55 protein-coding genes (2 of these 55 cut by a window edge) are annotated in these 57,671 nt (G+C 37.3%); 29 read left to right on the plus strand and 26 right to left on the minus strand.

Features of this window, described 5'->3' with window-relative positions; all coding sequences use genetic code 11:
- Both BQ7314_RS04370 and BQ7314_RS04375 read right to left on the minus strand, forming a co-directional pair.
- Positions 1–285: the beginning of an EAL domain-containing response regulator gene (locus BQ7314_RS04370; RefSeq protein WP_174482493.1), read on the minus strand. Its footprint begins 2,133 nt before the window's first position; 285 of the gene's 2,418 nt are visible here — the first part of the coding sequence; it begins with the start codon at positions 283–285; the stop codon falls past the left edge of the window.
- A 34-nt stretch (positions 286–319) separates the two neighbouring features.
- Positions 320–1,156 (minus strand): HDOD domain-containing protein, encoded by an 837-nt coding sequence (locus BQ7314_RS04375; RefSeq protein WP_174482494.1) that lies wholly within the window; start codon positions 1,154–1,156, stop codon positions 320–322.
- Between the two features lie 158 nt (positions 1,157–1,314).
- Between BQ7314_RS04375 and BQ7314_RS04380 the strand changes: the two genes are divergently transcribed.
- Complete coding sequence (locus BQ7314_RS04380) at positions 1,315–3,165, plus strand: EAL domain-containing protein (protein WP_174482495.1); 1,851 nt, start codon at positions 1,315–1,317, stop codon at positions 3,163–3,165.
- Between the two features lie 3 nt (positions 3,166–3,168).
- Here the strand turns inward: BQ7314_RS04380 and BQ7314_RS04385 are convergent, their stop codons facing one another.
- The gene (locus BQ7314_RS04385; RefSeq protein ID WP_174482496.1) at positions 3,169–3,510 is read right to left on the minus strand and encodes a hypothetical protein; all 342 of its coding nucleotides are present in this window, start codon (positions 3,508–3,510) and stop codon (positions 3,169–3,171) included.
- A gap of 107 nt (positions 3,511–3,617) precedes the next feature.
- On the opposite strand from BQ7314_RS04385, the gene BQ7314_RS04390 reads away from it, so the two are divergent.
- Entirely contained in the window at positions 3,618–4,907 is a 1,290-nt protein-coding gene (locus tag BQ7314_RS04390; protein WP_174482600.1) for an ISNCY family transposase, read from the plus strand.
- Between the two features lie 6 nt (positions 4,908–4,913).
- Here BQ7314_RS04390 and BQ7314_RS04395 read toward each other — a convergent pair whose 3' ends face one another.
- The 8 genes from BQ7314_RS04395 to BQ7314_RS04430 all read right to left on the minus strand — a co-directional run bounded on the left by BQ7314_RS04395 (position 4,914) and on the right by BQ7314_RS04430 (position 12,634).
- Positions 4,914–5,507 carry a type II secretion system F family protein gene (locus BQ7314_RS04395; protein WP_174482497.1) on the minus strand — a complete coding sequence of 198 codons (594 nt, stop codon included), beginning with the start codon at positions 5,505–5,507 and terminating at the stop codon, positions 4,914–4,916.
- Between the two features lie 69 nt (positions 5,508–5,576).
- A complete protein-coding gene (locus BQ7314_RS04400) occupies positions 5,577–6,956 on the minus strand; it encodes a class II fumarate hydratase (RefSeq protein WP_174482498.1) in 1,380 nt (459 codons plus the stop codon).
- 105 nt (positions 6,957–7,061) lie between these two features.
- Positions 7,062–7,544: an REP-associated tyrosine transposase gene (locus tag BQ7314_RS04405; RefSeq protein WP_174482499.1), complete on the minus strand. Its 483-nt coding sequence runs from the start codon at positions 7,542–7,544 to the stop codon at positions 7,062–7,064.
- Between the two features lie 229 nt (positions 7,545–7,773).
- Positions 7,774–8,001 carry a glutaredoxin family protein gene (locus BQ7314_RS04410; protein ID WP_174482500.1) on the minus strand — a complete coding sequence of 76 codons (228 nt, stop codon included), beginning with the start codon at positions 7,999–8,001 and terminating at the stop codon, positions 7,774–7,776.
- The gene (locus tag BQ7314_RS04415) at positions 7,998–8,486 is read right to left on the minus strand and encodes a TIGR00645 family protein (RefSeq protein WP_174482601.1); all 489 of its coding nucleotides are present in this window, start codon (positions 8,484–8,486) and stop codon (positions 7,998–8,000) included. Before BQ7314_RS04415 ends, BQ7314_RS04410 begins: the two co-directional genes overlap by 4 nt.
- Positions 8,487–8,505: 19 nt before the next feature.
- The gene (gene hcp / locus BQ7314_RS04420) at positions 8,506–10,212 is read right to left on the minus strand and encodes a hydroxylamine reductase (protein ID WP_174482501.1); all 1,707 of its coding nucleotides are present in this window, start codon (positions 10,210–10,212) and stop codon (positions 8,506–8,508) included.
- A gap of 104 nt (positions 10,213–10,316) precedes the next feature.
- Positions 10,317–12,257 carry a DUF6701 domain-containing protein gene (locus tag BQ7314_RS04425; protein ID WP_174482502.1) on the minus strand — a complete coding sequence of 647 codons (1,941 nt, stop codon included), beginning with the start codon at positions 12,255–12,257 and terminating at the stop codon, positions 10,317–10,319.
- Between the two features lie 152 nt (positions 12,258–12,409).
- Positions 12,410–12,634 carry a hypothetical protein gene (locus tag BQ7314_RS04430; protein ID WP_174482503.1) on the minus strand — a complete coding sequence of 75 codons (225 nt, stop codon included), beginning with the start codon at positions 12,632–12,634 and terminating at the stop codon, positions 12,410–12,412.
- Between the two features lie 172 nt (positions 12,635–12,806).
- Between BQ7314_RS04430 and BQ7314_RS15900 the strand changes: the two genes are divergently transcribed.
- The 5 genes from BQ7314_RS15900 to BQ7314_RS04455 all read left to right on the plus strand — a co-directional run bounded on the left by BQ7314_RS15900 (position 12,807) and on the right by BQ7314_RS04455 (position 15,357).
- On the plus strand, positions 12,807–13,241 hold the full coding sequence (locus BQ7314_RS15900; RefSeq protein ID WP_174482504.1) for a pilin: 435 nt from the start codon (positions 12,807–12,809) through the stop codon (positions 13,239–13,241).
- 86 nt (positions 13,242–13,327) lie between these two features.
- Positions 13,328–13,795 (plus strand): type II secretion system protein, encoded by a 468-nt coding sequence (locus BQ7314_RS04440; protein ID WP_174482505.1) that lies wholly within the window; start codon positions 13,328–13,330, stop codon positions 13,793–13,795.
- Entirely contained in the window at positions 13,788–14,147 is a 360-nt protein-coding gene (locus BQ7314_RS04445; RefSeq protein ID WP_174482506.1) for a prepilin-type N-terminal cleavage/methylation domain-containing protein, read from the plus strand. Before BQ7314_RS04440 ends, BQ7314_RS04445 begins: the two co-directional genes overlap by 8 nt.
- On the plus strand, positions 14,147–14,950 hold the full coding sequence (locus BQ7314_RS04450) for a type II secretion system protein (RefSeq protein ID WP_174482507.1): 804 nt from the start codon (positions 14,147–14,149) through the stop codon (positions 14,948–14,950). Before BQ7314_RS04445 ends, BQ7314_RS04450 begins: the two co-directional genes overlap by 1 nt.
- A complete protein-coding gene (locus tag BQ7314_RS04455; protein ID WP_174482508.1) occupies positions 14,947–15,357 on the plus strand; it encodes a pilus assembly protein MshP in 411 nt (136 codons plus the stop codon). Before BQ7314_RS04450 ends, BQ7314_RS04455 begins: the two co-directional genes overlap by 4 nt.
- A 76-nt stretch (positions 15,358–15,433) precedes the next feature.
- Here the strand turns inward: BQ7314_RS04455 and BQ7314_RS04460 are convergent, their stop codons facing one another.
- Entirely contained in the window at positions 15,434–16,258 is an 825-nt protein-coding gene (locus tag BQ7314_RS04460; protein WP_174482509.1) for a symmetrical bis(5'-nucleosyl)-tetraphosphatase, read from the minus strand.
- Positions 16,259–16,260: 2 nt separating this feature from the next.
- Complete coding sequence (gene apaG, locus BQ7314_RS04465) at positions 16,261–16,638, minus strand: Co2+/Mg2+ efflux protein ApaG (RefSeq protein WP_174482510.1); 378 nt, start codon at positions 16,636–16,638, stop codon at positions 16,261–16,263.
- A 102-nt stretch (positions 16,639–16,740) separates the two neighbouring features.
- On the opposite strand from apaG, the gene nadE reads away from it, so the two are divergent.
- A complete protein-coding gene (nadE, locus tag BQ7314_RS04470) occupies positions 16,741–17,577 on the plus strand; it encodes an ammonia-dependent NAD(+) synthetase (RefSeq protein ID WP_174482511.1) in 837 nt (278 codons plus the stop codon).
- A gap of 86 nt (positions 17,578–17,663) precedes the next feature.
- On the opposite strand, the gene BQ7314_RS04475 is transcribed toward nadE, so the two are convergent.
- The 8 genes from BQ7314_RS04475 to BQ7314_RS04510 form a co-directional block, all read right to left on the minus strand.
- The gene (locus BQ7314_RS04475) at positions 17,664–18,281 is read right to left on the minus strand and encodes a class I SAM-dependent methyltransferase (protein WP_174482512.1); all 618 of its coding nucleotides are present in this window, start codon (positions 18,279–18,281) and stop codon (positions 17,664–17,666) included.
- Positions 18,282–18,429: 148 nt separating this feature from the next.
- Complete coding sequence (locus BQ7314_RS04480) at positions 18,430–19,263, minus strand: thymidylate synthase (protein ID WP_174482513.1); 834 nt, start codon at positions 19,261–19,263, stop codon at positions 18,430–18,432.
- 149 nt (positions 19,264–19,412) lie between these two features.
- Positions 19,413–20,201 (minus strand): prolipoprotein diacylglyceryl transferase, encoded by a 789-nt coding sequence (gene lgt / locus BQ7314_RS04485; RefSeq protein WP_174482514.1) that lies wholly within the window; start codon positions 20,199–20,201, stop codon positions 19,413–19,415.
- Positions 20,202–20,315: 114 nt separating this feature from the next.
- Positions 20,316–22,727: a DNA topoisomerase (ATP-hydrolyzing) subunit B gene (gene gyrB / locus BQ7314_RS04490; RefSeq protein WP_174482515.1), complete on the minus strand. Its 2,412-nt coding sequence runs from the start codon at positions 22,725–22,727 to the stop codon at positions 20,316–20,318.
- A 74-nt stretch (positions 22,728–22,801) separates the two neighbouring features.
- Entirely contained in the window at positions 22,802–23,878 is a 1,077-nt protein-coding gene (gene recF, locus BQ7314_RS04495) for a DNA replication/repair protein RecF (RefSeq protein ID WP_174482516.1), read from the minus strand.
- Positions 23,879–23,887: 9 nt separating this feature from the next.
- Entirely contained in the window at positions 23,888–24,991 is a 1,104-nt protein-coding gene (gene dnaN / locus BQ7314_RS04500) for a DNA polymerase III subunit beta (RefSeq protein ID WP_174482517.1), read from the minus strand.
- A 299-nt stretch (positions 24,992–25,290) separates the two neighbouring features.
- Positions 25,291–26,712: a TonB-dependent receptor gene (locus BQ7314_RS04505; RefSeq protein WP_174482518.1), complete on the minus strand. Its 1,422-nt coding sequence runs from the start codon at positions 26,710–26,712 to the stop codon at positions 25,291–25,293.
- A gap of 289 nt (positions 26,713–27,001) precedes the next feature.
- A complete protein-coding gene (locus BQ7314_RS04510) occupies positions 27,002–27,601 on the minus strand; it encodes an arylesterase (protein ID WP_174482519.1) in 600 nt (199 codons plus the stop codon).
- Between the two features lies 1 nt (position 27,602).
- Between BQ7314_RS04510 and BQ7314_RS04515 the strand changes: the two genes are divergently transcribed.
- The 8 genes from BQ7314_RS04515 to BQ7314_RS04550 all read left to right on the plus strand — a co-directional run bounded on the left by BQ7314_RS04515 (position 27,603) and on the right by BQ7314_RS04550 (position 35,565).
- Positions 27,603–28,292 (plus strand): ABC transporter ATP-binding protein, encoded by a 690-nt coding sequence (locus BQ7314_RS04515; RefSeq protein ID WP_174482520.1) that lies wholly within the window; start codon positions 27,603–27,605, stop codon positions 28,290–28,292.
- Positions 28,289–29,929 carry an ABC transporter permease gene (locus tag BQ7314_RS04520; RefSeq protein WP_174482521.1) on the plus strand — a complete coding sequence of 547 codons (1,641 nt, stop codon included), beginning with the start codon at positions 28,289–28,291 and terminating at the stop codon, positions 29,927–29,929. Before BQ7314_RS04515 ends, BQ7314_RS04520 begins: the two co-directional genes overlap by 4 nt.
- Before the next feature lie 127 nt (positions 29,930–30,056).
- Complete coding sequence (locus tag BQ7314_RS04525) at positions 30,057–30,746, plus strand: ABC transporter permease (protein WP_174482522.1); 690 nt, start codon at positions 30,057–30,059, stop codon at positions 30,744–30,746.
- A gap of 126 nt (positions 30,747–30,872) precedes the next feature.
- The gene (proC, locus tag BQ7314_RS04530; RefSeq protein WP_174482523.1) at positions 30,873–31,700 is read left to right on the plus strand and encodes a pyrroline-5-carboxylate reductase; all 828 of its coding nucleotides are present in this window, start codon (positions 30,873–30,875) and stop codon (positions 31,698–31,700) included.
- Positions 31,700–32,275, plus strand: coding sequence for a YggT family protein (locus BQ7314_RS04535; RefSeq protein WP_174482524.1), 576 nt, complete (start codon positions 31,700–31,702; stop codon positions 32,273–32,275). Before proC ends, BQ7314_RS04535 begins: the two co-directional genes overlap by 1 nt.
- A 102-nt stretch (positions 32,276–32,377) precedes the next feature.
- Entirely contained in the window at positions 32,378–33,373 is a 996-nt protein-coding gene (locus BQ7314_RS04540; RefSeq protein WP_174482525.1) for a DUF4124 domain-containing protein, read from the plus strand.
- Between the two features lie 69 nt (positions 33,374–33,442).
- Positions 33,443–34,534 (plus strand): glycine oxidase ThiO, encoded by a 1,092-nt coding sequence (thiO, locus tag BQ7314_RS04545; RefSeq protein WP_174482526.1) that lies wholly within the window; start codon positions 33,443–33,445, stop codon positions 34,532–34,534.
- Positions 34,535–34,545: 11 nt separating this feature from the next.
- Positions 34,546–35,565 (plus strand): quinone-dependent dihydroorotate dehydrogenase, encoded by a 1,020-nt coding sequence (locus tag BQ7314_RS04550; RefSeq protein WP_174482527.1) that lies wholly within the window; start codon positions 34,546–34,548, stop codon positions 35,563–35,565.
- Between the two features lie 156 nt (positions 35,566–35,721).
- Here the strand turns inward: BQ7314_RS04550 and BQ7314_RS04555 are convergent, their stop codons facing one another.
- Entirely contained in the window at positions 35,722–37,026 is a 1,305-nt protein-coding gene (locus BQ7314_RS04555; protein WP_174482528.1) for an ATP-binding protein, read from the minus strand.
- Positions 37,023–37,754 carry a response regulator gene (locus BQ7314_RS04560; protein WP_280953863.1) on the minus strand — a complete coding sequence of 244 codons (732 nt, stop codon included), beginning with the start codon at positions 37,752–37,754 and terminating at the stop codon, positions 37,023–37,025. The genes BQ7314_RS04555 and BQ7314_RS04560 overlap by 4 nt, the downstream gene beginning before the upstream one ends.
- A 134-nt stretch (positions 37,755–37,888) precedes the next feature.
- Here BQ7314_RS04560 and BQ7314_RS04565 point away from each other — a divergent pair, with 134 nt between their 5' ends.
- The 6 genes from BQ7314_RS04565 (at position 37,889) to BQ7314_RS04590 (ending at position 44,916) form a co-directional block, all read left to right on the plus strand.
- Positions 37,889–38,440, plus strand: coding sequence for a cytochrome c (locus tag BQ7314_RS04565; RefSeq protein WP_174482529.1), 552 nt, complete (start codon positions 37,889–37,891; stop codon positions 38,438–38,440).
- A 5-nt stretch (positions 38,441–38,445) separates the two neighbouring features.
- Positions 38,446–38,721 carry a hypothetical protein gene (locus BQ7314_RS04570; protein ID WP_174482530.1) on the plus strand — a complete coding sequence of 92 codons (276 nt, stop codon included), beginning with the start codon at positions 38,446–38,448 and terminating at the stop codon, positions 38,719–38,721.
- Positions 38,722–38,849: 128 nt separating this feature from the next.
- The gene (locus tag BQ7314_RS04575; RefSeq protein WP_174482531.1) at positions 38,850–40,103 is read left to right on the plus strand and encodes an IS256 family transposase; all 1,254 of its coding nucleotides are present in this window, start codon (positions 38,850–38,852) and stop codon (positions 40,101–40,103) included.
- 49 nt (positions 40,104–40,152) lie between these two features.
- Positions 40,153–40,770: a DUF2202 domain-containing protein gene (locus tag BQ7314_RS04580; protein ID WP_174482532.1), complete on the plus strand. Its 618-nt coding sequence runs from the start codon at positions 40,153–40,155 to the stop codon at positions 40,768–40,770.
- A 574-nt stretch (positions 40,771–41,344) separates the two neighbouring features.
- A complete protein-coding gene (locus BQ7314_RS04585; protein WP_174482533.1) occupies positions 41,345–43,699 on the plus strand; it encodes a fatty acid cis/trans isomerase in 2,355 nt (784 codons plus the stop codon).
- Positions 43,700–43,797: 98 nt separating this feature from the next.
- Positions 43,798–44,916 carry an IS4 family transposase gene (locus tag BQ7314_RS04590; RefSeq protein WP_425356631.1) on the plus strand — a complete coding sequence of 373 codons (1,119 nt, stop codon included), beginning with the start codon at positions 43,798–43,800 and terminating at the stop codon, positions 44,914–44,916.
- A 27-nt stretch (positions 44,917–44,943) separates the two neighbouring features.
- Here the strand turns inward: BQ7314_RS04590 and BQ7314_RS04595 are convergent, their stop codons facing one another.
- Positions 44,944–46,953 carry an integrase gene (locus tag BQ7314_RS04595; RefSeq protein WP_174482534.1) on the minus strand — a complete coding sequence of 670 codons (2,010 nt, stop codon included), beginning with the start codon at positions 46,951–46,953 and terminating at the stop codon, positions 44,944–44,946.
- Between the two features lie 321 nt (positions 46,954–47,274).
- On the opposite strand from BQ7314_RS04595, the gene rpiA reads away from it, so the two are divergent.
- Positions 47,275–47,949: a ribose-5-phosphate isomerase RpiA gene (rpiA, locus tag BQ7314_RS04600; RefSeq protein ID WP_174482535.1), complete on the plus strand. Its 675-nt coding sequence runs from the start codon at positions 47,275–47,277 to the stop codon at positions 47,947–47,949.
- A 10-nt stretch (positions 47,950–47,959) separates the two neighbouring features.
- On the opposite strand, the gene BQ7314_RS04605 is transcribed toward rpiA, so the two are convergent.
- On the minus strand, positions 47,960–48,355 hold the full coding sequence (locus BQ7314_RS04605; protein ID WP_174482536.1) for a PilZ domain-containing protein: 396 nt from the start codon (positions 48,353–48,355) through the stop codon (positions 47,960–47,962).
- 102 nt (positions 48,356–48,457) lie between these two features.
- Positions 48,458–48,886 carry an IS200/IS605 family transposase gene (tnpA, locus tag BQ7314_RS04610; protein WP_174482603.1) on the minus strand — a complete coding sequence of 143 codons (429 nt, stop codon included), beginning with the start codon at positions 48,884–48,886 and terminating at the stop codon, positions 48,458–48,460.
- A gap of 556 nt (positions 48,887–49,442) precedes the next feature.
- Here tnpA and BQ7314_RS04615 point away from each other — a divergent pair.
- From BQ7314_RS04615 to BQ7314_RS04640, 6 genes are all read left to right on the plus strand, one after another.
- Positions 49,443–49,970: a hypothetical protein gene (locus BQ7314_RS04615; RefSeq protein ID WP_174482537.1), complete on the plus strand. Its 528-nt coding sequence runs from the start codon at positions 49,443–49,445 to the stop codon at positions 49,968–49,970.
- A gap of 382 nt (positions 49,971–50,352) precedes the next feature.
- Positions 50,353–51,849, plus strand: a complete 1,497-nt coding sequence (locus BQ7314_RS04620) for a SulP family inorganic anion transporter (RefSeq protein WP_174482538.1) — start codon at positions 50,353–50,355, stop codon at positions 51,847–51,849.
- On the plus strand, positions 51,846–52,709 hold the full coding sequence (locus BQ7314_RS04625; protein ID WP_174482539.1) for a universal stress protein: 864 nt from the start codon (positions 51,846–51,848) through the stop codon (positions 52,707–52,709). The genes BQ7314_RS04620 and BQ7314_RS04625 overlap by 4 nt, the downstream gene beginning before the upstream one ends.
- Before the next feature lie 889 nt (positions 52,710–53,598).
- Complete coding sequence (locus BQ7314_RS04630; RefSeq protein WP_174482540.1) at positions 53,599–56,145, plus strand: PAS domain S-box protein; 2,547 nt, start codon at positions 53,599–53,601, stop codon at positions 56,143–56,145.
- Complete coding sequence (locus tag BQ7314_RS15905) at positions 56,094–56,471, plus strand: EAL domain-containing protein (RefSeq protein WP_174482541.1); 378 nt, start codon at positions 56,094–56,096, stop codon at positions 56,469–56,471. Before BQ7314_RS04630 ends, BQ7314_RS15905 begins: the two co-directional genes overlap by 52 nt.
- A 542-nt stretch (positions 56,472–57,013) precedes the next feature.
- A protein-coding gene (locus BQ7314_RS04640; protein ID WP_174482542.1) for a thymidine phosphorylase family protein crosses the window boundary here: on the plus strand, positions 57,014–57,671 show its beginning. It continues 878 nt past the right edge of the window; only the first 658 of its 1,536 coding nucleotides appear in the window; its start codon is at positions 57,014–57,016; its stop codon lies off the right edge, out of view.

Below are 57,671 nucleotides of genomic sequence, written 5' to 3' on the forward strand. Positions count from 1 at the left end.
ATGCATGGCTTGGTTGATTTGATGATCATCTATTTTATCGCTTACTAATAGGGTTGCAGGCATTATGTTTTGCTGAGTTAAGTGTTCTAGCAAAAAAAAAGCATTAGACACAGGCGTTAACAGATCCACGATTAATAAATCGTAGCTTTGTTGGTACATTTTTGTTAACAGCTCTTGTTCATTACCTGTTATTGCAATTTGATAGCCTTGCCACTCAAGGTGCATTTTGACTTGATTAGCCCAAAAGTTATCATTGTCTAAATAAAGGATATGAAAATTGTGCATACAATGACCGGCTAAGTAGTAAAGGGAGTGAAGGCTAAATAAATGCCTTTAAAATTTCGTCCAACTCTTCGATAGATTGCTCAATGATAGCACTCATACTCACTGCAGAAATACCTAAGTGGCTATTTTTTAATTCATCATTATCACTATCAAGTTTACTATAATAGTCAGCAAGCCTGATAATGGCGGAAATTTCTTGATAATTACCAGTCGTATCAAGGCTTGCGTGTAAACGAATACTTTGGGTAATAATTTCTGGAAGTTTCCAAAGCTGGGTAAGTACCGCTCCCGTCTGATAATGATCAAAGCCAAGAATACTTTGTTCGATTTTTACTTCGTCACGACTTAAAATATATTCTTGTGCTTCAAGCATTAGGTTTATTTCTCGGCTTAATTCGGGAAGACGGCGAAAGAAAACTAACTGTCCAATATTATGTAGTATTCCACATATAAACACAGATTGCGCAAAGCGTTTACCTAAGAAACGATCAATTCCTTGCGCTATCAATGCGCAATGCAAGCTTCTTTTCCAAAAATCATGCATAGACATAAGGCCGCCAGGTAAATCAGAAAATTTTTCAATCACAATAGTGCTGAGGGTAATATTCTGCAATTCTTGTGTACCAATCAGGCTAATTGCCTGATTAATAGAGGTCACTTTAGAAGGAAAGCCATAAAAAGCACTATTCACTATTTTTAATAATTTTAATGACAATGAAGCATCTTTTTCGATGATAAACGCTGCCTCTGCCAAAGACTTACTCGGGTCTTCTATTAGTTTCTGTAGGCTAAAGTAGACGCTAGGGGGAGATGACAGATGTAAATCTCCCCTGAATAGATCCGTAATTGATAGTTCTCTGCGTGAGGTCATCGTTATTATTTTGTAGGTTATTAGGTACTTATTGATGCTTATTAAAGTAAAATATAGCTGGTCACTATAGACATTATTATGGATAATGCAACTTTAGGATTTGGTATATATTTGGTTTTTATCTTTAAGAAAAAGAATAAAGGCATTAGGCAGTTTATATGACTATAAGTAAAAATCTGAAAGAAAAAATTATTATTATTGCTGAAAATGATGAACACTTGGCTGATGAAATAAGTTCACAGCTAAATAAGCAAGGTTTTAGCAATATCAGAATTGCTGATGATGGTAGTAAGGTCTATGAGATTTTACGACCTTTTTATAATGATATCGAACAGGTTGGTTTAGTTGTTGTTAATGAAGAGCTGCCTCAATGTCAGGTCATGGAAATGTGTTTGGCATTTAATAACGATAGCTCTGTCATTCCTTTTATTATTCTTAATCCTACAAAGGACTATAGCAGCGAGCTTGAAAAAAGTGATTTAACATCTAAAGGATTACTGCACTATATGCCTCTGCCTATTAATTATTCAGAATTTTTTTCTATTATTAATTTTCAGTTAATTATAAAGCACGAGTATTTTCTTCGCCATAAGCAAGAAGAACGACTTATCAATGAGCTTGCAGAAAGAAAAGTTATAGATGCAAAAATGAAATACTTAGTGGTTCATGATGAATTAACTAACTTATTGAATAGGCGGAATTTTGAACGTGAAGTAAGACTAATTCTTAACCGAAACAATCAGCAGCAGAAAAATGGCGCGCTATTATTTATAGATATTGACCGTTTTTGTTTAGTTAATGAGCTTGAAGGGTTTGAGGTCGGAGATAGGTTACTAGTTACAGTAGTTTCAATTATCAGAAAGTTAATAGCTAAAAGTGATTTATTTGCACGCATTGGGTCTGATGAATTTTGTCTTTTTATAAAAAATAAAACAGCGGATGAAGTAAAGAAGTTTGCTGAGAAAATTAGAAAGGCAGTTTATGAGTATCGTTTTTGTACGGGCGATGTTTGCTATAGCATTTCAATTTCTGTGGGTATTTCGGGTCTTAGTACAGCAACTATTGTGTATCACCCCAATGAACTCATTTCTCGTGCACGCCATGCGTGTAATATGGCTAAGGACAATGGTCGTAATTTAGTTTGGGAATATAATGAGCAGGATAGCTCGGTACGAGAGCGGCGTAGAGATATTTATTGGGTGCCTTTAATTAAAAAAGCACTTTTAAATGACAGTTTTTTTCTAGTATTTCAACCTATAGTTAATTTATTCAGTGGTGAGGTTTCTCATTATGAGGTCTTAATTAGAATGCGTGGAGATGATAATGAGGTTATTTCTCCGGTAGAATTTATCCCCGTTGCGGAACGTATGGGGTTAATTCATAGCATTGACCTGTGGGTAGTGGAGAGTGCTATTACTTTTCTGGCTAAACTTCCTACTGAAAAATCAAATATTTCTTTGTCTATTAACCTTTCTAGTGTTGCGTTTCAAGATGCTTCTTTATTACCGACTATAAAAGAAAAGCTAGAGCTAACTTGGGTAGATGCAAAGCGGATTGCCTTTGAAATCACAGAAACAGCGGCTGTTGGTAATTTTGAAAAAACACGTGATATGATTACAAAAATCCGTGCTTTAGGGTGTAAATTCTCATTAGATGATTTTGGCGCTGGATTTTGTTCATTTAATTACCTTAAAACCTTTCCTGTCGATTATGTGAAAATTGATGCTCAGTTTATTCGTGATTTAATCAATAATCCAACTGACCAGATTTTAGTGAAGTCTATGACTGAATTAGTCGCAAATCTTGGGAAAAAAACGATCGCTGAATATGTTGACACGCCCGAGGCGATAGAAAAATTAAGAGAAATAGGTGTAAATTTGGGGCAAGGGTATATTTTTGGTAAGCCTGAGATGCACTTATTACCGAATGAATACATTGTAATTCCTGATTTAATGCAGCAAAAAAAGGCTGAACAAGACGTCATGAATACGATAAAAATGTTGACTTGATATCTACTCTTTATCAGCCAATAAAGTTTGAATTTTTGTTAGTAAAAAATTACCTTCACCAAAATAGCGTTCATTAAAGCGCTGCTGGTAAATATCAGAAAAATGTTCCATTAGCCGGTTAAATTCTGTTTTTGAGAGATTTTCATCAGTAAAAGCTTCGATCATATTATCTGTAGGGCTATTGATCTTTTTATTAAACTGTCTTTCATAGCTATGACCAATAGCGGAATGCAATTTCTGAATTTTTTCAGCATCTCCTTCAGCTAATATCAATGCGACCGTACTACTAATACCCCTGATAGGTTTTTCATGTTTTTTCTCATAAATGGACTCTAGTGTCAGCAATTCTCAATTTAGGATTCAGTGATAAAATAAATCCAATTCCTTACCCCAAAAAAATTCTATAAGTGATAGAGACAGTCGAACAAATAACAACATTCACGCAAACAAATTTGATTGGACAGATCAAGCAGACATTTGCCACCTTACCCGATGCGCGTAGTGGTGATGGTATTTACCAAAAATATGACATGTCAGATGCAGCTCTTAGTGCCTTTTCCGTTTTCTTTATGCAATCTCCGTCTTTTTTGGATTATCAGAAAACGATGGAAAAAGAAGGTGGGAAAAATAATGCTCGTAGCCTATTTGGTATTCATTTAATTCCAAGTGCCAATCAAATTAGAAACCTTCTTGATCCTGTTCCCGCAGAAACTATTTCCCCTATTTACAGGGAAATATTGAGAGGCTTGCAGCAAAGTGGAAAAATCAATGAATTCCATGTGCTTGATAAGACGATTTTAGTGGCTATTGATGGCGTAGAATACTTTAGTTCACAGAGTATTCACTGTGATTGCTGCTCAACTAAAACCTTAAAAAATGGTAAAACACATTATTCTCATGTCGCAGTAACCCCCGTTATCGTGTCCCCTAGGCAGTCGGCTGTTATTCCTTTAGTGCCTGAATTTATTACACCTCAAGATGGCTCTGAAAAGCAAGATTATGAGCTGGCCACCTCAAAACGCTGGTTAGAAAAAGAAGCGAATGATTTACCTGGAAATACGACCTTTTTAGGGGATGATTTATATTGTAAACAGCCTTTTTGTGAGCAAGTCATTCAAATGAAAAAGCATTTTATTTTGGTTTGTAAGCCTGACTCTCATAAGACCCTATACGAATGGATTGATGACTTCGAGCGGTCAGGTGAGGTGGAAAACGTGATAGTCAATGAATGGACGGGGAAGAAAAAACTCAAAAAACACTACCGCTTTGTCAATCGAGTTCCTTTACGCGATACGGATGATGCCTTATTTGTAAACTGGTGTGAATTAACCATCACCGATGACAAAAATAAGGTTATTTACCACAATGCCTTTGCAACAGATTACTTGCTGGATAGAAAAAACATCAAACAGATTATTGAGGCAGGTCGCACGAGGTGGAAAATCGAAAATGAAAACAACAATACTTTAAAAACAAAAGGCTACAATTTTAAACATAACTTTGGGCATGGCAAACAACACCTCTCATCTTTGTTAGCAAGCCTGAATATTTTAGCTTTTTTAGTCCATACGGTACTTGAGTGGTTTGATCAATGCTATGCGCTGGTACGAAATGAACTGACCAGCAGGCAGACATTTTTTGATGATATAAGGGCGCTTACTCGTTACATGCACTTTGATAGCTGGCAATCATTACTGGAATTTATGCTGAGAGGGCTAGAAATTCCGATACCAGAAATATGAGAAATCCTAAATTGAGAATTGCTGATAAATATTAACAATTGCCAAGGCAACACCAATAGCACCGATAACCATAATCGGATAGCGTATCGCTGATTTTATGCGACTTTGGGTTTCTTTTTCACGCTCTAAGTATTGAGAAATCTGATAAAAAGCCTGGTCGACTGAACCTGATGACTCGCCCACAGCAATAATACTACGAAATAAAGTATCAAAAATACGTGGATGCTTACCAAAAGCTTGACTAAGTGACAGGCCAGATTCTAATGATTTAGTAATATCACCTAAAGCACTCGCTAATGCTTTATTTCGTGTCGATGTTTTTAAGCTTTGGATAGCTCTGATAACTGGCACACCCGCCTTGCTTAAACTGTACATTTGCCGAGTGAATAAAATCAAATCCGTCAGGCCTAAAGCTTTAAGTGCCTGCCACTGATTAAAATCTTCCATAACATCGGTACTAATCACCGCTTTCTGTATCGATACGGGAATCATACCTCGACTCGCCAACATCTTCGCAGCAAGCACTTGAGACTCTGCCTCAACCAGACCTTCAATACTTTTTCCTAGCTCGTTACGTGCTTTATATGAAAATTGCGGCATAAGTCTAAATAAACTACATCAGAAAATATGGTTATTGAATATCTGGATTATACAGATAGCGTTTATAAATTAATTTACCCCGCCTTCAGCAAGGTGTTTAGGTTCTAAAATCTTCTCTAACTCAGCACGTGGAATATCCGTCATTTCCTCGGCAACATCAATAATCGCTCGACCTTGTTGATAAGCTAATTTAGCAATTTTTGCAGCTTGCTCATAGCCAATAATTGGATTTAACGCGGTCACTAAAATTGGATTTCTGGTTAATGCCTGTTGTAAATTATCCTCACGCACCTTGAAATCAGCAATGGCAGTATCAGCCAATGCAAGGCTCACTTGACTGATAATTTCAATACTTTGTAAAATATTATAAGCAATCACTGGCAACATAACATTTAACTGAAAAGTACCTGATTGGCCGGCAACCGTAATCGTCGCATCATTACCAATCACTTGTGCGGCAACCATGGCCGTCGCTTCAGGAATTACTGGATTTACTTTACCTGGCATAATGCTGCTACCTGGCTGTAATGCCGTTAGTTCAATCTCACCTAATCCCGCTAAGGGACCACTATTCATCCAGCGCAAATCATTGGCTATTTTCATCAAACTAACAGCAATAGTCTTTAATTGCCCTGATAATTCAACAACCGCATCCTGACAACTTAAGCTTTCAAAAAATGAATCATTCGGTGTAAAGGCCATATCAGTTGCCGCACTCATTGTTTGCGCAAATTTAACGGCAAATTCAGGATGGGCATTAATTCCCGTACCCACCGCTGTTCCGCCTTGTGCTAATTTTTGAATGCGGGGCAGGGTGCTTTGTATTCGAGCAATAGCATTGCGAATTTGTAATGCCCAAGCACCTAATTCCTGCGCTAAAGTCATCGGCATGGCATCCATTAAATGGGTGCGCCCTGTCTTAGTATAGTGCTGACAAGTCCCTGCTTTTGTTTCGATAGTTTCGGCTAAATGTGTCAAAGCAGGCAATAATTGACGGTGACACTCCAAAGCAGCACTGATATGGATTGCCGTTGGAATCACATCATTACTACTTTGCCCCATATTAACGTGATCATTCGCACCCACTACTTCAGTACTAATAGCAGAAGCCAAATGCGCGAGTACCTCGTTGACATTCATATTAGTGCTTGTGCCAGAGCCCGTTTGAAATATATCTATGGGAAATTGCTCCGCATGTTGGCCTTGAATTATTTGCTCAGCCGCCTGAATAATTGCCTGCCCTCGCTTAGCATCCAAAACACCTAAATCACTATTTACTTTAGCGGCGGTTTGTTTAATTAGCGCGACTGTTTTAATAAAAGCAGGCGGCATTGTTAGACCGCTAATAGGAAAGTTATTAATTGCTCGCTGAGTTTGTGCGCCATATAAAGCATCTGCAGGCACTTGTAATTCACCCATGCTATCTTTTTCTATTCTGTAGTTTGTCATCGTTATTTCAGGTTTGTGGAAAGATTTTTATGTAGGAGGGGCTTTTAGCCGCGATTATAATAATTACTTTTCGTTACAAGTCGCAGCTAAAAGCCTCTCCCACTATTAAAGCCATACTGCATCCCACAAAGGATAATCACCGATCTTTTTTACTAAACCAGCTCTTAATGGGTTGGCAACAATATAGCGAGCTAAATGCTGTAAATCTTCTTCCTTTCTTACTGCGTGGTCATGATAGCCATCTTGCCACAAAGCTTGGTTCTGATTTAATTTTCCACGCTTACGGCGAATTTTTTGTATTTGCGTAGCTGAAATCCCCTTAGCACTACGCATGACTTGTTCTAGTTTACAGTTATTTTGTAGAGCAATAAGCCAATGAAAATGATCTGGCATAACTACAAAAGCTAAGCTATTTACTTTTTGTTCTTGATGTTGCTGTCGCATAGCCTGTACTACTATTCTGGCTAAAATAAAATCTGTAAAAATATTTTGCCTTTGATATGTCACCGTAGTCAGTAAATAAATTCGATTATTCTCAGAATATCGACCTTTCCTTAAGTCTACACTGTGCGGATTGATATTATTCATAGCAAGCTTTCTGTGGGAGGGGCTTTTAGCCGCGATTTAAAATAGGCACTTAAGTAGTCGCTCATAAGTTATTTAACATTTTATTACTTGTCAGCCCTTAGCCAGAAATCCATGTAAGCGTAGAAGATCCCCGCTAAAAGCATGCGGGGATAATATATTTTTTCAGCTGATTTTGTTAAAAGACTTTAGGTCGATTACTTATAAGTCGCGGCTAAAAGCCCCTCCCACACTATCTCTCCCACAAATGTAATATATCGGCACTCGAAAATGGCCAGCACAATTCTTTTTGTGACTCTAAATCCAATAATACCGGAATTTTAATCGCATAACGTTCTTGCCATTGCTCCTGCTCAGCAATATCGACTTTTGTAAAAGGAAGTTTTAATTGTACAACTAAAGATTCTGCCTGTTCACATAAATGGCAAGCTGAGGTACCTAGCAACAATAACTGGCTCAATGTTTCTCCTTCTTCTCTAATATCCCCATCATAAAAGCAGAGAGTACAAAGGTTAAATGAATCACGACATACCAAAGTAATTTGTCATTCGCTATTTGCTCAGCATTCATAAATACCTTTAATAAATGTATGGATGAAATAGCCACAATCGATGAGGCAACTTTCATCTTCAAGGAACCATAATCATGCGTTCCTAGCCATGATAATTTTTCTGTTCCTTCAGCAATATCTAAGCGTGAAACAAAATTATCGTAACCGCTAAACATGACAATAATGGTCAAGCTACTCACCAGCGTCAAATCAATAAAGGCAAGTAATTTCAACATTAACGCCCCTTCACTCATATCTAAAATAGCAGGGATGAAATGGTATAACTCTTGAAAAAACTTAACGGTTAAAGCCATTAAAGCGATACTCATGCCTAAATAAATCGGTGCTAATAACCAGCGACAAGCATAAATCGAGCGTTCAATTATTCGTTCAATCATCTTTTTATTATTGAATTTAACTATCCGCCTTAACTTCTACGGCATCTTCAGAAACTATTTCAATACCTAACATTGCGGCAATATCATTTTCAGGCGTATCAATACCTTTAATCGCTAAAGATTGAGTTAATTTTTCTAAAATCCCTGCGCTAAAAAATGGGGGTAAAGTTGGCCCAATGCGTACATCTTTAATACCCAGTGAAAATAGCGCCAACATCATTAAAATAGTTTGCTGCTCATACCAAGCGATATTAAAAGAAATAGGTAGTTCCGATAGATGACTTAATTGCATCGTTTTTTGCAAATGCCTTATAAATTCTAATATCGCATAAAAATCATACGCCTGCCCAACATCGAGTAGACGTGGAATGCCATTAATCTCGCCTAAGTCTAAATCATGAAAACGATATTTAGTATCACCGGCGGTTAAAATAAGTGTATCTTTCGGTAAAGCCTCAACTAATTGCGTGTAGTAACGGCGCTCTTTATGGCGACCATCACAACCTACCAAAACTATAATTTGCTGAATATCACCCGATTTAATTCCGCTGGTAATAGCTTCAGTTAACGTACAAAGCGCATGTAATCCATAGCCAACCGTCACCGCACCTTTGGTAAGCGGGGTAGGGGGGTCGCATTTTTTAGCTTGCTCAATAAGCGCCGAAAAATCTTTAGCCTCACTACTTCGACGCTTATCTATATGGGTCACATCCGGCCACCCGACCATACCAGAAGTATAAGCTTTATTAATATAGTCTTTTTTAGGTTGCTGCAAACTATTGCTGGTCACTAAAACAGGACCTTTAAATTTACTAAATTGAGTTTTTTGCTCCTGCCATGCACCGCCATAATTTGCGACTAAATTAAAATATTTCTTAAAAGCAGGGTAACTATGCGCAACAATCATTTCGCCATGGGTATAAATATCCACACCAGAGCCTGCGCTTTGCTCTAATAAGTCATATAAATCTTGTAAATCACTGCCAGTCACAAGAATACCGGGCTTATCCCAAGTATCTAGGTGTACTCGTGTTGGCTCAGGCTGGCCAAATTTTTGGATATTACTCTGCTCTAGCAAGCTCATCAACAATAAACTCTGCTCACCCGCCTTAAAGTTCATGGCTAAAAGATCATCTAAGTTCACATCTGTACGCAGAGTATAAGCAACAAGCTTATGCATAAAAGCATAATGTTCCACGTGAAACCTACCCAATACTTGAATATGTTCTAGCAAAGCACCTAGCCCTTTAGCTGCATAAATTAGCATTTCTCGCGCAGCATGTAGGTCAGCTTGCTCACTAGATAGCTCACCGCCTGCCATAACGCCAACGGTTTCACCCATTTTAACAAAGGCTGCTTTATCACAAAGTTCATACTGCCATTGAGCTTCTTCAGGTATCGCCTCGTTTAATTCAACACCTTTTGCCAGCAATAAGCGTTTTAAATATTCACGGCGCTGTACAGTTTCAGCAATTAATTGTACGAAGACTGAAGCGTCAAAATTAACATTAGTGACCATTGAGTACAGCGCACGCGCCGTAAATTGATCAATATTTTGCGCATTAATTCCTACTTCTGCAGCTTTCACAGCATAAAAAGATAGGCCTTTTAGGGTATATGTCAATAAATCATGTAGACTAGAAACATCGGCTTTTTTCCCACAAATACCCGCAGTATCGCAAGCAACATTCTTTTTGGCTTCCTGGCAGTGATAACAAAACATGTTGACTCTCCTTGTTAACTTATAAAAGATAAAGTCTTAGTAAAACCTGTATTAAGACATGAAAAAGCTTTCATTTTATCAGTAAAATTACAATACTGCTTAAGCTAATAAACTTCTCTAAAATAAATTTGTTTATTATTACCTTTGTAAAGTCCAAAATTAACCCGTGCCGTAGGTAAATCATCATGCACACCATTAGCATTCCAGTCGAACAATAACCAAGAATCAATTGTATTTAATAAAGATAAATCAACATAACCATAGGCATTTGCAGTACTAAACGCCAAGCCTGCGTCACCACCAGAAAAAGGGCTATTCGTTAATGTCGCTGTGGTACTCCCTGTTGTTCCGATAGTTATCGCTTGATTTCCCGCTTTTGTCGTACTGCCATTATTTAAGCTAAGCTGTGTTGCTAAATTTATTACCGTACTATTATCAGCAAGATTCTTTATAAAGTTACGCCCATCATAATACTCAGTATATAGTGGAACGCTAAGCGGCATTAATTCAGACCCGTAAGCGTTAGCTAAAGCAATTCTCCCCCAGCGCTGCTCTTTAGTGCCAGAAAAACCAATGCCATTGCCTGCAGAAGGCGCTCCAAAAACAACTGGGTTAGTTTGCGGCAAACCATTAACATTCGCCACCTCGACTCCATCCGTATCAACCAGCGTAAAACTCAATGCAATTTCAGCGTCAAAAGGTGCTGTTAAAGTACTTTTTGCAAGCGCCAAAATATTGCTACTGGTATCAGAAAAGTTGAGAGTACCACGACCCTCGCCATTATCCATTACTGCAGGCGCACTCGCATCAATAACCATTAATGCATGGCTAGCTTCTGTATAAATAGGCGTAATGCCATAACTTGCATGTATTGGATTTATTTTCCAATAGCTTCCTGTGTAATTTTTAGTCGTTCCCCCCACTGCGTTTTTTGCCATTAATGTAGCAACGGGGCTGATTGTATACCTCACTGGCTGACCGAGATAAGTGAAGGTAGTATTGGCGGTGCTAAATTCAGGTGCATTCAACAAAACATCAAAATGGTCAGGAATAAATCGCCCTATCGTCAAAGTCGAATGATAAGCAAAATTACACCCGACCTTGCCACCAACCGGAGTATTCGTAAAACTCCCGACAATACAGTCACCTCCTGCTTGATCTACAGAGGTAAAACTATCATCATAAATATCATTAGCGGCAAATTTTACTAAACCGACTTCATCATATTTAAAGTGTGAGCCGGCCGCTGCTCCGATATTTTTATCTGCACTTGCAAATACGCCTGATAATTTATTCACTTGGGCACTATTATTATGATCGTGCAGAGTACTATTAATTTTTGGTGTGCCGCTATAGCCAGCCACGCCTGTACTTGCCGTGATAGTAAAAAAATCTCTGCCTGCTTTTGCCGTAATACCTGTACCTAAGCTGATATTGTTCATATTAGACGTAACGGCTCTAAAGCGTGTAGGACGAATGGCAAAGCTATCTGTAGAACAGCCGACAACAGCAGCATCCGTGATTCGACATTTAACATACCTGTATGCACCGCTGGAACTTATTATGTTGCTTGTTTTTCTACCCGCATCACCTGCTGTAAAATTTATATGTTGTGAGCTAATAACCGGATAACTCGTACATGAGCCAATACTTGCATCCACCAATTCAAACTTAATATTGTGATCTATAAGATTCGCAAAATCAGTCTCTACCTGCGTTGCATCACGCAAAGCTATCACATCAAAGTTAAAAGATTGTGCCGTCGTTTTAGTATATAGCTTGCCATTAATGCCATTAGCCCCCGCTTCTACACAGTTAAAATTAGTTGCGGATCTATCATTGCTGCTGTCTTTATCATCTTCATCATCTTTATCGTCTTTATCGTCTTTATCGTCTTTATCATCTTTATCATCTTTATCATCTTTATCGTCTTCATCGCCTTTATCGCCTTTATCAACTTCATAACTATCATCACTAGCATAACTTGGAACAGCTGCACTCGATAAAACAAAAGCCACCAATAACTGCAATATTACTTTACTCATAAATACCTTAAATTATGTGTTTTTAAATGCTCTACGTATTTAACTAAATAGGAAAAATACATTATTTTATTAACTCACAGCTGTATAAGCCTGTTTATTAAAAGAAACTCCGAGTTATCTTTGCGACTACCTGTTACTGCTTTATATTTTAATTACTCTAGTTGCATGTGCTCTTTACACACAGGGCAGATATGCTTACCTTCACTATTTATACTCCAGCCATTTTCTACTGCAGCCGATATAGTACCTTCAATCCAAGATCGTCCATCCGATAAACGCCGCCCTGTCCTATCATTCCTCGGACGGCGACGAAATTCTATAGACCTTAGCCCTTGAGGGTTACAAATATCACAAAAAATAAAAGTTCTTATACTCATAGTGGGTGTTTTTAACAGTTTAGTAAAATAAGAAAAATGATTAAGTTCACATAATTAACATAAATTCCCGATAAAGTATTTTTTAACTAGAATTACTTAAAATTATAAGTTAATTTAGTCTTTACTCTATACTCATTACTACAGTTTTTTATATTTTAAGGAAGGAAAAATGATGGCAAAAAATAAGCAGCAAGGTTTTACATTAATTGAATTAATCATGGTTATTGTAATTTTAGGGATTTTAGCGGCTACGGCATTGCCGAAGTTTGCAGACCTAGGCAAAGATGCCCGCATTGCTGCACTAGAGAGTGCAGAAGCAGCCATGAAGTCGGCCATGGCGATGACACATGGGCAGTCGTTAATTAATGGTAACCCTAATGCCAATATAACAGTTGAAGGGGTAGCCGTTCGTATGATTAATGGATACCCAGCAAAAACAACAAATGGCATTGATAGAACACTTAATTTATCCGGAGATTTAAGTGTAAGAAACGGAGTCATTTCAATTGCAGGAGCAGCAACACCGACAAGATGCCTCGTTACTTATAACCAAGCAAGCTCAACTACTCGCCCAGCAACAACAAGCCTTATAACAACCGGCTGTTAAAATTACCTTTCAGAGCATCAAGCCTATTGCCAAGCTAAAAATAGATGCGAGCTATTCAGGTCGCGTCTATATAGGTTTCTATAACAATGTTCCATAAAAAACAATTCGGCTTTACGCTAATTGAACTAATCATGGTTCTGGTTATGCTAGGCATTCTATCTGCGACAGCACTACCAAAATTCTTTACAAAAGATGTCTTTGCCGAACACGCTTTCTTTAGCGACACTCTAAACGCTATCCGCTACGCCCAAAAACTCGCAGTAACAACCGGCTGCAATGTCCAGGTTGCAATTAGTTCCAACAGCTACACCTTAACTCGACAAGGCACTTCCACTAGCACCTCTTGTGCTGGGTCAACTTATCAGTTAGCGATTCCTCATCCTAGCTCAGGCGCTAGTACATATTCGGGTAGTGAATCAGGTATTACCCTAACTAGCTCTGTCTCTCCTTTCTATTTTCACCCCTTAGGCACTGCATCAAATGATGTTACTTTAACCATTAATGGTGCAAAAACTATTTATATAACAGCTGCCACAGGGTTTGTTTATGAATAAAAATCGAGCGCAATTAGGTATCACACTCATTGAGTTAATCATTTCTATGGTGATTATCAGTATTTCCTTAACCGGTATTTTTACCGTCATGAATTTAACGGTCAGCCATAGTGCTGATCCTGTTATATACCACCAAGCCCTTTCTATTGCTGAAGCGTGCTTAGAAGAAACCTTATTAGAGCCTTATACAAGTTTAAGCCCCTGTACATTAAGCAATATACCGGCAAACTATAATGTTTCCTCAAATATTAGTCATGAGGTACTGTCAGGTATACCTGTAAAAAAGGTATTAGTCACTGCCACAAGTGGCAGTACAAGCATAGAACTGGCCGGCTATAGGGCGAATTACTAATGCATAACCGACAGACAAAGGGCTTTACGCTTATTGAGCTGATTATGGTCATTGTTATTATCGGTATTTTATCGACCATAACCACAGACCTTATCACCTTACCTGTTAAAAGTTATCTTGACCTAGAACGGCGCACGACTTTAGTTGATAGTGCAGAAATGAGTTTACGCCGTATGCAGCGCGATATTCGCCGCGCTTTACCGAATAGTATTATTGCCAATGGCGGCACAACGATTGAATTATTACATACCAGCGAAGGCGGACGTTATCGTGCTAATGTCTCTGACGCAGGTCTTGGAGATATTTTAGACTTCACCACAGCGGATGCTCAATTTGATGTTATTGGCCCATTAAGCACGACTCCAAGTGGTTATTTAGTTATTTATAATACCGGCACACTCGGTGCAAATGCTTATGCCCATGATAATCTTGTCAGTATTAATAAGGGAGCATCGACACTCAATAGTATTCAATTAACAACGGCAAAGCGATTTCCTTATCGCTCGCCACAGCAGCGATTTTTTATTGTTGATACACCGATTACTTATAGTTGCACCAATGGTGAACTGCGTCGTTATGATAATAAAATTGATAGTTCATATACTATTAGCAGTCCATCACCTTCCTTGTCACGATTAAGATATAAGCTCCAGGCTAAAGCCAAAATGCTCAGCTGCCAGTTTGATTATGATCCCGGAAGTGCAACACGTGCCGCTTTGGTTACAATTGAAATTAAACTTACGGATGATGCAGGAGAATCAGTTAAGCTAATTCATCAGGTGCATGTGGATAATATGCCATGAATAAACAGCAAGGATTTTCTATTATCATGGCTATTTTTATCTTAATAGTGCTTAGCCTATTAGGTAGTTATATGCTTAAACTAAGTGGCGTACAACATGCAACCGCGGTGAGCGCAATACAAGGTGCGCGTGCATATTATGCGGCAAGAGCCGGAGTAGAATGGGGAGTGGCGAAATTACTTAATAATGATAGCTGCGCTACTAGTTCGACATTGGCTATCAATAACTTTGCAGTCTCTGTAAGCTGTCGTAATCAAGGAATCAGTTATAACGAAGGGGATTTGAATAGTAACGGCTTAGCGGATGATGATTTTTATATCTATAAAATCGAAAGCACAGCTAGTTATGGTCATTTTACTAGTCCTGATTATGTTTATCGGCACCTGGAAATAACGGTAAAAAAATAGCTACCGTTCCGTGGGAGGGGCTTTTAGCCGCGATTTCAATATAAGTCGCGGCTAAAAGCCCCTCCCACAAATAATACTATTTATGCGGCGTTCGATAAGCTTTACAGTCCACACTGAAGCGTTCCATTTTTCTACCTAGTTTTAATGCGGTCAATTGGCCACCCCACAAGCAGCCAGAATCAATCGCATAAGTATTTTGCGAATGGTGATAACCAATAGCCGACCAATGCCCAAAAATGATTTTCAAATGCGAATTTTTTCTATTTCGCAAATCAAACCATGGCTGTAAATGTTTTGGCTGACTACCTAACTCACCACTATATTTGAAGTCTAAACGCCCTTGTGCATCACAAAAACGCATACGGGTAAAACAGTTGACAGCAAAACGTAACTGCTCAATTCCCTTTAATTTATCACTCCAAATGTCAGGCTCATTGCCATACATGCTTTTAAAAAATTTTAAATAATGACTACCGCATAATTCAGCTTCAATCTTAGCCGCCATTTTCTTAGCCGTAGCAAAATCCCATTGCGGAGGTAACCCAGCATGCAACATACAAAAATCATCACTGTAATGAAATAACGGCCGATGCCTCAACCAATCTAATAACTCCTTTTTATCTTTGGCCTCCAAAATCGGCTTTATAGTATCTTTTGCACGTACAGGAGACGCTTTATAAGCAACGGCCAATAAATGCAAATCATGATTACCTAATACGGTCACTGCAGCATCACCTAATGATTTAATAAACCGTAGTGTCTCTAAAGATTTTGGCCCACGATTAACTAAATCACCGACAAACCAAAGCTGATCAGTTTTTTTATCAAAGTTGATTTTTCTTAATAAACGCAGTAAATCGTCATAACAGCCTTGTATATCACCTATGGCATAAATAGACATTGTTAGTGCAGTGTGCGTGGAATTGATAGCGTAAATTTTGGAATGACTGCATCAAATTGTTTGCCATCATCAGCTACCATCCTATATTTTCCTTGCATAACCCCTACCGCCGTATTAATTAGCGCACCACTCGTATAGGTAAATGTTTCACCTGGTTTTAAATAGGGTGTTTTACCGACCACACCAGCGCCACGCACCTCTTCAACCTTGCCATTAGAATCCGTAATTAACCAATAACGACTCAGCAGTTTCGCAGCTGTTGTGCCAATATTAGCAATCGTTATAGTATAAGCAAAAGCATATTTATGCTCACTAGGTTTAGACTGATCTTCTATATAGCGAGCCTTAACCTCAACTAAAATTTTATTTTCTTCACTCATGTAAAAATCTACTCTAAATATCAAGTTTAATATTTTAGCACTTATCGCCTTCAACTTAGATACAATTAATAAAAACCTAAAAGACAATAAATCAGCCTAACTATGAATCAAAAAAATATCATCCAAGAAATGAAAGTCCTTCCCACTATCAATGCAGAATTTGAAATACAGCGTCGAATTGATTTTATTAAGCAGCAACTTAAACAAGCAAAGTTAAAAACTTTAGTACTAGGTATTAGTGGTGGTATCGACTCTACAACTTGTGGTCGACTAGCACAATTAGCCATTGATCAACTGAATACAGAAGAGGGCAGTCATGACTACCAATTTATAGCACTACGCTTGCCTTATAATATACAAGCCGATGAAAGCGATGCGCAGCTCGCCTTGCAGTTTATTCAGCCCAGCCAAAATATTGCAATTAATATACATTCGGGGGTAGAGGGTATTCATACAGAAACAGTCCGCGCATTAGAGCAACAGGGCTTGCTCAAGAACTCAGCCTCTAGCATAGACTTTCACAAAGGTAATGTTAAAGCGCGTATGCGCATGATAGCTCAGTATGAAGTCGCAGGATTACTGGAGGCTTTAGTCATAGGCACAGATCATTCCGCAGAAAATATAACTGGATTTTTTACTAAATGGGGCGATGGTGCCTGCGATCTTGCACCACTTTTTGGCTTGAATAAGCGCCAAGTGAGACAATTAGCAACAACATTGGGTGCGCCTGATACACTCATTAAAAAGGCCCCCACCGCTGACTTAGAAGATTTAGCCCCCAGTAAAACAGATGAAGCCGCACTCGGTTTAAGCTATCATCATTTAGATGAGTTTCTTGAAGGTAACCCGATTCCTGAGCATGTCAGCCAATTAATCATTGATAATTTCCATAAAACTCAGCATAAGCGTCAAGCTATACCGACACCTGACAATGAATGATTGAGAATGAATAGCGCCTTATGAGAGCCACTTTAATTGTATTTTCCAAAGTTAAAGTCGCCCCCAGTAAGATTCAAACCAAGCTATTACTTAATAGCTTTAATCAGCTTGACTAAGTGGGAGCTTGATGCCAATACTTCTACCGAACTGAATCCACATGCTTGTACCGTTTTAACTGTTTGCCTATTAATATTTGCACCCACTAACCGTACCGTTAGTGGGTTAAGCAATTGCATGACAGATGCAATGAATTTATTTGTACTCAACACATGCTCTAGCAATAAAACTTCACCGCCAGGCTTACAGACTCGCTTTAATTCTCGTAATCCTTGTTCAGGATCAGGTACTGAACAAAACAAAAACGTCCCAATAACACAGTCGAAGTGATTATCAGAAAAATCTAATGCCTGTACATCCATCTCTAATAACTCAACATCCAAGCTTAAATTGATGCGTTTTTTCTTAGCCTCTTGTATCATCACTGGGCTAAAATCTATCGCTGTTATAGTTTTATTAGCAGGGTAATAAGCAAAGTTTTTTCCTGTCCCGACCCCCACCTCGAGTATATTTTCTCCCTTCACTTGCTGCCAAATGCGCGCACGTAAATCACCAAACATCATTTTTTCCATCATGCTTTCAATGCGATCAAAGTAAGGAGCAATACGATCATAACGTTTTTTTATAATATCAGTTTGGGGTGTCATAAACTTTTAGGTTTAGAAGTAAGAGTAAATAATAGGTTCAAGTAATATACGAATTTTGTATTCTGTGGAAGTGGCTTTAGCCGCGACTTTATGCAAATCATGGCTAAAGCCACTCCTACAATAAAAAATCTAACCCGACCTATATTTTTTATACAGCAATAGGCGCAGCGATATGTGGGTGCGGATCATAACCAACAATTTCAAAGTCCTCAAAACGATAATCAAAAATACTACTAGGCTTACGCTTGATAATCAATTGTGGTAAAGCCTTAGGTGCTCGCTGTAACTGAATTTTCGCTTGTGAAAAATGATTACTGTATAAATGACAATCACCAATTGAAATAATGATTTCTCCCACATTTAAGTCACATTGTTGTGCAATCATATGGGTAAAAATTGCTAGGCTAGCGGTATTATACGGATTACCTAAAAATAGATCATTACTGCGTATATATAAAGATCCGCTTAGTTTTCCATCAGCAACATACCACTGATAAAGTAAATGACAGGGGGGAAGGGCCATTTTTCCGTTGGCTACATTTTCTTGAGGAGTTTGACTTTCATCGGGCAAATCAGCCACGTTCCAACCACTAATAATATGTCGGCGGCTGTCGGGGTTGTTTTTAATTCCGTCAATTAAAGCGCTAACTTGATCATAACTTTTGCCATCTACACCTTGCCAATATCGCCATTGTGCACCATAAACAGGTCCTAGGTCACCGCTTTCTGTTGCCCATTCATTCCAGATACTCACGCCATTATCATTGAGGTATTTTATATTAGTATCTCCTTTTAAGAACCAAAGTAACTCATGAATAATGGATTTAGTATGTAGTCGTTTAGTTGTGACTAAGGGTAGTCCTTCTTGCAAATTAAAGCGGATCTGGCGACCGAACAGTGATTTAGTTCCCGTTCCAGTACGATCACCTTTTAAATAGCCTGCAGTCAGCGTTTCTTCTAATAATTCAAGATATTGTTTCATTGTTCTGTTGTGTGTAATGCTTTACTTAGAAATGAGGGTACCCATTTAATACGAAATATTAATAATACAGGGCGGACTTTAGTCCGTATGAAATCGCAGCTAAAAGCCCTTCCCACGATACATTATTTTAAATAGTAATAACTCTTTACCTAGCTAGCAGATTTTTGGCGATAGGCTAAGCCTAATAACACAACACCAATTACAATAAGTGGAATAGATAAAATTTGCCCCATAGTTAGCCAATCCAACGCTAAATAACCTAAATGCGCATCTGGGACACGGTAAAATTCAACGATAAAACGGAATAGCCCATAGAACAGTGCAAATAGCCCTGACACTGCCATGGCTGGCCTTGGTTTGCTAGAGTAAACCCATAAAATTAAAAATAACGCCACACCCTCTAAAGCGGCCTCATATAGTTGCGAAGGATGCCGAGCTAATGGTCCTCCACCTGGGAATACAAAAGCCCAATAAACATCAGTCGGTTTACCCCATAACTCTGCATTAATAAAGTTACCAATTCGACCTGCAAACAAACCAATTGGAACAACCGGAGCAATGAAATCCGTTAATGCCAATAAGGTACATTGATGCTTTTTAGCAAAGATCCACATAGCAGTCATCACACCTATTAAGCCACCATGAAACGACATACCTCCTTGCCATACTTTGAATAGCATCACAGGGTCCGCTAAAAAGTGATTAAAATTATAAAAAAGCACATAACCAAAACGCCCCCCTAAAATAACCCCCATCGCAGCATAAAAAATTAAATCTTCTAAAGCTTCGCCTTTAATAGGAGAGTGGGGATTATTTACTCGTTTACTTAATAAGTACCACGCCCCCGCGATACCGATTAAATACATAAGCCCGTACCAATGAATCTTAATAGGACCAAGGCTAATTGCTACTGGATCTATAACAGGAAAAGTTAACATAATTATTTCGTTTTATTGTGCATAAAAAAGGGTGAATTAACATATTGCTAATCCACCCTATGATATCAAAACTTGGGATAAAACCTAGAGAGTTCACCCTAGGTCATAATATCCTTAAACATCTAAATTAGAAACCTCTAAGGCATTTTTAACAATAAAGTCACGACGCGGCTCAACTATATCACCCATTAATGTGGTAAAGACTTCATCAGCAGCAATGGCATCAGCGATGGTCACTTGCAGCAAAACCCGCGCATTAACATCTAGTGTTGTTTCAAATAGTTGCTCAGGATTCATTTCCCCTAAACCTTTATAGCGCTGAATATGTTGGCCTTTCTTAATTTCACGCATCATCCACTCAAACGCATCTTTAAAATTACTAACGGCTTGCTTGCGCTCTCCCATTTGCATATAGGATTCATCGCTAAATAAATCATGTGTATTTTCTGTATAAGTAGCAATTTTTCTATAATCATTACTATTAAAAAAGATCGCTTCTAAAATAACTATTTTTTCCACACCATGCGTTTTCTTATGAATGGTCAAAGTATAGTCTTGCTCATTACGATAGGCTAATTCAAGTTTATAAGTTGCTTCAGCAGCTGCATTTAATCGCTGCTCTAGCCCACTAAACCACTCCGTTAATTGACCTAGATCTTTTTGTGCCTCTTTAGTCAGAGGCGATACATGAGTCAACATTTGCAAGAAGTCGGTATCATAGCGCCGCCCCATGCGAGCAATAATACTTTCTACTGCCAGTAACTCATTGGCCAAAGTTTCTAAACCAAGCCCTTTAATCGCAGGGGTTTCTGGATTACTAATCAATTGTGTTTTTTCTAAAGCCAGTTGAATTAAGTAAGCATTCAACTCCTCATCATCTTTTACATAGCGCTCTTGTTTACCTTTTTTCACTTTATACAAAGGCGGTTGTGCAATATAAATATGCCCTCGCTCTATTAACTCAGGCATTTGTCGATAAAAGAAAGTAAGCAATAAAGTTCTAATATGTGAACCATCGACATCCGCATCGGTCATAATAATAATACGGTGATAGCGTAGTTTTTCTGGGTCATATTCATCTTTACCGATGCCACAACCTAAAGCTGTAATCAGTGTACCGACTTCTTCCGATGCAATCATACGATCAAAACGAGCACGCTCGACATTCAGAATTTTCCCTTTTAGAGGCAAAATCGCTTGTGTGCGACGATCTCTTCCTTGCTTGGCAGAGCCGCCAGCAGAGTCCCCTTCCACAATAAATATTTCAGAAAGGGCAGGGTCTTTTTCTTGGCAGTCGGCTAATTTACCCGGCAGACCAGCAATATCTAGCGTCGTTTTACGACGTGTTAGTTCACGAGCTTTACGTGCCGCATCTCTCGCTCGTGCTGCTTCGATAATTTTATTAACAATTGCTTTAGCAACCCCTGGCGTTTCCTGTAAAAAGTCATTTAACTTTTCATTCATCGCCGATTCAACTAAAGGCTTTACTTCAGAAGAAACAAGTTTATCTTTAGTTTGTGATGAAAACTTTGGGTCAGGTACTTTAACTGATAAAACGGCAGTGAGTCCTTCACGCGCATCATCACCTGTTGTCCCTACTTTTTCTTTTTTGGCTAGACCATTTGCTTCAATATACTGATTAATCGTTCGCGTTAATCCACCTCTAAAACCCGCTAAATGGGAGCCACCATCCCTCTGAGGAATATTATTGGTATAACAGAAAATATTTTCTTGGTATGAATCATTCCACTGCATCGCTACTTCAACAGTGACCCCTTCTTTTTCAATCGTAAAATGAAATACTTCAGGAAATAAAGGTATTTTATTTTTATTAAGGTGGGTAACGAAGGCTTTAATACCGCCTTCAAATTCAAACACATCCTCTTTACCTGAACGTACATCTTTTACATGAATACGCACACCTGAATTTAAAAAAGAAAGCTCCCGTAAACGCTTAACTAAAATCTCATAGTGAAATTCAACATCCCCAAAAGTATCCCTGCTTGGTAAAAAAGTAACCTGAGTTCCTTGTTTTGTCGTTGCTTCCATTTTTTCTAAAGGAGCAACAGGTTCGCCGTGTTTATATGTTTGGCGATAAACATAGCCACCTTTGTAAACTTCTAAATCGAGCCTTTCTGACAAAGCATTGACCACGGAAATACCTACCCCATGCAAGCCACCCGATACTTTATAAGCATTATCATCAAACTTACCGCCAGCATGAAGTACCGTCAAAATAACTTCGGCAGCAGAACGCCCTTCTTCTGGATGAATATCAACAGGAATACCACGCCCATCATCCGAAACTGTCACAGATCCATTATCATTAATAGTCACATTAACTGATTTACAATAACCCGCTAAAGCTTCATCAATTGAGTTATCAACAACTTCAAAAACCATATGATGTAAGCCGGTACCATCATCGGTATCTCCAATATACATCCCTGGCCTTTTACGTACCGCATCTAAGCCTTTTAAAACCTTAATATTGGAACTATCGTAGTTATCCTTATTTTCACTCATGTTTAACCTTGTTGTCTGTATGTTTCACGTGAAACATCTTTATTTACCTTTTGTTTAATGTTTCACGTGAAACATTAAACTTCTGTGACCTCACCATGTTTCACGTGAAACATTTTGTATTGCCCAATTTGGCTTAAATCACCAAATTCATTCCGCTCAGTTGCAGTCATAAATACTTGTATATCCATACCCGCTAAAAATTCTAATAATTTTGTACGGCTAGAAAAATCTAACTCTGCCACAGCATCATCAATCAATATACAACCCGATTGAAACCCATTATTAAGTAGGTGTTCAATTTGGGCTAATTTTAAAGCAAGCACTAATAGCTTTAATTGCCCTCGCGAAACAAAGTCTTTTGCTTTTCTTGAATTAATCAATAATTGAAAGTCTGCTCTATGTGGCCCACTATGAGTAAATCCATAGCGGAGGTCTTTTTCTAAATCATTTTTTAACTTATCGATCAATAAAGACTCAGCATCCCAACCTTGAGATAACAAAAGTTCAACCGACTCTAAATCTAAAAACTGCTCGGCTGTCTTTAAAAAAAATGGCGTTAGTTCTGCTAAATATTGCTTTCGATAATTAGCTACTATTGTACCGTATTGCTGCAATTCATGGTTCCAAACATTTAACTCATTAACACGCCGAATTTTTAATAAAGCATTGCGCTGGCTTAAAGCTTTCTTAAAATTTCTCCAGGCACTAAGAAATTCTGTATGTTGATTAAAAATGCCCCAGTCGATAAATTCTCGACGTAACTGTGGCCCTGCATCTAACAGTTGATAACTCTTCGGATGAATAAGTTGCAAGGGTAGGGCATAAGCTAAATCAGCGCGCGCATGTTTAGTTTCTTGGTCAATGCGTATTTGCATATTTTTACCGTCATGCTGAATACCCAGAGTGGATACATGCCCACTGGTAAAAAGAACTTTACCGGAGATAATTAAATCATTATGGGCAAAGTGAATCACATTTTTAACGGTCGTAGAGCGAAATGAATTTGCTCTTCCTAAGAGGTGAATTGCTTCAAGTATTGAACTTTTACCACTTGCATTATTGCCATAAATTAAATTGATTTTTGCAGCTGGTGCTAAAGAAACCTGCACTAAATTACGCACATGATAAATATCCAGCTTTTGTAAACTCATAAGCTCAAACTATAAACGCATCGGCATAACGATAAACTTATAATTCTGCTCGCTAGATTCTTCAATAAAGCAGCTACTCAAATTTTCAGCAATAGTTAATACGGCCATTTCCGAATCCAAATTAGAAACAGCATCTAAAATATACTGAGAATTAAATGCTATCGAAAGTGCTTCCCCTTGGTACTCAATGGCTATTTCTTCATCTGCTTCTTCATGCTCAGGGTTGTTAGTGCTAATTTGTAAACTATTACCCTCAATCACAAATTCAACCCCTCTAAATTTCTCGTTAGATAAAATAGACACTCGTGTTAAAGCATCTTTTAAAACCTGCTTTTGTACATGAACAGGACTGTTAAAGCTTTGTTCAAAGACTTTACTAAAATCAGGATATTTAGAATCCACTAATTTTGCAGAAAAAGTTAAGTTTTCAATCACGACACGAATATTATTTTTTGAAAACTCGACCTGTATTTCTTGCTCTGGATCATTATCTAGTAAACGTGTTAATTCCAATACGCCTTTACGCGGAATGATAATACGCGATTCTATGCCCGTTTCTGTCTCAATTTCTCCTTCATAAATCGAAAGTCTATGCCCATCAGAGCCGACCAGTTTTAACTGTCGATTAAAAATACCCAGCATAATACCATTTAAGTAATAGCGTATATCCTGATTCGCCATACAAAAAGCGGTTTTATCCAAAGCTGTTTTGAACTGCGCTGTTTTGATCGTAAACTGACAATCCATTGCTGTCATCTCAAAGTCAGGATAATCATGTGCTTCTAAAGTGCTTAAGGAAAAGCGACTACGACCTGACTGTACTTTTAATTTATCTTTTACTAATTCAAATTTAATATCTACGGCACTAGGCAGTGATTTGCAAATATCTAACAGTTTACGTGCAGGGACAGTAATACTACCTTGCTCGTCATTATCAAACGCAATATTCACAACAATTTGTACTTCTAAGTCAGTTCCTGTTAGGGTCAATAGATTGTTATCCAGCTTAAATAATACATTAGCAAGAATCGGCATCGTTTGCCTTTTCTCTATAACACTAACAATTTGTTGCAGAGGCGTTAAAATTAGTTCTCTGTTAATTATAAATTTCATAAAAGAATCTACTATCTTAAATACGATGGTGAGTAAGGATAAAAAGCTGCTGAATAATCGTTTTTTTAAACACTAAATCAGTATTTTACCCTGTTTTTAAGATTGTGACTAAGATTGAAAAGAAGAGTTGCTAAAGCACAGTTAATTGCGCGCTTTAAGTGGAGCTATTAAGCAAAGGAGAAAGATAAGACTGGCGGAGAAATTGATAGAGCGATGCAGGTTTATGGAGCCTTGGTAAGAATGGTGAACAAAAAATCCAATCCCATTCTTACCCATGCCACTACAATAGATTTTTTAAACTACCGGCTGGACCCGAAACCAAATAATCTATTATTAATAATCATTTCAGCAATAGATTCTGGAACTTGAGCTTCCCATTCACCTCGACCTTTTTTAATATCTAACAAAACTTGGTGCGGGTTAATATCCAGTACACCTTCATCAACATTGTCCAGTCCTACTAAATAGCCGTTATCTTTACAGTGTTCATATAGATGGCTTAATTTTTTAGGCGGCTGAAAAGTATCAACAGTCACTAATTCATCTTGTTCAATACTATGAACTGGGTAAATATATAAACGCGTATTATCTGGGAACAATTTAGCAAAAGCTTCTAAAATCCCCCCCTCTAATCCGTTGTAATATTCTTCTCTAAAAATTAAATCCAAATTAGAAATGCCTAGAATCATTCCCAGTTGCTGCTGAGTATAACGACGGAAATACTGGCGTAAACGAAAGTAACGTAAATAATTCGAGATAAGTACTGTATATCCCTGGGTATTGAGCATGTCTACCCGTGCTAGGAAATCAGCATCATCAATTCTATCCCCAACGGTTAAACTCGCCATGGTAATTTCAGCTAAAACAACAGTTCTATCTGAATCAATATTTTCCACTTGATTGAAGTGGCGTTGGCCACATTGCACCATATCTTGATGGGTATTAGTTAATGGCGTAAAGGTACCTCGAATCACTAAAATGTTTTTCTTATACAATAATTCACTAGGAACTTGAACCTCACCTTCAGGGCTAAACATGATCGCATGGGTTAAGTTACTGTGGACTAAGTGTAAGTTCATTAATCTATTTTCTACTTCTTCAAAATAGGGCCCTGAAAAATGAATACTATCCACTTCTATACGACAAGGGTCTAAATCATCGACTATAGATTCAATAATTTTCTTCGGTTGAATAAAATAATGAAAAGCTGCATGAATTAAATTAACACCGACTACACCTAAAGCTTCTTGTTGAGAACCGCCATCATTATCTAACATACGTACATGTACGATAATATCACTTGGCTCAGCGCCAGGATATAGTTGTAAACGAATACCTAACCAGCCATGACACTCATTTTTTTGTAAATAACTTTTAGCTGTTACTGTTGCTGCATAAGAGAAAAAAGTCGTATTTTTAGGACGGCTTTCAGCCAATAAATTAGTCACCGCAGTATATTCTCTGTCCAACATCTTCATTAAGCGGCTGCGTGTCACATAGCGCTTTGACTCTTCAGCGCCATAAATACTGTCACTGACTTGCATATCATAAGCAGACAAAGTTTTAGCTATCGTTCCTGCAGCCCCTCCAGCTTGAAAGAAGTTTCTTGCTACTTCTTGGCCAGCTCCAATTTCAACAATCGATCCATACTGGCAATTATTCAAATTTATCTCTAAAGCTTTTTGTAAAGTCTTCTGTGTCTTTTCGTTATTCGATGCCATCTAAGTAAATCCTATAAATGTTGCTGGTTCTGGTTATTTCAAGAATCTATGCTATTGCTAATAAAAATTAAAGTAACTTATATATAAGCTTATTATTACTATTAGGGAAACAAAAACCTGTGGATAAGTCATTTTTCAAAATAAAAATCATTCGCTTAGTTTATCAGTAATTGTGTGTCTTAGTTTAGTCTAAAATGTAGTTAAGCTGTGCTTAAAATACAGCTTAAAAATTAGCTACAAGTTAACAACAACAAACTCATTGTATAATACACAGACTTATCCACAGGTTTTAGAGTAATTTTATTAGATAGGGATAAATATGTTCCGTAATAATAGGCTGGGCTAACACATTGGGATGTAGACCATCGCGTTGCATATAACTTTTGTTCAAAGCAACACTTGCTAAGATAAAGGGAACGACAGGAATATCGTGCTGTGTGGATAACTTTTTATAAATGCCATAAAACATGTCGGTAAAGCGTCGGCCATAATTACTAGGAATGCGCATACTTAATAACAAAATCTGAGCACCTGATTTTTTTGACTTTTCAATAATGGCAGATAGGTTATTCTGCATCACAGCTAAGGACATACCACGTAAGCCATCATTAGCGCCTAATTCAAGCATAATAATATCTGGCTGATATTTCTTTAAAATCTTAGGCAAACGCGCCACCCCCCCCGCCGTTGTATCACCACTAATACTTTCGTTATATATCGTATAGCCTGGGTAATCCGCTTGAATTTTTTTTTGCATTAATGCAACCCAGCCCTGTTGTGCTTCAAATCCGTAACTAGCACTGATACTATCTCCTAGAACGACAATTGATTTTGCCTGCGTTAATGATGAAAAACACAGGACGATCCCAAGCAAAAAAAATTTAAACATAATGAACTCCCTATTAGATGAAAATAAATCATATATTATTACAGTCAAAAACCTGTATAAAACCGTTAATAGTATAGAAGGTTCTTTAACTATCTTGTCAGATGTTGGATTCAAGGTTAAACCTGCAGAAAGTATCGCCATAATTGGCGCATCAGGTTCAGGTAAATCTACTCTGCTCAGCTTATTGGCAGGTTTAGATAGGTCAACGTCAGGAACGATCGAAATATTCGGGCAATCTCTCAATAAACTAAATGAAGATCAACGTGCGTCATTACGCAATAAAATGATTGGTTTCGTTTTCCAATCTTTTCAATTATTACCCAATCTCAATGCACTGGAAAATGTCATGTTGCCTTTAGAATTGGTTGGTGACAAGCAAGCTAAATCACTTGCCACTCAGTTGTTGGATCGCGTGGGATTAAGCCATAGACTAAAACATATCCCTAATCAATTATCTGGAGGCGAACAGCAGCGCGTCGCTTTAGCTCGTGCTTTTGTGACCCACCCAAAAATTTTATTTGCTGATGAACCAACAGGGAATTTGGATAGTAATACAGGTGAACATATTATTGATTTATTGTTTGAATTAAATAAAGAAAACCGAACCACACTGGTTTTAGTGACACACGATCAACGCTTGGCTAATCGTTGTGTACGTACTATAAAATTAAGTGGGGGACGTATCGTATGAATAGATTAATATTAGCTATGCGCTTTTTGCGCCGCGATAGCCGCTCTGGGGAATTAACTTTATTAATGTTGGCGCTGATTATTGCTGTCGCCAGTTCCACTGCGATTAGTCTATTTGCTAACCGCATGAATAGAACTATGAATTTTCAAGCCGCAGAATTTTTGGCTGCCGATATGGTGGTCAGTAGTCCGGAATTAATTCATACACACTATCTGCAACAAGCAAAAAAACTTAATTTAAAGCAATCACAGACCAGTGAATTTTCAAGTATGCTTATTGAAAATGAACAGTTTTTATTAGCAGGGATTAAAGTTGTTAGCGACAACTACCCACTACATGGCACTCTAAAAGTACGCCAAGAAACTTATACACAAGAACAAACGCTCAAGCATGGCCCCAAAAAAGGTGAAGTATGGATAGAGTCGCGCATTTTATCGGCATTACAGCTTAAATTAGGGGATCCACTACAAATAGGTGAAATCCCTTTATTAGTCAGTCATATTATTACTTATGAGCCTGATAAGCGCGGTGACTTATATAGCCTGTCACCACGAGTTATGATGAATGCAGCTGATTTATCCGCGACCAAAATATTACAACCGGGGAGTCATGTGCATCATTTCTATCAATTTTCTGGAGCAGAAGCAGATATTGTTAAGTTTAAGGAGTGGCTTAAACCTCAGTTAACAGCTTCGCAGCGTTTAATGGATATTTATGACGATCGACCTAAAATAGGATCTGCGCTACAAAAAGCAGAGCGCTATTTAGGCCTCTCTAGTATTGTCGTTGTTTTAATTGCCGGTGTTGCCATTGCTATGGCAACGCGCCGTTTTAGTGAGCGCCATTTTAATAGTACAGCGATTTTGCGCTGTTTAGGTTATAAACAAAATGAAGTATTGCAGCTATTTTTATGGCAATTTTTATTTATCGGGCTGATTGCCAGTTTTATCGGTTGTATTTTAGGCTGGATCAGCCAAGAATTATTATTTCAATTTTTACGCGACTTGTTACCCGCGCAAGTGGCAGATCCGAGTTTTTTAGCCGTGTTATTCGGCATGATTATTGGCATTGTGGTGTTATTTGGTTTTGCACTGCCACCCTTATTACGCCTTAAACAAGTTTCTCCACTGCGTATATTACAACGTGATTTAACACCATTACCGAGTAGTGCTTGGTTAGTTTATGGCTTAGCCATCAGTTTATTGGTTTTATTAATTAGCCAATATACTCAAGACGTTAAAATGACATTGAGTATCCTTATTGTTGGAATGCTCAGTTTATCCGTTTTAGGAGGCCTTAGCTATGGCTTGCTAGGGCTTACTCGCTTATTATTACCCCATGTTAATTTAACTTGGCGTTTTGGCCTACAAGGGCTATCAAAGCACCAAAAAAGCAATATAACTCAAATTCTGGCTTTTAGTATGACTTTGCTAGCAATTATTCTCAGTTTTACTGTGCGCACTGATTTAATTAGGGACTGGCAAAAACAATTACCCATAAATGCCCCGAACCATTTCGCGCTAAACGTCTTTGCTGAGCAAAAAGACCAATTGGCACTCGATTTAAAAGAGCAGGGCATCACTATTGAAAATTTTTACCCTGTGGTCAGGGGGCGTTTAGGAATGAGCACAAATTAATTTAGGCAAGTTCAATTTAAGAATTATAATGATGCAACTCATAAACTTTATTTGATGAGCACCTGAGGCAATGGAATTATACTGCCATTCCTGACGCAACAACTTTATAAGTTGCCTAAGTTATTTCATGCACATTCCTAAAAGTCTAAAAGTGGTTATCGGAGATCGACTCACTTTTACCATTGGTAATGAGCAAATTGAAGCGCAGGTCGATAGTATTAGAAAAGTCGATTGGGATACTATGCAACCCAATTTTTATATGTTTTTTTCCAGCGGCACGATAGAGCAATTTGCACATACTTATATCACTAGCTTTTATTTACCGGCTGAGAAAAAACTTATCCTTAATCAGTTGCTAAAGAATTACCCCGCAATGACAATATTAGATGTGGACTTTATTTTGCAACAGTTAACCCGAATTTTAGCGCAACTGACTGCAGCCATTAATTACTTATTATACTTTGCTTTAGTTGCTGGTTTTTTAGTGCTATTTTCTGCCGTATATTCAACTTTAGATATGCGTATTTATGAAGGTGTATTAATGCGTACTTTAGGTGCTAAACGAAGTTTTTTACAAAAAATTCAATGGATAGAATTTAGTGCTTTAGGTTTTATTTCAGGATTTTTAGCAGTCTTAATGGCTCAAATTATTATTTATGGTTTATATGTTTGGATATTAAAAATGGATTTTAATCCTAACTTAACGTTATGTTTGCTATTTCCTATTGCTTCAGCTTTATTTATTGGTTTAGCAGGATTTTGGGGAACTCGTGCGGTAACTAATCAATCGCCTATGCAAGTTTTAAGGCAGTTGTAACCTTATTTAATCTAATTATTTGGCGACTATTCATTCACAGTGTAGTATTGATAAATAACAAGAATATCCCCATCTTAATTGTTCTCTCTTACTTATATATTTTTATACCCTACCTACAAATAAACCATGAAAACAAATAAAATAGGATTTATCGGCGGCGGTAACATGGCAACCAGCTTAATTAGTGGACTTATTGCCAGCGGTCACTCACCTCAACAAATTTGGGTTTCTGATACGGATCAGAATAAATTATCTAGCTTAAAAACTAACCTAAAGGTCAATACTACGACAACAAATGATGCCCTAATTAGCAGTGTTGATGTTGTGGTATTAGCAATTAAACCACAAGCAATTGCTCAAGTGATTAAAGAGTCTTTATCTACTTTTAATCAATCTAATGCTTTAATTGTTTCTATTGCAGCAGGTATTAATCAAACCAACTTAAGTAAATGGTTAGGTGAAAAAGCAGCGATTGTGCGCTGTATGCCAAACACGCCTGCTCTAGTTAAAACAGGAGCTTCAGGTCTGCATGCCAATGTAAATGTTAGCGAAGAACAACGTGATTTGGCGGAAAATATTATGCGTTCCGTGGGCATTTTAGTTTGGGTTGAAAAAGAAAATGAAATGGATGCTGTTACTGCTGTATCAGGTAGTGGCCCTGCGTATTTCTTTTTATTAATGGAAGCGATGGAAAAAGCAGCGGTTGATTTGGGGCTAAGCAAACATACCGCCCAGTTATTAATTGAGCAAACGGCCTTAGGCGCTGCCAAAATAGCCTTAGAATCCAATGAGTCACCCGGTGAACTAAGAGCAAGAGTGACTTCACCTGGTGGCACAACCGAGCAAGCGATCAAAACCTTTAATGAAGGTAATTTTAGTGCCTTAGTTAAACAGGCAATACAAGCAGCACATGACCGCTCTATTTCCCTTTCTAAAGAATTAGGAGCAGACTAATGAGCTCTAATTACTTAAGTGATCCGATTATTTTTTTATTAGATACGGTTTTTTCTTTTTATATTTTAGCGGTATTAATTCGTTTTCTTTTGCAGTGGGTCGGCGGCGATTTTTATAATCCTATTTCACAATTTTTAGTCAAAATCACGCACCCAATATTGCGAGTTTTACGCCGGTATATTCCCGCTATAGGAAAAATTGATACGTCTTCTGTCGTGCTACTTTTAGTATTACAAATGATCTCTGACTCGATCGTTTTAACCTTAAAAGGCTTAAGCTTTAGTTTTGCGGCATTGGCTTTATTATCTTTTAGCCAGCTCATCTCATTATTAATTAATGTATTTGTTTTTGCTATCTTTGCGCGTGCCATTTTAAGCTGGTTAAATCCGGGCACTTTTAATGCAGCTTCAAATTTACTTTATAGTTTAACTGAGCCTTTATTAGCCACTTGTAGACGTATAGTTCCTGATTTAGGGGGGATCGATTTATCCCCCCTGATTGTGTTAGTAGGTTTACAACTAGCAAAAATGCTAATCATCCCACCGCTACAACAATTAATCAGCCTTGTAGGTTAATATTTGCATAATAAATAGCAGTATTTTTTTAAAAATACTGCTATTCTACAAAAATAAATCTCTTTTCATTTCTCGTATTTTACATTACCAGCTCAGCTACTTATGAATTATCGCCGTGTATTTTTTTGTTCAATAGTGCTTGCCAGCTACATTGCTGTGCCATCACTTGTTGCTGCAAAAATGTATCGTTGGGTAGATAGCAATGGCAATATTTATTATTCAGATAAAGTTCCCCCACAACAGTCAAAATTAGCACGCAAAGTTCTTAATCAACAAGGCCGTGTTATTAAAACTATTGGTGCAGCAAAAACAGATGAACAATTCGCTTTAGAAAAAAGATTAAAATTATTACGGCAAGAACAAGAAAAGATTATTGCTAAACAAAAGTCCAATGATAAAGTGCTACTGAGTACATTCCGAAATATTGATGATTTACGTTTAACTTTAAAAGGAAAATTAAGTTCAGTTAATGCGCATAAACTGATGCTTGAAGCCGCACTAGTCAGCTTAAATGACACTTTATCTAGTGCACGCAATAGAGCGGCTCAAGCAGAAAGAAAAGGTCAACGTGTGCCAGTCGCTATTTTAAAGCTTATCTCTGATACCGAAGACGAAATTAATAGTACTTATGAGCAAATCGCTAAGGTTGAAAAACAATACCAAGAAATACAAAGAAAATTTGATAAAGATATAGAGCGCTTTATATTTTTAACTCAAGGCAGTAGAGCCAATACACAAACCTTAATTGATGAAACTGCCGAAACTCAAGCAGCTAATGTCTTAGGCTTATTTAATTGTTTTGACCACAAAACTTGTGATCAAGCTTGGGAAATAGCACGGCAATTTGTTAATTTGTATTCAACAACGCCCATCAACTTTAATACCAATACACTTATTATGAGTAGTGATCCTATGATTGGCTCAGATTTAAGTTTATCAGTTTCCAAATCTAAACGTGCTAACAATAAAACCAGTATCTTTTTAGATATTCGTTGTCATCATTCAACGAGAGGCGCTGAGTTATGTAAAAGTGAACGAGTTAATCATATTCGTCACTCATTTATGTCTTATATTGAAAGTAAATTACCTAAAAAGTAACGCCCCAGTGAATCAGCTTGGTTTTAGTTGATATAATAGCCGCACACTTTAGTTAAGTTCCCACTTTTTATGTCTGATATAACACTTGTTGGCGGAGGCATTACCGGCCTATTATGCGCACGTCTATTTGCTTTAGCCGGAGCCAGCGTAACCCTTATAGAGAAAAATCAGATAGGCCAAGAATCATCTTGGGCGGGGGGTGGAATTTTATTACCTTTGTATCCTTGGCGCCAAGCCGATGCCATTAGTCAATTAGTTATTCCAAGTATTGAAGCTTACCCCAAATTATCTCAAGCCTTGATTGACACGACTGGAATAGATCCAGAATATATCGTTAGTGGCTTATTAATGAATGCCTTACCTGATTTAGACAAGGCTCATGCTTGGAGTAATAAACATGCCATAAAGACTAGCCTTACCAGCAGCGAACAGCGTCAACAATTCCCCCATATAAATAACGCTTCTTTATATTTACCTAATATTGCCCAAGTTCGAAACCCCCGCTTACTCAAGTCACTTAAGCAGGACTTATTACAACGAGGGGTTAAAATTATCGAAAACTGTGCCATTGAAAAAATGACGATTAAAGATAATCGTATTATTAAAATAGCAAGTCAAACTAAGATTTTAGCCGTTAAACAATTGGTTATTAGTGCCGGTGCTTGGACAGGAAAGTTATGGACCCAGTTATTAGGTAAAGCCGAAGAGACTCCCGCTAAAATTTTCCCAGTAAAAGGGCAAATGCTTATTTTTGATGCACCTATAGGCACATTAGATACCATGGTGTTAGAAAATAACCGTTATTTAATACCTCGCCGAGATGGCAAAATTTTATGTGGTAGCACAGTTGAATATGCAGATTTTGATAAAACAACCTCAGTACAAGCTAAACAATCACTCGTTAATTTTGCGCATAACTTATTCCCTGTTTTACAATCTGCTCCCGTCATTCATCATTGGTCAGGTTTACGGCCTGGCACTGAACAAGGCATACCTTATATTGATCTGCATCCTGAAATACAAAATTTAGCCATCAATGCAGGACATTTTAGAAATGGTTTTGCTATGGGGCCAGCTTCTGCACAGTTACTTTATGACTTAGTAACAAAACAAGCTCCCCAAATTAATCCAACTCCCTACCAACTTTCTGCTCAGCATTGAGGTCCTAGTTTATGAATTATTACCCACTAGTAAAGCCCTTCCTTTTTCAGTTAGATGCAGAAAATGCCCATTACCTAACCTTAAAATTACTTAAACTTGCACATAGTAGCGGTATAGATCGTTTATTAAACCCTGCCATCATTGCACAACCTGTTACTGTAATGGGCTTAGATTTTAAAAATCCAGTAGGTCTAGCCGCAGGGCTAGATAAAAATGGTGATTATATCGATGCTCTAGCGGCAATAGGCTTCGGATCGGTAGAAATAGGTACTGTTACCCCACGTCCACAGCCGGGCAACCCTAAACCGCGTTTATTTCGATTACCTGAGCACCAGGCGATTATCAATCGTATGGGCTTTAATAACCAAGGGGTAGATTATTTATTAAAACAAGTAGAGCGTAGCCAATATAAAGGTGTTTTAGGTATTAATATTGGTAAAAATTTTGATACACCAATTGACCAAGCTACCGAAGATTATTTAATTAGTTTACGTAAAGCGTATCTGGCGGCGAGTTACATTACGATTAATATTTCTTCACCAAACACGAAAAACTTACGTCAATTACAGCAAGGCGATGAAATTAAAAAACTACTGTCTGCGCTAAAAGAAGAACAAGGAAAGTTACAAACACTGCACAATAAATATACACCTATCGTAGTAAAAATAGCGCCTGATTTGAATGATGAAGAAATTCAACATATTGCTAAATTATTAATAGAATTTTCAATGGATGGTGTTATTGCCACCAATACCACGATAGATCGTAGCGCAATACAAGACCATCCTCTCGCACATGAAGTGGGTGGTTTAAGTGGCTCGCCAGTTAAACAAAAATCAACTTATGTAGTCTCGCGTTTAGCCAATGAATTACAAGGACAACTGCCCATTATCGCAGCGGGAGGAATTTTATGTTATGCCGATGCGCAAGAAAAACTCGATGCAGGAGCGAGTTTAGTACAAATTTATAGTGGCTTAATTTATACAGGACCACAATTAGTGCACGATATTATGCAAGGTTTATCGAAGTAATTGTGAGCCTTATAAACTGAAATATGCAGTTTTTAGCGAACCCTCACCCAGTACAAAACTTCAGCAATGATAAGGGCCTCCACAATTGCAAGATAGACTCGCTTTAGGATAATCAACTTCCACTATTCTGTGGGAGCTTTTTAACACTTTATAAAGTCATTTATTGATAATCAGCCAAGCACTTACGCCACCGCCTCGCCGATTTTTAATCGCAACATGCCAGCCATGGGTTTCTGCTAATTGCCGAGTAATGGCAAGCCCCAAACCATAGCCTCCTGTTGACCGGTTACGTGAAGATTCAATCCGATAAAAAGGGCGAAATATATTTTCAATAAGATCTTTCGGAATTCCTGGGCCTCGGTCCCGGACACTGATACAGATTACATTGTGATACTGCTTACAAACGACTTCAACTTGCTCGTTTCCACTATAGCGCAAAGCGTTAGTCATTAAATTATCTAAGCAACGACGTAATGATACCTGAGCCACATTGATTGTTCCTTGGGTACAAAGACGCAGCTTTAACCGCCCTGGCTCACGCGCTTCTGCAGCATCAATAAGGTCAGTTAATAATTGTTTAATATTCGTTTTTTTAGCGACTTCTTTCTCTTGAGCCCGCGCCAACTCCAGCTGCGCTCCAATCAATAAATCTATTTCTGCAATATCTCTCTCCATGCGCTGAATCATAGGAGATGATTGCTCTTCGGCAAGCACACCTAAAGCCATTTTCATGCGCGCCAATGGGCTGCGTAAATCATGAGAAATACCCGCTAATAATGTCGTTTGGTTCTCACGCCTAGCTTGCAACTGTTTAGAGCTGTTATTAAAAGCCTGTGCTAGTTCAGCTAACTCCAAACCTCCCGTTTCTGGAAGTTTGGGGGGCTGTTCACCTTGACCTATACGCCTAACTGCTTTAACTAATCGCGCAATAGGTGCAGTAATTCTTCCTGCCAAAAACCAAGTAATAATAAGTGTTGCTAAAAATCCAGAAAATAAAGTCCAAGCTAATGCAATAACTGGCCTTGGTCCTAATGCCAATTTTGAAAAATCAAAGCGAATTAACTCATGCTGTTGCTGAAATTCCACCTGAAAATTTTCATTAGCATCATGTATTAATCGTAAAGACTTATTGTTAGCTAAGTGTTTATTGAGAGCCTTGCGCAAAAAATAAAGATAAGGATAATGGCTGGCAATTTCTTGTAGTGGCTGAGTCACTGAACTTATCTTTAAGCCATGACTTTTATACAGGTATTGCTCAAGATTTTGACGTTTTTCTGCTGAAGATTCTTGCCAAGTACGCGCGGACAAAACTAATATAATTGCCAGATCATTAGCAGACCGCTGCGCAAGAGGAAAAACGATATTCATTGCAATCGCTAAGCCAGAGACTATTTGAAAGATAATCAATCCCGTTGCTACTGTTGCCGCAGTATGGCTAAATAAAGAATACTTCCGTTTCACTCAGCCTCCTTAGTTCCTGTTGCAAATAAATAACCCTCGCCCCAAATAGTACGGAGATACCTTGGCTTATCGGTTTGAGGTTCTATTTTACGACGTAAACGAGTCACTCTTATATCGATACTTCGGTCATAAGGCGAACGTTCATAGCCTTTTAATAAGCTAATTAAATGATCTCGAGATAACACTTTATTCGGATGTTCCAAGAAGACGCGTAATAAATTATATTCCCCTGCTGTTAATGAAATCTCATCAGCCCCCCGGGTCAAGCTATGGTTATCCAAATGTAAACGAAAAGGGCCAAAGCCTAAAATTGACGCATCAGCCTGGGATGCCAATTCATTTCCTTGTGAGCGACGTAACACTGCACCCACACGAGCTAATAATTCACGCGGCGAAAAGGGTTTCGCCAAATAATCATCAGCACCCATTTCTAAGCCTACTATGCGGTCTGTTTCATCACCTCTTGCCGAAACGATAATCACGGGAGGGCCGTTCTGTTCCCGAATCCAACGCAATAAACTTAAACCATCTTCGTTAGGTAACATTAAATCAAGTGTTAATAAATCAATAGTCTGTTCTGCTAAAGCCTCTCGCATCTCATGACCATCACCTGCAACAGTGATTTCATAGCCACTATCTCTCAAGTAATCGGCCATTAAAGCGCGTAAGTCTAGGTCATCATCAACAATAAGAATATGCTTTGAAGCATCATGAGTGTCATTTTTCAAGGTGGCGATCCTGTTCTGTAATTTTCATATTAATAAAACGAAGCAAATTGAAACAAATTGTTACCGTTTAGAAAAGAAAATGAAACATCTAAATACTATAATAAAATCGAAATATACTAATAAAGGAATAAATCATGTATCAGCTATCTAATGAACAGTCTACCAGTAAGTCTTTTTTTAAACACTCAATCTTAGTGTCTGTTTTGGCATTAAGCTTAATCAACTTCAGTGCTATGGCCAATGAATTTGACCCACGCCAAGCAATAGAACTTAGTGAGGAGCATAAAGCTCAGCTTCTATCCAATATGCGTGGGGCACTAGCAACTACTCAATCTATTGTAAGTGCATTAGCGGCAGATGATATGCAAGCGGTTGCTGATTATGCTAGGCCTTTAGGTTTTAAAGCGAGACGTCAAAAACCAAAGAATGGATTACATGATGCGCTGCCTAGATCGTTCAAAATGCAAGGTAAAGTAATGCATCAAAATTTCGATAAAATTGCAGACGATGCGGAAACCCTTAAAAATCCAAAGCATACCTTACAGCAACTAGCAGAAGTCATGAATAGTTGCCAAGGATGCCATGCAAGCTTCCGAATTGAATCTATTGATTCGGCTAATTTAACTGATTCCGAGACTATTGAGGTCGAGAAATCATTCTTTCAAAAACTATTTATGATGGAGTAAATATCATGAAAAAGTCATTAATCAGTATCGTTATTATCTTAGTAACACTTAGCTATTTTCCAGTTCAGGCAGGAGGAAAAGGTCAAGGTAATAGGCAAGGCTCAGGGCAGAGACAAGGAAATGGTTCAGCGAATATGAAGCGCGAACAATCACGGACTCATCAACAAAATTCAGAACAATATCAACAGAATGCGACACAAGATCAACGTCGTACGATGAATCGGAACCGGAATAGTTCAGCTACATCAACTAATGCGTCCCCTTTCAACAATAATTTTTAATTTAATACTATTTTTACATATAAATTAAGGAGGTATAGTCATTTCTGGTGTATGAATAAATAAGATAGCGGTGTATCCTGTTGGAAAAAATCTGCCCAGATTACTAACCAACAAAAGAGTACACCACCATGAAAGAGAATAATGTTACCACCCTTAATAAGCAAGTAGAAATAGAACCGGATCCGTTACAAACGGTATTGAGAGATGGCGCTCGTAAAATGCTTGCTGCTGCCATTGAAGCCGAAGTAGAAGTTTTTATTGAGCAGCACCACTCTTTACAAACAGAAACCAATAAAGCGGCTATTGTACGTAATGGTTACTTGCCTGAGCGTACGATTCAAACAGGGCTGGGCGATATCACTATTAAAGTGCCTAAAGTAAGAGATCGTACTCATTCAGGTTTAAAATTTAACAGCCAATTGGTTCCGCCTTATTTGAAGCGGGCAAAAGCGATTGAAGAATTGTTGCCTTGGTTGTATTTGCGCGGTATTTCGACAGGTGATTTCCCGGAAGCTTTGCAGCATTTGCTTGGTGTTGATGCCAAGGGCTTATCGGCTAACACCATTAGTCGCTTAAAAAGTAGTTGGGAAGATGATTATAAAGCCTGGACCCAGCGTGACCTATCAAAAAAACGTTATGTCTATATTTGGGCAGATGGCGTACATTGTAATGTCAGACTCGATGATCGCTTATGTCTGCTGGTTGTCATAGGCTCTGATGAGCACGGCAATAAAGAGCTCTTGGCCGTATCCGATGGTTACAGAGAATCGTCGGCTAGCTGGGAAGATGTTTTAATGGACTTGACACAACGAGGATTAACAACAGCGCCTAAACTTGCTATTGGCGATGGTGCAATGGGCTTTGGGAATGCCGTCGGTAAAGTCTGGCCTACGACAGATCAGCAACGTTGTTGGGTACACAAGATGGCGAACGTGATGGAAAAGCTACCCAAAACAATGCAACCTAAGGTAAAAGAAGCTTTACACAACATATGGCAAGCCGAAATGCGAGAAGAGGCCTATAAAGCCTTCGATAACTGTATTGAACGTTTTGAAGCTAAATACCCTAAAGCGATGGCATGCTTAGAAAAAGACAAAACTGAAATGCTGGTTTTCTACGATTACCCCGCTGAAAACTGGCAGCATATCAGGACGACCAATCCGATAGAGTCAGTTTTTGCGACAGTGCGCTTACGGACGAATAAAATAAAGAATTGCGGCAGCCGCATAACGACACTCACGATGGCGTTTAAATTAATGGAAACGGCACAGAAAACATGGCAAAGGTTAAGAGGCTATAAGCATTTGGCTGATGTTATAACAGGTGTTGAGTTTATCGACGGAATTAAACAAACGGGCGATCAAAAACAGGAAGCTGCTTGATTAAGCCATACACCAGATTTGACCATAGCTCTAAATTAAGGTGACCATCATGAAATCAATCAATAAAATAATTGTATTATTCTTGACGTTAACTTTATTAACGCCCATTTTATCCACAGCAAAAGGTAGACAAGACAATGGAGGAAATAATCGTCAATCTGTTGCTACTGAGCTATATCCAGAGGAAGAAAGTACTTTACTGTGGATGCGTGAAGAGGAAAAATTAGCTAGAGATGTTTATTTAGCGATGGACGATCAATGGAATAAGCAAGTGTTTAGAAATATTGCTAGTTCTGAACAAAGCCATATGAATGCAGTACTAAGAAAAATTAACTTATTTGGCTTATCTGATCCCGTACTACCAGATAGAGGAGAATTTTATTCTGATGAATTACAGTTTTTATATGATAGTCTAGTTATAAAAGGCCAGCAGTCTTATATTGATGCGCTAGAAGTAGGTGCAACGATTGAGGATTTGGATATTGCTGATTTGATAAGAGCAATTACTGCAACTGATAATCTAGCACTTAAAACGACCTATGAAAGATTGCTAGAAGGATCAAAAAATCATTTACGTGCATTTATCGGCCTATTGCAACAACAAGGAATAGACTATCAACCAGAATATATAAGTCAGGAATTATTTGATGCCATTATAGACGCATAAAATAAGCCATTAAATTCTACCCCTGCCAACAGATAAGTTGGCAGGGTATTAGCACAATTAACCCCCCTTAGTTCTTCTAAATTCTGTCCTATAACCCCTGCTTTATTTTCAGCCAGCCCTATCAAAACTCAAGCTTATAAATCATAATATTATAGTATTCTTAACTTTATTAATACTTATCTATTCCTTCATTACAGGCTATATAATGAAAATTATCTTCTTCATATTAACTACGCCATGTTCGAGTTTTTAAACCTCAACTAAGCCTTCGAACTGTATAGCTTCTTGGCCTAATAGCTTATTTAAAAAAACGCTCATAGTATGGCTTAATAATTTTCAGGCGATACGATTTGAATAAATGAAACAAATCGCGAGCCCAATTAGTAATAGTTAATAAAGTCGTTTTGCACCGTTAACTAGTTAATATGAGAGAATGAGTTAGTAAGGGTGTGAGAAATCGTGACTAAAGCCACTCCCACAGTATGTAATATTTCATATATTATTTACCTTTCACTCCTAAAGTACTTGAGCAGAGACTAAGTCACTTGATATAAATAATCATAGGTTGAACATAATGAACAAGATAATAATTTGGTGTAGTTTTATTATTTTTATCGCTGGCTGTGCGACCACTTATCAAGTAAAAGATTACCAGCAACTTTATGGTTCAGAACAGACTAAAGATAGATCAATTAAGCAACTTCCTGAAGAGAAAATCTCTTATAGCAAACAAATTAAACCGATACTCGATGCACGCTGCATTGCTTGTCACGCTTGTTATGATGCACCTTGCCAATTAAAACTGAGTTCTTTTTCAGGACTAGATCGGGGAGGTAGTAAGCTCCCCGTTTATGATGGAGCGCGTTTAACACCTGCGCCTCCTACTCGTTTATTTATTGATGCAACAGATACTCAACAATGGCGTGATAAACAGTTTTTTCCAATACTTAATGAGCGCCAAGAGTCCGCTGTCGCTAATATTGATAATTCCGTGCTAGCGCAAATGCTATTGCTAAAACGTCGCTACCCTTTAAGCATACAAGGAAAACTCGAAGAAGATCAGTTCCGCTTCAATCTGAATGATAAATTTGAGTGCCCTAGCATGAATGAGTATGCTAAATTTTCCAATCAGCATCCACAGTGGGGTATGCCTTATGCATTACCTGGCCTAAGTTTAAAACAAGAAAATACTGTTTTAACTTGGTTAGAGCAGGGGGCTAAAAATGATCAGCAGTTCCATTTATCCACAGCTGCAAAACAAGCGATTAACCAGTGGGAAAGTTTTTTTAATGCCAAATCATTAAAACAACAGTTAGTTTCACGCTATATTTATGAACATTTATTTATTGGTCATATTCATTTTAAAGATCATGCAGGTAATCAATTCTATCGACTTGTTCGCTCTAAAACACCTCCAGGGCATGCTATTGAAGAAATTAAAACTATCCGACCGTATGACGATCCACAAGTAACTCACTTTTATTATCGCCTGCGGCCTGTACTGCATACGATTGCCGATAAAACCCATTTCGTTTATGAATTAAGCCCACAGCGACGCCAACGTTATGAGAAGTTATTTTTTTCTAATCAGTTTAAAGTTACTCAATTACCTACATATAGTCCTAAAATAGGAGCCAACCCACTTAACACTTTTGCTGCAATTCCCAACCCAATTAAATATCAATTTCTATTAGATGATGCACAATACTTTGTTTCTGGTTTTATTAAAGGCCCAGTATGCCGTGGACAGTTGGCTTTAAATGTTATTCAAGATCATTTCTGGGTATTATTTTTTAATCCCATACATGATTATCAGGATATCGCTAAAAAATACTATGCCAAAAATAATCAAATTTTATATTTACCTGGAAAAGATGGAGACCAAATAAGTTTGTTGGGCTGGACAAATTATGATGCTTATGCCAAAGATTATCTAAGAAAAAAATCTCAATTTATCCAAGAAACCTTTCAAAAAGACGGTGGATTTACCTTAGATAATATATGGAATGGCGATGGCTGGAATCAAAATTCAGCGCTTACTGTCTTTCGTCATTTTGATAGTGCAACCGTTGCACAAGGCTTAATTGGGGATATCCCTAAAACTGCTTGGATTATAGATTACCCTTTATTTGAACGCATTCATTATTTATTAGTCGCAGGCTTTAATGTATATGGATCAGCAGGACATCAATTAGCCTCGCGTACCTATATGGATTTTTTACGTCGTGATGGTGAATATAATTTATTACGCTTTTTACCACGCGATCAACGATTAGCAATTTATAACAGTTGGTATCAAGGCTTAATAAATGGTCGAATGGACACTGATTTATTAAATTTAGATTTCAAAACTGCGGTTCAATTTACCAAAATAGACTCTAAAACTGACTTTTTTACACAAGTTAAAACGTACTTAGGAAAAGCATTAGTTCCTTCACGTTGGCCAGAAGGATGTTTGCAAGAAGCCTGTATTAGTCTCACTGATAAAATTATGTACCAATTAGGACAATTTAAAGGTAAACAAATTAGTGTACTTCCTGAATTAGCCTTCCTAAGAGTGGAAATGAACGACTCAAATGACCGAGTTTATAGCTTAATTCGCAACAAAGACCTGAGTAATGTTGCTTATATCATTGGCGAAAATTATCGTTCTGTGCCTAAAAAAGACACATTAACAATTGTACCTGGATTTATCGGCAGTTATCCTAATTTCTTTTTTAGTGTTGCTGAACAAGAATTAAGTATTTTCATAAGCGACTTGAAAAATGCACAAACAAAAGAAGCTAAAACTGAATTTTATGCACAATTTGGAATACGCCGTAATAATCCAGAAATTTGGGAAATCTTGGATTGGTTTAATGCCGAACATAAAAAAATGCGTGGCTTAGAAGCAGGGTTATTTGATATGAATCGTTACCAAAACTTATAGTTTTTATAAAAATTATCTCTGTACACGACAAAAAATCTAAAAAGGTGGCATAGTTCGTTGAAATGTAATCAAATATCCTATTTTTGTTTTGGCAAAACATGAATAGCGGACAATTACAAATCAACGAACTAACGACTATATTAAACGAGCATTTCCATTGGAACAAGGCAAGAATGAATTGTTTTGTGGGAATGCTAATCGCATTAATGACTGTAGGTACGGTGAATCTGACTCAGCTTGCTTTATTTTTTCCCAGTCGGGCATTAATTGCGTCGCGCTATAGGCGGATACAACGATTTTTTAGTCACCATTGGCTAGATTACAATGAAGTGGCCAGCTTTGTCATGAAACTTTTTGGCTTTACAGAAAATGACTTCTATCTCTCACTGGATCGAACCAACTGGAAGTGGGGGAAAATCAATATCAATTTATTGGTTCTTGCTGTTGTTTACAAAGGAGCGGCTATTCCTGTGTATTGGTTGCCCTTGAATAAACGAGGCAATTCTAACTGGCGAGAACGTATCGCGTTAATGAAACGATTTATCGGTCAGTTTGGGCAAAACCATATAAAAGGATTGTTGGCTGACCGTGAATTTATTGGCGACAAATGGATAGGGTGGCTGATTCAGGAAGAAATTCCTTTCACTATTCGGATTCGTAACAATAGCTATACATTTAATAGCCGGGGGGAGAAAATCCGAGTCGATCGCTTGTTTCAATCGCTGAAAGTGGGTGAAACACTCACTTTAACTGATTCAAGATTATTAGGTGTATGCCCCGTATATCTTAGCGGTCTTCGTTTGAGTGATGGTCAGTTATTGATAGTGGCTACCTCAAGCTTCCACCAGAATGCAATTGAAGTGTATGGTTTACGCTGGGAAATTGAAACTTTATTTGGGTGTTTAAAAGGGCGAGGGTTTAATCTTGAAGAGACACGCGTTGTGGGTTATCTTCGTATCAAGAAATTATTGGTTTTACCTGTGATTGCGTTTTGTTGGTCTCATAAAGTCGGTGAGTGGAAAAATAATTCTGTATTACCCATCAAAACAAAAACACACCAACGACCCGCACAAAGTATCTTTAGGTATGGTTTAGATTGTATTCGTTCCGAATTATTTAATACGTTTTCTCAGTCCAAGAAATTGAGGAAGAAGTTGATTTCTTTACTGCGCCCTAGCTCGGAGAACAAGGGCTTTTATAGTGAACAGAGTACTTGATAATTTTTTGTCGTGTACAGAGAAAAATTATTCAATATATACAGCTAAAGCAGGGTGTAATCGATTAATATCAGAGATGGGTAATCCTCTTTTTTCGGGTGAGTAGCGGCTATATTTAGATAGGTCAGTAGGATCTATATACCCTGTAATTTTCTCTAATTCTGACAAGCGGATACCTTGTTTTACAAGATAAAGAATATAAGCATTCGAGATACATGTAGCCGTAATTTCTTGTGCTTCAGTTAAGCCTGAGTCAACCACAGCATAAACCAAAATAGCTTCAAGAGTTGCGATAGATACTGCTTGGTTTTTATCCCAAGTAGGACAAGGCTCTATATGCTCAAACAACGCCCTCAAAGCTTTATTCATTGGAATTATGCGCTGATTCTCTCCCGTAACAGTGATGCTCTCTTGTGCAAAATCAATATGCTCTCTTCTTAATTTGCTAATTTCATCTAACGTCAGCCCACTTAATAGTAAAGCAACCAACTGTTTTGCTTTAATATCTGACGCTTCCAACAAAATACGTAACTCTTCATCACTTAGCTCTCTATCATTATCACTTTCACGATTGTTCCGTTCATACTGCAAAGATTGGACTGAATTTTGGGTTAACTGCTCATTACCTTGTTGATAACTTTTGAGTAAATCTGGAGTAGTATCATTGTACATATTGATACCAGATATTGTAATCGAGGCATTTTGCCCTTCTTTTCGAGTCAGAAATTCTATAATCCAGACACACAAAAGTCCAAAAATAATTGAACTAACAACAGCAATAATTGCATCTCTCGTATAATCAGGGCTAAAAGGTTCACGAGGAAGAAACGCACGTTCAATCACCTTAACTTGTGGAAATTTTTCCGCTTGCTTTGCTTCAATTTTCGCCAATCTTTCTTGAGTTGTACGCTGCAATAATTCAAGCCCTTCTACATCACTAAGTAAAGCTTCATGTTCAGCAAATCTTGAACTAAATTCAGTGGCTGCACGTTTATGCTTTTCTAGTTGTTTTTTTATTTCATATAATGATTCCTTTGCTGCTTCATAGTTTTGTTCAGCATCACTTAGAACAATGCTTTTTCCATAATTGCGTTTTATTTTTATTTCTTTTTCAAGTTCTTTAATTTGCTTTGGCAAAGTATTCAATGTTGGATTTAAAGCTAAATATTCGCGCGTATACTTCTTATCAAACGCCGCTAACTGTTCACGTAATTTTTGTAATCGCAACTCTAAAACACGCATTCCGCGCTTATCTTCATCAGGTACAAGCATTTTTCCTTCAGCTATTGCTTTATTTACAGCATTAAGTCTGGCTTTGGTTTTAACCGCATTTTCGCTGGCATCACTCAGCGATTTATTTAAACCTTTAAAGCGTGCAAGAGATTGGTTTTCAAAAAGATTTTCACGACCTAGTGAAGTAATACCATTAACTTCTCTAAAATGCTCTAATTCACTCCTTTTCATTAAAATTTGATTATTAAGTCCTGACAGTTCTTCTTGTAATTTTTCTATGGTTAAACCTGTGGTTTGTCTAATTTCTTCGGCACGACTCTCTAAATAGACATCAATCCATGTATTAATAAGGGGAAATAAAACTTCTGCTTGAAACCCAATGGCAGCTAACTCAACTAAATTAGTTTCAGGCACTGCTTCAACTGTTAATAAGCGCCGTAATTCTGAGGGAGTTAAATCTGTTATATTAAGTTGACTACCCGTATTAACAAGGTGTTGATTTAAGCGTTCTAAGGTTTTTTCTAATAATTCTTGGCCAGTAAGAATTTGCCTTTGAATAGCAACATGCTGGATATCAGCTTCACTACTTTTTTGGTCTATAGCGGTTTGAGCAACAGTTAATAAAGTAGCATAACTTCGATAAAGTGCAGGACGACTATAAACATAAGTAAGACTAATGCTGACACTTAATAGAAAGCTAAGACCAAAAATCAATAACCTGCGTGATTTATACCAAGGCTTAGGAACAGCTTCATGGCGGCTAAGGTCAGGCACGATGTCGATTTGAGGAAAAGAATTATTCATAAGCTAAACACTCAAGTTAATTGAATTAGACTAAGGAGTTTTTAAAATCATTGTCGTATGAATCTGTACACGCTGCTTTCATAAAGACAATATAAAAAATGATCTATTAATATATGACTAAGTGTAAAATAAAAGCAAGCTTTTCCTAACATAGGCTATCAGTTATAGGGAAGGGGATTTAATGAGAGGAGACTGAATAAGAACAAAACAGTCATTATTTAAGTTACCGAAAGGACTAGCAGTGCTACTTTAGCTAAAGTTTCGGACTTTATACAATATGTACTTCTTAAAAAATATCTCGAATAAATAATAGGAAAAAATATGAATGATAAACAAATGGTTGCTGAATATGCGCTGAACTATGCTCAAAATGGTATGACTATTGGCTTAGGTACTGGTTCTACGGCAAATTACTTTATCGAAGCGTTAGCACAACGCTGTCAACAGGAAAATCTGCAAATAAAAACCGTGGCTAGCTCACTTATCAGTCAATTAAAGGCGCAGCAATTAGGTCTGCCTATTATTGCTATTGAGCATATTGAAAGCTTAGATATTTATGTTGATGGAGCGGATGAAGTAGCGCCGGATATGACTTTACTTAAAGGTCGTGGCTCGGATTTAGTAAAAGAGAAATTACTTGTTGAAGCTGCCGAAAAATTTATCGTCTTAATTGATTCCTCTAAGCAAGTAAATCATATTGGAGATAACTTTCCTATCCCTGCTGAAGTACTGCCGTTTGCGTGGCAATTAGTACAACAAAAAATGCGCTACGCCGGCGCGCAAGTCAATTTACGCAAGACTGATTCTGGTCTTGCAGTGACTTCCTGCGGTAATTTGGTGCTTGATTTAGTTTTTACTTCTGAGTTATCAACAACACTTAATAAGTTACTTGATGCTACGCCAGGTATTGTTGAGCATGGCATTTTTCAGGATTTAGCAAATATTATTTTGCTAGCTGATAAAGGCGAGGTGACAAAAATAACGAGTGAAAAATAACTGTCATTTTTTAATAAATTTTCCCATTAATCACCAAGTGTGAAACAGAAAAATCATCCTCACTATGCATGATCTGGTCGATTAAATCATGCTGCTTATGATCAAAAGTAACTCCAAACTCTTGATGATCATATAGTCTCATTATTTTTGCTGGAGTCTCCCAGGTCAAACCGCCTTTTATTTTTATTTTAAAAATAATTTTTGTCTTTCTTTTAAATTTATATTTGGAAGAAATACGGGCGCCTTGAGAGCTAATATCAATGACTTTAATATTGATAAATTTAGTGGGCATAAAGAACTTTTTGAGAATCACAATTGCCTTATTACAGCTCGAGGTATAACGTACTGCAGTTCGCTGATTATCAGTCTTACTTTTTTTAGTTGGAGAAAAAATATCATCAGTCATAAAAATACATTAAGTCAAATACCTCCGGCAAAGCCGGAGGCTTGAAAACCGTGAACCGCTCGAAGCGGGTTAATTCATTTACCACCTAAAGGTAGCGGTGCTTTAAAATAGATCCAGTTGCTCTATTCGCTTATCTTCATCTTCTTGATGCTTAATATAATTTCTCACGGTCTCCTCATCTCTACCCACGGTTGAAACATAATATCCTCTGGCCCAAAAACTCTGCCCCGTAAAATTCTTTCTTCGCCCCATATAAGTTCGAGCTATAGATATGGCGCTCTTTCCTTTAATAAACCCCACAACCTGTGACACCGAGTATTTTGGAGGGATCGATATTAGAATATGCACATGATCCGACATCAAATGTCCTTCTTCAATTTTACATTCTTTCTGACGGGCTAAATCCTTGAGAGTAGCACCCAGATACTGCCTCAAATCCTTATACAGGCTTTTCTTTCTATATTTGGGTATCCAGACTATATGATACTTACATTCCCATTTAGTATGATTTAAACTATTTTCTGTATTCATCGTTTGTTTCCTTATCTTTTGAACTTTCGGCGGTTCACAGATAGGGAGACTCACGATGATTCCCGTAATTGTCAAACTTTATGAGTCCCCCAGCAAAGCTGGGGGTTTACTTATTAGAAATTAAAGTTGAACAATATAGTGTTAAAGCCACTTATGTAGAGTCTCTTCTCAGAATCTCTATACACAGCTTTATACTGCAAAAATAGCTTACAACTATGGTAATTCCTAGTGAGTTATTTTTGTAATTAAAAATCAGTAGGTTAAAAAATACTTTTTTAAAAAAATCTACTATGTCATACTCACAAAACTACCTTTACAAGTATAATATACTTTCAAAAAAATACCGGTTCATATCAAAACGGTAATTTACTTAGCTTCTTTTTAACTGAATTTTCTCAGTAATAATCAATAAATGAGAAATTATTACTATTCATTCCCTCTCAGCCTCTCCCGCTGAAATAGGAAAAATGGCACTAAAATACATATATATCAATTAGTTAAGTTTAATTAGAGCATAGCGTACTTTACATCTATTATTTACTTTGAGTAATTGATCATGACAATCAGTTTAAACAACAAATCAAAAAGCAAGTTAACTAACAAAGATCAAGCAACCATAGGTAAAACTTCAGACGCTAAAAAAATCGAAACAGATACAGAAATGTTGATACGAATCAGTAAAAAATTCGCCATCATATTTGTTGTTATTTTAATGTTTGATTCGATTTTAGATCTACTAGCAGCGCTACTTGACCTAATGACTGGATTATTACATTTAGTCATTGAATTTTTTGAATATTCATTTGAAGTACTGCTTGAGCATATTTTTAATACTCATCATCATGAAAGTGAAGTTATTCTTGCTAATGTAACGATATTGTTAATTATCTTTATATTCATTAAATTTTGTTTAAAGCTCCCTGAACTACTGATGATAATAAAACTCAAGATACAATCTGCTTGCTTAGAATACAGACATCAACAAGCCTGTCATTGGCAGTCCTTAACATTAGAGAGAAAAATTAAAACCAGCGCGGTTTATTCGCTGGGAGTTTTTAGCGTATTATTTTTTCTTACTCTTTAACAAACAAATACCTTCACCAAAATTGTCCACCTCTTTAACATCCAAGGTCTATCTTATTGCCAACCATTATTGTTTATTAACTGAATACCAATAATGGCAACGTGAGCACTAGAAAATATTATCTCCAAAAAAGTAAATATAATTCTTTTTAATAAGGTTATTTATTTTCCCCATTAAAATCATAAACACTTAATAATAAAGGGTAAAATACGCTTTTCGATAACCTTTTTCACAGCTTCTCATTATCTACAGGTATTTGGGGTATTCACACTCTAAAAAACTTATAAGTCATTGAAAAATAAAATTATAAATTACCCTTTTTTACTTTAACTCTTTGACTTTTCACAAGCTTACATCATGCTCTTTTATAAACAGGAAAATTATGCTCTTACTCTCTAAAAAACAAGATTGGCTCGGTAATATTCGAGGCGATTTATTAGCTGGAACGGTCGTAGCCTTAGCGCTTATTCCAGAAGCCATTGCCTTCTCCATTATTGCTGGGGTTGATCCAAAAGTAGGTTTATATGCCTCATTTTGTATTGCTGTTATCACTGCTCTGATTGGTGGTCGACCGGGAATGATCAGTGCCGCTACCGGTGCTATGGCTCTATTAATGGTAACATTAGTTAAAGAACACGGACTACAATATTTATTAGCAGCAACTTTATTAACAGGTCTATTGCAGATTATTGCCGGTTATTTAAAACTCGGTAGTTTAATGAGTTTTATCTCTCGCTCGGTGGTTACCGGTTTTGTAAATGCTTTGGCTATTCTGATTTTTATGGCGCAATTACCGGAATTGACCAATGTTTCATGGCATGTTTATGCCATGACAGCAGGGGGCTTGGGAATTATTTATTTATTTCCGTACCTTCCTGTTATTGGTAAAACTATCCCATCCCCCTTAGTCTGTATTACGGTATTATCAGTGATCGCTATTTACTGGCAACTCGATATTCGTACGGTTGGCGATATGGGTGAATTACCTGATACCTTACCTATTTTTCTCTGGCCTGAAGTCCCTCTAAACCTAGAAACACTGCAAATTATTTTGCCATATTCTTTACCTTTAGCGGTTGTGGGGTTATTAGAATCACTAATGACGGCAACGATTATTGATGATTTAACCGACACTAGCAGTGATAAAAATCGCGAATGCAAAGGTCAAGGGATTGCTAATATCGGTGCAGGGTTATTAGGTGGTATGGCAGGTTGTGCGATGATTGGCCAATCCGTTATTAATATAAAATCAGGAGGCCGTGGACGTTTATCGACTATGGTTGCCGGTGTATTTTTATTAATTATGGTGGTTTTTTTGGATCAATGGATTAAACAAATCCCAATGGCAGCTTTAGTGGCTGTCATGATTATGGTATCGATTGGAACGTTTAGTTGGAGTTCAATTATTGACCTAAAACATCACCCACTCTCAACCAATATCATTATGTTATCGACAGTGACAGTTGTCGTCTGGACGCATAATCTCGCTTTAGGTGTCTTAGTTGGAGTATTGTTAGGTGCTTTATTCTTCGCTAACAAAATCAGCCATTTTATGTATGTAAAATCTAACTTTGATGAGCATACTGATACGCGTCACTATGAAGTGATTGGCCAAGTATTCTTTAATTCTGCCGATAAATTTACCAATAGCTTTGATTTTAAAGAAGCAGTGAGAAAAGTCGTTATTGATTTACAACGCGCGCATTTTTGGGATATCTCTTCGGTTGCAGCCTTAGATAAGGTGGTGCTTAAATTTCGCCGCGAAGGAGCCGAAGTAGATGTTATAGGTTTAAATGAAGCCAGTGCTACGATTATTGATCGTTTTGGTGTACATGATAAGCCTGAAGAAATTGAAAAAATAATGGGAGGACACTCATGAGTAATAAAAATATAGTATTAGCATGTATTGATGGCTCAGCTTTAACTCAGGCTGTTTGTGATTACGCTGCATGGATCGCACAACGTATTAATATACCTTTGAAATTACTCCATACCATTGACCATCACCATGAGAAATCAACAAACACTGATTTATCAGGTAATATCGGTTTAGATACCCAAGAGCACTTGCTTCAAGATATGGTAGATCAAGAACAAGAGCACAGTAAAATACGCTTACAGCAAGGTAAAGCCGTCTTAACTGAAGCTAAAGAACGAGTTATTCAAGCAGGTATCACTGACCCTTTAACTCGCTTACAACATGGCAGTTTATTAGAAGCATTAGCAGATATAGAGCAAGATATTCGTGTTTTAGTCATTGGTGCACGCGGTAAACAACATGAAAACCAGGAAAATGAAGTCGGTGCCAAAATTGACTCATTGATTCGTTCATTACATCGGCCTATTCTAGTCGCTTATGAAGCCTTTAAAGCACCAGAGCAGATTATGATTGCTTATGATGGCAGTGAAGCGGCAGATAAAGCGGTCGATATGGTTGCTACTAGCCTTTTATATAAAGGGTTAGTCTGCCATTTAGTCTGTGTCAGTAAAAAAGATAGTGCAGCAATGCTATTAGAACAAGCAGCAAGCAAACTACGGGCTGCTAGTGATATTAAAATTATTACTGCGAGTTTACAAGGCGAAGCAGAAAAAGAACTGTGCGCTTATCAAATCACTCATAGTATTGATATGACTATTATGGGCGCGTTTAGTCATACACGTTTACACGATATTGTCTTAGGCAGTTTTACCCATAAGATGTTATTAAAAACGAAAAAACCGTTACTTTTACTTAGATAAAAACTCATTCGTTCAAATTATCTTAACATTTTTGTTTAAAGTTTTACGGATGGGTAGAGCCTCTTTTTGCGAACCCATCCTTCGTAGATATTCAGAGACTCCACCAAAAAATTGATAGTTCTGTTCCAAAACTATTCTAAGGAACATGCATGAAATAACATCCTAAAATTATAACGCTGGATTTCAGCTGAAGTAAAAAGACAAGTTAGAAACTGGGAGTTTGTTTCATGCACGCTCCTAAATTATTGATAGTTAATTTCTGGGCTGTCTGAATACTTACCATCCTTTAACTTGATTAACAGATAATTATTGATTTTTATAGTGTTACATATGGAGATTAGTTACCTAATATATAAATAAAGTTAAGTATCTTATATAAACTTATTATTACTATTAGTGAGCTGAATATCTGTGGATAAGTCATTTTTTATTTTTAGTATCAATATAATATGATGATTTTAAGTTTGTTATCAAGCTTAGACTTAAGTGTACTAAAGCTGAGTGAAAAAATGGGGTTAAAATTAAGCAACAGGCTATACACAGTATGCTACTAAAATAATCCACAAAGTTATCCACAACTTGGTTTGTTATTTTAGGTATACTTTAGAAATTAAACAATTTAGGTACTTAAACTATATGATAAGTATAGATATTGAGCACTAGTAAATAACGATTTCTTATCCTTCTTACTAGCTATATAACTGAACTTTATGAAGTTATCTACTTTTACGTAACTTCTCATTATCCACCGGAACTTTATTTTTCAATGACTTATAGTGTTGTAGAATGTGCTGAAGCATGAAGCGCATCCTACGCAATGAGGTGAATGTCTTAAATACCTGTGGATAATGAGAAGTTACCTTTTTACTCAGGTTAAAGGTCAACTGGTATGATTTCAACGACAGAATTAGAAATTTTGCTGAGCACTCTACGCGCTAACGAAGAACGGTATCGTAATTTAGTCGAAAACTCTTCTGATTGGATCTGGGAAATTGACCAAAATAGCATATATACTTATTGCAGCCCTAAATGTATTGATTTACTTGGCTATCAAACTGAAGAACTCATAGGTAAAACACCTTTTGATTTGATGCCGGCCGCTGAAGCACAACGCGTTGGAGTTTTTTTCCATAATATCGTCTTAACAAAGCGTGCTTTTAAGTGTCTGGAAAATATTAATCTACATAAAGGCGGACATCAGGTCATTATGGAAACCAGTGGCACACCATTTTTTGATAAGCAAGGTGGGTTACTTGGATATCGAGGTATTACCCGAGATATAACAGATCGAAAAACGGTGGAAGATCAAATTCATGACTCAGTAGTAGCAACAGACCTAGAAGGTTATGTTACTAGTTGGAATAAAGGTGCGGAACAACTATTTGGCTTTAATAATAGTGAGGCAATCGGACAACATATTAGCTTTGTTTACCCAAATAAAAAACACGAGTTCTTAAAAAACAAAGTCATAGCCTTACTTCAGGCTAAAGGTTTTCACAAGATGCATGCTCGTATGCTAAGAAAAAATGGCGACAATTTTTACGTTCACTTATCTTTATCTTTACAATATGATTGTCAGCATAAGCCAATAGGTATGATTGGCTACTTAATTGATATTAGCGAACAATATAAAATTCAACGCGATTTAGCCGAAAGTAACCAAAAGTTCTCAGATTTTGTTTCTGCAATGCCCGATATTGCATTTGTACTTGATGAAAAAGGAACCTATATAGAGATTTATGGCTCTGAACAGCAACTACTTATCCAAGATGCTAAAAAATTATTGCATCAGAATATTATGGATATTCTACCTATCCCTTTAGCGCTACAAATTATAAGTACTATACAAACGACTTGTCGTACTAATAGCGCTCAAGTCTTAGAGTATGAGTTAGAGTTAGAGTTAGCGCAAGGGAAATGTTATTTTGAGGGGCGAACTGCACCTATGCAGCATAAGTCCGGAGAATCGCAACGAGTTATTTGGGTATCACGAGACATTTCGACAACTAAACGGGCATTAAAAGCATTGCAAACCAGCGAGCAGCGGTTTCGACAAATTTTTGAAAAAATGCCTAATATTGCCGTACAAGGTTATAACCATGCCCGAGATGTTATTTTTTGGAATAAAACCAGTGAAGCTATTTATGGTTATACTAAAGAAGAAGCGATAGGAAAAAAGTTAGAGGATCTTATTATTCCTCCAGAATTCAAAGATATGGTGGTTACTGCAACTGATAACCTGCTGCATTACAATAGCGAAATTCCTGCAGGGGAACTACGCTTACAACGCAAAGATGGCTCATATATTCCTGTCTATTCTAGTCATATCAAATTAGGTGAAACTAAAGAAAGTGCTGAGATGTTTTGTATTGATATTGATCTTACAGATGATAAAAAAGCCAAAGAGGCCATTGAAAGACTTGCCTATTATGACCCATTAACCAGTCTGCCTAATCGACGTTTATTTTTGGATCGATTAGATCAGGAACAAAAAATTTCTAAACGGCATCTAACTTTTTCCGCTATTTTATTTCTTGATTTAGATAATTTTAAATACCTTAATGATTCATTAGGCCACTCAGTCGGTGATATGTTTTTAATAGAGGTAGGGCAACGCATGAAAGCTTTATTGCGTGCAGAAGATACGGTTGCACGCTTAGGTGGTGATGAATTTGTTATATTACTAAAAGAATTAGCCTGCGAAAAAGATACCGCAGTAAAACAGACACAGGACATTGCTGAAAAGGTCATTCAGGCATTAGCTAATCCTGTTAATATTCAACAACATAAACATATAATCACCACGAGCATTGGTATTACCTTGTTTTCTGGTGATTGTGAAACAGCTGACACGTTACTAAAACAGGCTGATACAGCAATGTATCGTGCTAAAGATGCTGGTCGAAATACGTTTCATTTTTTTCACCCAAGCATGCAAATGGCAACTGATTTACGTTTAGTATTAGAAAATGATTTGCGCCAAGCTTTGCAGAATAATGAACTAGAACTGTATTACCAACCTCAGTTTGGAAGGCACGCTAATATTATTGGTGCTGAAGCTTTAATACGTTGGAAGCACCCAGTACGGGGAATGATTTCACCAGCTGAATTTATTCCGCTTGCTGAAGAGACGGGGCTTATTATAGCTATTGGTGACTGGGTACTTGTTACTGCTTGTCATCAACTCAAGCTATGGGAGCAATATAACTTACCTGAACATTTTCATTTAGCAGTAAATGTTAGTTCTAAGCAATTTCGTAAACAGGAATTTTCGCCTCATTTACAAGAATTAATTACGGCTTCAAAAATTAACCCACATTATTTAATGTTAGAGTTAACTGAAAGTATTGTTATAGATAATATTCAACAAACGATAGATAAAATGTGGGCGTTAAGTTTTCTATTGATGATTTTGGTACTGGCTATTCTTCTTTAGTTTATTTAAAAAAACTTCCTCTTGATCAATTGAAAATTGATCAAGCCTTTGTACATGATATTCCGGCCGATAAAAATGATGCTGCTATTGTAGAAATTATTATTTCAATGGCTAAATTACTTGGTTTTCAAGTGATTGCCGAAGGGGTTGAAACTTTTGAGCAATTGGAATTTTTACAATCTGTCCAATGTCAGCAATACCAAGGTTATTACTTTAGTAAACCGATACCGGGAAAAGAATTTACTCATCAACTAAAAGCTTTGGCTACAGATAAAAACAAGCAAGCAACTTCATTACAGCTTCCGACTGAAGCTAATCATATTTAAATATACAAATAGTGGCTCTTGTATTGGGCTGTACACTGCTTATAAAAGCTATTCTTAACCCAGCTTCCGAGTTTAAATTTGTAAGGCATTAGAATAATCTATAGGTAGGTGTTATGGCATAATTCTTACTTTTCAATTTGTTACGAAGATTAATCACTATTTTTGATAGTCTAAATTAAGTCTTTAATGTTTAAAATACTTGCTTAATATATAAATAAGATTGAATATCTTATATAAACTTATTATTACTATTAGTAAGCTGAATATCTGTGGATAAGTCATTTTTTATATTAACTATCAACATAGTATGATCATTTTAAGTTTGTTATCAAGTTTGGACTTAAGTGTACTGAACCTGAGTGAAAAAACGGGGTTAAAATCAAGCAACAGATTACGCACAGTGTGTTACTAACATAATCCACAGAGTTATCCACAATGAACGTGAGTGTTAACTACTTTTTCTGATAATGTAGGTGAAAGAGCCTCTGTAAATTTCATCGCTATATTATTCGTTACTCTTAAAACACAATAATAAAAAAACTATGAGCATTGATACTTTAAAAGTTCGTCAGGTGGGAATTGATACTTACCATGAAAATGTCGCTTATTTAAACCGTGAATGTAGTGTTTATCGGGCTGAAGGTTTTCAGGCCTTATCCAAAATTCAGGTCAGTAATGATGGTTCAAAGCTATTAGCTGTATTGAATGTTGTAGATGACAATTCAATTGTGCTGCCAGGAGAATTAGGATTATCACAACAAGCCTTTAATTACTTAAAGGTTAAAGAAGGTACTTTAGTTACGGTGAATCATGCAGAACCCCCTAAATCTATGGATGCTGTGCGTCGTAAGATTAATGGTGAGCGTTTGAATCAGGCAGATTTTAATGACATTGCGCATGATATTGTACAAACGCGTTATTCAAAAATGGAAATGGCTGCATTTTTAGTGGCAACAGGGCAAAATAACCTCGATCGAGATGAGATATTGTATTTAACTCAAGCGATGCTGGAGTCCGGTGAAAAAATGGATTGGCATGAGCCACTTGTTGCTGATAAACATTGTATTGGTGGTATTCCAGGTAATCGTACTTCGATGTTAGTTGTCCCTATTGTTGCGGCACATGGTATGTTAATGCCTAAAACCTCGAGTAGAGCGATTACTTCACCAGCTGGTACGGCAGATACTATGGAGGTTTTAG

It is taken from the genome of methanotrophic endosymbiont of Bathymodiolus puteoserpentis (Logatchev) (assembly GCF_900128525.1).
Classification (GTDB): Bacteria; Pseudomonadota; Gammaproteobacteria; order Methylococcales; family Methylomonadaceae; genus Methyloprofundus.

Excerpts from the sequence above, each read along its gene's own strand:
- BQ7314_RS04615 (WP_174482537.1), top strand. The coding sequence starts at position 49,443 with ATGACAATCAGTTTAAACAACAAATCAAAAAGCAAGTTAACTAACAAA.
- BQ7314_RS04540 (WP_174482525.1), top strand. The coding sequence starts at position 32,378 with ATGAATTATCGCCGTGTATTTTTTTGTTCAATAGTGCTTGCCAGCTAC.
- BQ7314_RS04565 (WP_174482529.1), top strand. The coding sequence starts at position 37,889 with ATGTATCAGCTATCTAATGAACAGTCTACCAGTAAGTCTTTTTTTAAA.
- BQ7314_RS04475 (WP_174482512.1), bottom strand. The coding sequence starts at position 18,281 with ATGACACCCCAAACTGATATTATAAAAAAACGTTATGATCGTATTGCT.
- BQ7314_RS04605 (WP_174482536.1), bottom strand. The coding sequence starts at position 48,355 with ATGACTGATGATATTTTTTCTCCAACTAAAAAAAGTAAGACTGATAAT.
- thiO (WP_174482526.1), top strand. The coding sequence starts at position 33,443 with ATGTCTGATATAACACTTGTTGGCGGAGGCATTACCGGCCTATTATGC.
- BQ7314_RS04580 (WP_174482532.1), top strand. The coding sequence starts at position 40,153 with ATGAAATCAATCAATAAAATAATTGTATTATTCTTGACGTTAACTTTA.
- BQ7314_RS04570 (WP_174482530.1), top strand. The coding sequence starts at position 38,446 with ATGAAAAAGTCATTAATCAGTATCGTTATTATCTTAGTAACACTTAGC.
- BQ7314_RS04455 (WP_174482508.1), top strand. The coding sequence starts at position 14,947 with ATGAATAAACAGCAAGGATTTTCTATTATCATGGCTATTTTTATCTTA.
- BQ7314_RS04480 (WP_174482513.1), bottom strand. The coding sequence starts at position 19,263 with ATGAAACAATATCTTGAATTATTAGAAGAAACGCTGACTGCAGGCTAT.
- BQ7314_RS04630 (WP_174482540.1), top strand. The coding sequence starts at position 53,599 with ATGATTTCAACGACAGAATTAGAAATTTTGCTGAGCACTCTACGCGCT.
- BQ7314_RS04585 (WP_174482533.1), top strand. The coding sequence starts at position 41,345 with ATGAACAAGATAATAATTTGGTGTAGTTTTATTATTTTTATCGCTGGC.
- BQ7314_RS04595 (WP_174482534.1), bottom strand. The coding sequence starts at position 46,953 with ATGAATAATTCTTTTCCTCAAATCGACATCGTGCCTGACCTTAGCCGC.
- nadE (WP_174482511.1), top strand. The coding sequence starts at position 16,741 with ATGAATCAAAAAAATATCATCCAAGAAATGAAAGTCCTTCCCACTATC.
- rpiA (WP_174482535.1), top strand. The coding sequence starts at position 47,275 with ATGAATGATAAACAAATGGTTGCTGAATATGCGCTGAACTATGCTCAA.
- BQ7314_RS04535 (WP_174482524.1), top strand. The coding sequence starts at position 31,700 with ATGAGCTCTAATTACTTAAGTGATCCGATTATTTTTTTATTAGATACG.
- BQ7314_RS04505 (WP_174482518.1), bottom strand. The coding sequence starts at position 26,712 with ATGGCATCGAATAACGAAAAGACACAGAAGACTTTACAAAAAGCTTTA.
- BQ7314_RS04450 (WP_174482507.1), top strand. The coding sequence starts at position 14,147 with ATGCATAACCGACAGACAAAGGGCTTTACGCTTATTGAGCTGATTATG.
- BQ7314_RS04425 (WP_174482502.1), bottom strand. The coding sequence starts at position 12,257 with ATGAGTAAAGTAATATTGCAGTTATTGGTGGCTTTTGTTTTATCGAGT.
- BQ7314_RS04525 (WP_174482522.1), top strand. The coding sequence starts at position 30,057 with ATGCACATTCCTAAAAGTCTAAAAGTGGTTATCGGAGATCGACTCACT.
- gyrB (WP_174482515.1), bottom strand. The coding sequence starts at position 22,727 with ATGAGTGAAAATAAGGATAACTACGATAGTTCCAATATTAAGGTTTTA.
- BQ7314_RS04375 (WP_174482494.1), bottom strand. The coding sequence starts at position 1,156 with ATGACCTCACGCAGAGAACTATCAATTACGGATCTATTCAGGGGAGAT.
- BQ7314_RS04395 (WP_174482497.1), bottom strand. The coding sequence starts at position 5,507 with ATGCCGCAATTTTCATATAAAGCACGTAACGAGCTAGGAAAAAGTATT.
- BQ7314_RS04440 (WP_174482505.1), top strand. The coding sequence starts at position 13,328 with ATGTTCCATAAAAAACAATTCGGCTTTACGCTAATTGAACTAATCATG.
- BQ7314_RS04380 (WP_174482495.1), top strand. The coding sequence starts at position 1,315 with ATGACTATAAGTAAAAATCTGAAAGAAAAAATTATTATTATTGCTGAA.
- BQ7314_RS04550 (WP_174482527.1), top strand. The coding sequence starts at position 34,546 with ATGAATTATTACCCACTAGTAAAGCCCTTCCTTTTTCAGTTAGATGCA.
- BQ7314_RS04520 (WP_174482521.1), top strand. The coding sequence starts at position 28,289 with ATGAATAGATTAATATTAGCTATGCGCTTTTTGCGCCGCGATAGCCGC.
- recF (WP_174482516.1), bottom strand. The coding sequence starts at position 23,878 with ATGAGTTTACAAAAGCTGGATATTTATCATGTGCGTAATTTAGTGCAG.
- lgt (WP_174482514.1), bottom strand. The coding sequence starts at position 20,201 with ATGTTAACTTTTCCTGTTATAGATCCAGTAGCAATTAGCCTTGGTCCT.
- BQ7314_RS04460 (WP_174482509.1), bottom strand. The coding sequence starts at position 16,258 with ATGTCTATTTATGCCATAGGTGATATACAAGGCTGTTATGACGATTTA.
- BQ7314_RS15900 (WP_174482504.1), top strand. The coding sequence starts at position 12,807 with ATGGCAAAAAATAAGCAGCAAGGTTTTACATTAATTGAATTAATCATG.
- BQ7314_RS04620 (WP_174482538.1), top strand. The coding sequence starts at position 50,353 with ATGCTCTTACTCTCTAAAAAACAAGATTGGCTCGGTAATATTCGAGGC.
- BQ7314_RS04515 (WP_174482520.1), top strand. The coding sequence starts at position 27,603 with ATGAACTCCCTATTAGATGAAAATAAATCATATATTATTACAGTCAAA.
- hcp (WP_174482501.1), bottom strand. The coding sequence starts at position 10,212 with ATGTTTTGTTATCACTGCCAGGAAGCCAAAAAGAATGTTGCTTGCGAT.
- BQ7314_RS04590 (WP_425356631.1), top strand. The coding sequence starts at position 43,798 with ATGAATAGCGGACAATTACAAATCAACGAACTAACGACTATATTAAAC.
- tnpA (WP_174482603.1), bottom strand. The coding sequence starts at position 48,886 with ATGAATACAGAAAATAGTTTAAATCATACTAAATGGGAATGTAAGTAT.
- BQ7314_RS04400 (WP_174482498.1), bottom strand. The coding sequence starts at position 6,956 with ATGACAAACTACAGAATAGAAAAAGATAGCATGGGTGAATTACAAGTG.
- apaG (WP_174482510.1), bottom strand. The coding sequence starts at position 16,638 with ATGAGTGAAGAAAATAAAATTTTAGTTGAGGTTAAGGCTCGCTATATA.
- BQ7314_RS04445 (WP_174482506.1), top strand. The coding sequence starts at position 13,788 with ATGAATAAAAATCGAGCGCAATTAGGTATCACACTCATTGAGTTAATC.
- BQ7314_RS04405 (WP_174482499.1), bottom strand. The coding sequence starts at position 7,544 with ATGAATAATATCAATCCGCACAGTGTAGACTTAAGGAAAGGTCGATAT.
- proC (WP_174482523.1), top strand. The coding sequence starts at position 30,873 with ATGAAAACAAATAAAATAGGATTTATCGGCGGCGGTAACATGGCAACC.
- BQ7314_RS04510 (WP_174482519.1), bottom strand. The coding sequence starts at position 27,601 with ATGTTTAAATTTTTTTTGCTTGGGATCGTCCTGTGTTTTTCATCATTA.
- BQ7314_RS04625 (WP_174482539.1), top strand. The coding sequence starts at position 51,846 with ATGAGTAATAAAAATATAGTATTAGCATGTATTGATGGCTCAGCTTTA.
- dnaN (WP_174482517.1), bottom strand. The coding sequence starts at position 24,991 with ATGAAATTTATAATTAACAGAGAACTAATTTTAACGCCTCTGCAACAA.
- BQ7314_RS04575 (WP_174482531.1), top strand. The coding sequence starts at position 38,850 with ATGAAAGAGAATAATGTTACCACCCTTAATAAGCAAGTAGAAATAGAA.
- BQ7314_RS04430 (WP_174482503.1), bottom strand. The coding sequence starts at position 12,634 with ATGAGTATAAGAACTTTTATTTTTTGTGATATTTGTAACCCTCAAGGG.